The organism is Pseudoduganella buxea (assembly GCF_009720835.1).
Taxonomy (GTDB): Bacteria; Pseudomonadota; Gammaproteobacteria; order Burkholderiales; family Burkholderiaceae_D; genus Rugamonas; species Rugamonas buxea.
In genome coordinates, this window is record NZ_WNKZ01000049.1 from 1 (window position 1) to 44,252 (window position 44,252).

Annotated in this window: 41 protein-coding genes; 19 read left to right on the forward strand and 22 right to left on the reverse strand. The window is 65.8% G+C overall.

The features are described 5' to 3' along the window. The 3 genes from GM672_RS16525 to GM672_RS16535 form a co-directional block, all read right to left on the reverse strand. The coding region (locus GM672_RS16525) for an ExeA family protein (protein ID WP_155471638.1) at nt 1-887 on the reverse strand (887 nt) is incomplete at its 3' end. A 27-nt stretch (nt 888-914) separates the two neighbouring features. Then, nucleotides 915-1,418 (reverse strand): hypothetical protein, encoded by a 504-nt coding sequence (locus tag GM672_RS16530; RefSeq protein WP_155471639.1) that lies wholly within the window; start codon nt 1,416-1,418, stop codon nt 915-917. Beyond that, on the reverse strand, nt 1,400-1,588 hold the full coding sequence (locus tag GM672_RS16535) for a hypothetical protein (RefSeq protein ID WP_155471640.1): 189 nt from the start codon (nt 1,586-1,588) through the stop codon (nt 1,400-1,402). The genes GM672_RS16530 and GM672_RS16535 overlap by 19 nt, the downstream gene beginning before the upstream one ends. 147 nt (nt 1,589-1,735) lie before the next feature. On the opposite strand from GM672_RS16535, the gene GM672_RS16540 reads away from it, so the two are divergent. The 14 genes from GM672_RS16540 (at nt 1,736) to GM672_RS16605 (ending at nt 17,214) form a co-directional block, all read left to right on the forward strand. Continuing rightward, nucleotides 1,736-1,990: a hypothetical protein gene (locus GM672_RS16540; RefSeq protein ID WP_155471641.1), complete on the forward strand. Its 255-nt coding sequence runs from the start codon at nt 1,736-1,738 to the stop codon at nt 1,988-1,990. A gap of 153 nt (nt 1,991-2,143) precedes the next feature. Next, nucleotides 2,144-3,277, forward strand: a complete 1,134-nt coding sequence (locus GM672_RS16545) for a GIN domain-containing protein (RefSeq protein ID WP_155471642.1) — start codon at nt 2,144-2,146, stop codon at nt 3,275-3,277. A gap of 280 nt (nt 3,278-3,557) precedes the next feature. Next, a complete protein-coding gene (locus tag GM672_RS16550; RefSeq protein WP_155471643.1) occupies nt 3,558-4,427 on the forward strand; it encodes a glucosamine kinase nucleotide-binding domain-containing protein in 870 nt (289 codons plus the stop codon). A 60-nt stretch (nt 4,428-4,487) separates the two neighbouring features. After that, the gene (locus GM672_RS16555) at nt 4,488-5,165 is read left to right on the forward strand and encodes a GntR family transcriptional regulator (RefSeq protein WP_211517379.1); all 678 of its coding nucleotides are present in this window, start codon (nt 4,488-4,490) and stop codon (nt 5,163-5,165) included. Continuing rightward, nucleotides 5,162-6,289, forward strand: coding sequence for an N-acetylglucosamine-6-phosphate deacetylase (gene nagA, locus GM672_RS16560; protein ID WP_155471644.1), 1,128 nt, complete (start codon nt 5,162-5,164; stop codon nt 6,287-6,289). Before GM672_RS16555 ends, nagA begins: the two co-directional genes overlap by 4 nt. Further along, a complete protein-coding gene (locus GM672_RS16565) occupies nt 6,279-7,292 on the forward strand; it encodes an SIS domain-containing protein (RefSeq protein ID WP_155471645.1) in 1,014 nt (337 codons plus the stop codon). Before nagA ends, GM672_RS16565 begins: the two co-directional genes overlap by 11 nt. Nucleotides 7,293-7,303: 11 nt before the next feature. Then, nucleotides 7,304-8,857: an ABC transporter substrate-binding protein gene (locus GM672_RS16570; RefSeq protein ID WP_229417781.1), complete on the forward strand. Its 1,554-nt coding sequence runs from the start codon at nt 7,304-7,306 to the stop codon at nt 8,855-8,857. Continuing rightward, the gene (locus GM672_RS16575; protein ID WP_155471646.1) at nt 8,854-9,714 is read left to right on the forward strand and encodes a carbohydrate ABC transporter permease; all 861 of its coding nucleotides are present in this window, start codon (nt 8,854-8,856) and stop codon (nt 9,712-9,714) included. Before GM672_RS16570 ends, GM672_RS16575 begins: the two co-directional genes overlap by 4 nt. Further along, on the forward strand, nt 9,711-10,514 hold the full coding sequence (locus tag GM672_RS16580; protein WP_155471647.1) for a carbohydrate ABC transporter permease: 804 nt from the start codon (nt 9,711-9,713) through the stop codon (nt 10,512-10,514). The genes GM672_RS16575 and GM672_RS16580 overlap by 4 nt, the downstream gene beginning before the upstream one ends. 4 nt (nt 10,515-10,518) lie before the next feature. After that, nucleotides 10,519-12,009: a beta-N-acetylhexosaminidase gene (gene nagZ, locus GM672_RS16585; protein WP_155471648.1), complete on the forward strand. Its 1,491-nt coding sequence runs from the start codon at nt 10,519-10,521 to the stop codon at nt 12,007-12,009. Nucleotides 12,010-12,041: 32 nt separating this feature from the next. After that, the gene (locus tag GM672_RS16590; RefSeq protein WP_155471649.1) at nt 12,042-13,385 is read left to right on the forward strand and encodes an MFS transporter; all 1,344 of its coding nucleotides are present in this window, start codon (nt 12,042-12,044) and stop codon (nt 13,383-13,385) included. After that, the gene (locus GM672_RS16595; protein ID WP_155471650.1) at nt 13,385-14,536 is read left to right on the forward strand and encodes an ABC transporter ATP-binding protein; all 1,152 of its coding nucleotides are present in this window, start codon (nt 13,385-13,387) and stop codon (nt 14,534-14,536) included. Before GM672_RS16590 ends, GM672_RS16595 begins: the two co-directional genes overlap by 1 nt. Before the next feature lie 67 nt (nt 14,537-14,603). Beyond that, nucleotides 14,604-15,908, forward strand: coding sequence for a tetratricopeptide repeat protein (locus tag GM672_RS16600; protein WP_155471651.1), 1,305 nt, complete (start codon nt 14,604-14,606; stop codon nt 15,906-15,908). Nucleotides 15,909-15,996: 88 nt separating this feature from the next. Next, nucleotides 15,997-17,214 (forward strand): DUF5009 domain-containing protein, encoded by a 1,218-nt coding sequence (locus tag GM672_RS16605; protein ID WP_155471652.1) that lies wholly within the window; start codon nt 15,997-15,999, stop codon nt 17,212-17,214. A 282-nt stretch (nt 17,215-17,496) separates the two neighbouring features. Here GM672_RS16605 and GM672_RS16610 read toward each other — a convergent pair whose 3' ends face one another. The 3 genes from GM672_RS16610 to GM672_RS16620 form a co-directional block, all read right to left on the reverse strand. Continuing rightward, nucleotides 17,497-18,630 (reverse strand): acyltransferase family protein, encoded by a 1,134-nt coding sequence (locus GM672_RS16610; protein WP_229417782.1) that lies wholly within the window; start codon nt 18,628-18,630, stop codon nt 17,497-17,499. Continuing rightward, the gene (locus GM672_RS16615) at nt 18,627-19,640 is read right to left on the reverse strand and encodes a glycoside hydrolase family 18 protein (protein WP_155471653.1); all 1,014 of its coding nucleotides are present in this window, start codon (nt 19,638-19,640) and stop codon (nt 18,627-18,629) included. Before GM672_RS16615 ends, GM672_RS16610 begins: the two co-directional genes overlap by 4 nt. Nucleotides 19,641-19,708: 68 nt before the next feature. Next, nucleotides 19,709-22,366 (reverse strand): TonB-dependent receptor, encoded by a 2,658-nt coding sequence (locus GM672_RS16620; protein WP_155471654.1) that lies wholly within the window; start codon nt 22,364-22,366, stop codon nt 19,709-19,711. Nucleotides 22,367-22,759: 393 nt separating this feature from the next. Between GM672_RS16620 and GM672_RS16625 the strand changes: the two genes are divergently transcribed. Together GM672_RS16625 and GM672_RS16630 are read left to right on the forward strand one after the other, a co-directional pair. Continuing rightward, complete coding sequence (locus GM672_RS16625; protein WP_155471655.1) at nt 22,760-23,497, forward strand: GntR family transcriptional regulator; 738 nt, start codon at nt 22,760-22,762, stop codon at nt 23,495-23,497. A gap of 198 nt (nt 23,498-23,695) precedes the next feature. Continuing rightward, nucleotides 23,696-24,106, forward strand: coding sequence for a type 2 periplasmic-binding domain-containing protein (locus tag GM672_RS16630; RefSeq protein WP_155471656.1), 411 nt, complete (start codon nt 23,696-23,698; stop codon nt 24,104-24,106). 177 nt (nt 24,107-24,283) lie between these two features. On the opposite strand, the gene GM672_RS16635 is transcribed toward GM672_RS16630, so the two are convergent. From GM672_RS16635 to rpsP, 8 genes are all read right to left on the reverse strand, one after another. Continuing rightward, on the reverse strand, nt 24,284-27,037 hold the full coding sequence (locus GM672_RS16635; protein ID WP_155471657.1) for a M16 family metallopeptidase: 2,754 nt from the start codon (nt 27,035-27,037) through the stop codon (nt 24,284-24,286). 61 nt (nt 27,038-27,098) lie between these two features. Then, nucleotides 27,099-27,416 carry a DUF3579 domain-containing protein gene (locus GM672_RS16640; RefSeq protein WP_155471658.1) on the reverse strand — a complete coding sequence of 106 codons (318 nt, stop codon included), beginning with the start codon at nt 27,414-27,416 and terminating at the stop codon, nt 27,099-27,101. Nucleotides 27,417-27,593: 177 nt separating this feature from the next. After that, a complete protein-coding gene (locus GM672_RS16645; protein WP_155471659.1) occupies nt 27,594-28,553 on the reverse strand; it encodes a CobD/CbiB family protein in 960 nt (319 codons plus the stop codon). A 44-nt stretch (nt 28,554-28,597) separates the two neighbouring features. Next, entirely contained in the window at nt 28,598-29,257 is a 660-nt protein-coding gene (locus GM672_RS16650) for a CoA pyrophosphatase (protein WP_155471660.1), read from the reverse strand. Between the two features lie 124 nt (nt 29,258-29,381). Further along, nucleotides 29,382-29,768 (reverse strand): 50S ribosomal protein L19, encoded by a 387-nt coding sequence (gene rplS / locus GM672_RS16655; RefSeq protein ID WP_155471661.1) that lies wholly within the window; start codon nt 29,766-29,768, stop codon nt 29,382-29,384. 114 nt (nt 29,769-29,882) lie between these two features. Beyond that, the gene (gene trmD / locus GM672_RS16660) at nt 29,883-30,629 is read right to left on the reverse strand and encodes a tRNA (guanosine(37)-N1)-methyltransferase TrmD (protein WP_155471662.1); all 747 of its coding nucleotides are present in this window, start codon (nt 30,627-30,629) and stop codon (nt 29,883-29,885) included. Between the two features lie 11 nt (nt 30,630-30,640). Further along, nucleotides 30,641-31,168: a ribosome maturation factor RimM gene (rimM, locus tag GM672_RS16665; protein WP_188915987.1), complete on the reverse strand. Its 528-nt coding sequence runs from the start codon at nt 31,166-31,168 to the stop codon at nt 30,641-30,643. Between the two features lie 33 nt (nt 31,169-31,201). Beyond that, on the reverse strand, nt 31,202-31,447 hold the full coding sequence (rpsP, locus tag GM672_RS16670) for a 30S ribosomal protein S16 (RefSeq protein WP_155471664.1): 246 nt from the start codon (nt 31,445-31,447) through the stop codon (nt 31,202-31,204). Nucleotides 31,448-31,679: 232 nt separating this feature from the next. Between rpsP and GM672_RS16675 the strand changes: the two genes are divergently transcribed. Further along, nucleotides 31,680-32,099, forward strand: coding sequence for an NINE protein (locus GM672_RS16675; RefSeq protein WP_155471665.1), 420 nt, complete (start codon nt 31,680-31,682; stop codon nt 32,097-32,099). A 108-nt stretch (nt 32,100-32,207) separates the two neighbouring features. Further along, nucleotides 32,208-32,627: a glycine zipper 2TM domain-containing protein gene (locus GM672_RS16680; RefSeq protein ID WP_155471666.1), complete on the forward strand. Its 420-nt coding sequence runs from the start codon at nt 32,208-32,210 to the stop codon at nt 32,625-32,627. A 175-nt stretch (nt 32,628-32,802) separates the two neighbouring features. Here GM672_RS16680 and GM672_RS16685 read toward each other — a convergent pair whose 3' ends face one another. Beyond that, the gene (locus tag GM672_RS16685) at nt 32,803-34,005 is read right to left on the reverse strand and encodes an HD-GYP domain-containing protein (protein ID WP_155471667.1); all 1,203 of its coding nucleotides are present in this window, start codon (nt 34,003-34,005) and stop codon (nt 32,803-32,805) included. Nucleotides 34,006-34,290: 285 nt separating this feature from the next. Between GM672_RS16685 and GM672_RS16690 the strand changes: the two genes are divergently transcribed. Further along, on the forward strand, nt 34,291-34,707 hold the full coding sequence (locus tag GM672_RS16690) for a glycine zipper 2TM domain-containing protein (protein ID WP_155471668.1): 417 nt from the start codon (nt 34,291-34,293) through the stop codon (nt 34,705-34,707). 55 nt (nt 34,708-34,762) lie between these two features. On the opposite strand, the gene GM672_RS16695 is transcribed toward GM672_RS16690, so the two are convergent. From GM672_RS16695 to GM672_RS16725, 7 genes are all read right to left on the reverse strand, one after another. Further along, nucleotides 34,763-36,625 carry a hypothetical protein gene (locus GM672_RS16695; protein ID WP_155471669.1) on the reverse strand — a complete coding sequence of 621 codons (1,863 nt, stop codon included), beginning with the start codon at nt 36,623-36,625 and terminating at the stop codon, nt 34,763-34,765. 202 nt (nt 36,626-36,827) lie between these two features. Further along, nucleotides 36,828-38,630 (reverse strand): acyl-CoA dehydrogenase, encoded by a 1,803-nt coding sequence (locus GM672_RS16700; RefSeq protein WP_155471670.1) that lies wholly within the window; start codon nt 38,628-38,630, stop codon nt 36,828-36,830. Nucleotides 38,631-38,713: 83 nt separating this feature from the next. After that, a complete protein-coding gene (locus GM672_RS16705; protein ID WP_155471671.1) occupies nt 38,714-39,646 on the reverse strand; it encodes an electron transfer flavoprotein subunit alpha/FixB family protein in 933 nt (310 codons plus the stop codon). A gap of 99 nt (nt 39,647-39,745) precedes the next feature. Continuing rightward, nucleotides 39,746-40,495 (reverse strand): electron transfer flavoprotein subunit beta/FixA family protein, encoded by a 750-nt coding sequence (locus tag GM672_RS16710; RefSeq protein ID WP_155471672.1) that lies wholly within the window; start codon nt 40,493-40,495, stop codon nt 39,746-39,748. Between the two features lie 216 nt (nt 40,496-40,711). Continuing rightward, the gene (locus GM672_RS16715) at nt 40,712-40,939 is read right to left on the reverse strand and encodes a sulfurtransferase TusA family protein (protein ID WP_155471676.1); all 228 of its coding nucleotides are present in this window, start codon (nt 40,937-40,939) and stop codon (nt 40,712-40,714) included. Nucleotides 40,940-41,312: 373 nt separating this feature from the next. After that, nucleotides 41,313-43,922 (reverse strand): alanine--tRNA ligase, encoded by a 2,610-nt coding sequence (gene alaS / locus GM672_RS16720; protein WP_155471673.1) that lies wholly within the window; start codon nt 43,920-43,922, stop codon nt 41,313-41,315. Between the two features lie 67 nt (nt 43,923-43,989). Beyond that, nucleotides 43,990-44,252, reverse strand: a 263-nt coding sequence (locus GM672_RS16725; RefSeq protein ID WP_260115691.1) for a glycerophosphodiester phosphodiesterase family protein, incomplete at its 5' end; no start/stop codon positions are given.

Sequence of the window (44,252 nt, forward strand, 5' to 3'; positions counted from 1 at the left end):
AGCACGGCACCGGCCAACACGCCGCCGCCGGCCAGCAGCCACGGGCGGCGCGACACCGTGCCGCGCTGGCCGGCAAACACTTCGGCGGCCGCGCGGCGTACGATGCGGCGCGTGACGGCACGGCGATTTTCCACATAGGCGCCCAGCAGCGCGCGATCGCACAGCAGGTTGATACGGCGCGGCACGCCGCCCGTCAATTGGTGCACGAGACGCGTCACGTTGGCGCCGAACGGCGTGGGGCCCGTGGCCCCGGCAACGGCCAGGCGGTGGCCGATGTACTGGGCCGTCTCGGCGGCCGTCAGCGAGCCCAGGTGATAGCGGGCGATGACGCGCTGGGCCAGCTGCTCCAGCTCCGGCCGGGCCAGCATCGTGCGCAGTTCGGGTTGGCCGATCAGGATAATCTGCAGCAGCTTGCGCTCGCTCGTTTCCAGGTTCGTCAGCAGGCGCAGCTGTTCCAGCACGGCGGCCGACAGGTTCTGCGCCTCGTCGATGACGAGCACATTGTGCAGGCCCTGGGCATGGCTTTCCAGCAGGTGGCGGTTGATGGCGTCGACATAGCCCTTGACGGACAGGGCGCCATCCGTGGCGGCCGGCAGCGCCACGCGGAATTCGTCGCATACGGACAGCAGCAGTTCCTCCACCGACAGCTTGGGATTGAAGATATACGCGAGCCGGCAATCCGGCGGGATCTGCTCGATGAAGCAGCGGCACACGGTGGTCTTGCCGGCGCCGATCTCGCCCGTCAGCAGCACGAAGCCGCCGCCGCTGCCCACGCCATACAGCAGGTGGGCCAGCGCTTCGCGGTGGCGCTCGCTCATGAACAGGTAGCGCGGATCGGGCGCGATGGAAAACGGTGACTGCTTCAGCTGGAAGAATTGCGTGTACATGGAACCTTGTCGTGGCGGCCTGGCGTTTTACTGGCGCAGCGCGGGCGGCAGCGGCTTGAATTTGGCGCAGAAGATCTTGGACTGGCGGTTGGCGTACACGATGCGCCCGCCGGCGCGTGCCTCCCGCACGGGAAAGCGGGACCGGTCGATTTTCGCAAAGCGCACGCCGGACTGGGCGGCGATGGCCGTCTCCAGTTGCTCCGGGGTGGCGGCGGCGAGCGCGCCGACGAAGCTGTAACGGAAGGTCTCGTCGCTGACGATGACTTCACGCACGGGAAAGCCCCACAAGGTGGCCTCGGGCGTGCGGAACCAGTAGGCGCCGCCCTCGCGCTTGTAGGGCTTGCCGAAGAAGCGCACCATGTAATCGTAATAGTAACGGTTGGACGTTTCGTCGCGGCACAGCAGGCCGTTGCCGACGACGGTGCCGAAATGGCTGGGCACGGCGGCCGTGGCGCCGGTACCCAGTGCCATGCCGGCCAGCACGGCCGCGCGCAGGTGGCGCAGCCACGGCCTTACAGCTTTTGCAACCATGCCCGGTTCGCGCTGATCCGCGCTTTGGCGGCGGCAGGCAAGGCTTCGTAGCAGCCCGGATACTGCTTCAGGGCGCTTTCGCGGATTTCCTTTTCCGCCCCGTTTATCAGGAAGACATACACCACTGTCGCCCCCTGATCGGTTTTCCGTGTCCCTAAGTACTTGATCATGTCTCGCTTCTCCAGGCGCCCATTATGACATTTCTCCGCGCGGCGCGGCAGGGGCTTACGCTGCACTGCACAATTGACTCGGCAGTAAAAGGTCTTTTGATGGTATTATAGAAAGTTCCGAATCGACGCTTTTCTAAAAAAGACCTCATGACCAAAGTACTCGCCGCCCTGACCCTGCTGCTGAGCTGTACCGCTTCCCATGGCGCCCAGGTTGCCGTCGCCGCCGCCCAATCGTCCACCAGCCTCGTGAACACTGCCGTGCAGGCGTCGCCCCAGGCCGCCGCGCCTGCCCGCGCCCGCTCCACCGCCATCGATTCCGTGCCCGTGGCTCCGCTGCTGGCAACGGGCCTGCTGCTGAGCGTGCTGGGCTTCCGCCGCCAGCGCAACGAACTGTTCCGCTGATCCGCTCCCGCTGAACCCTGCCGCCGGCTGGCCGCCCAGCCGGCGGTTTTGCATCTGACGCCACGTTTTCGCGCGTTCGTCGCTTGACGCTGCGCGCCGCGCCGGACTTGTCATATCGTCCTGATCATCATTCATCGATCAGCGACCGACACCATGACCAAGCCCTCCCCCCGCTTCGCCCGTTTCACTTCCTCCACTCTGTTGGTGCTGGGCAGCCTGGCCGCAGCCGCCGTTGCCGCGGCCCCCGCGACCGTTGTCGAGACGCGACAGGTCGGCGCCTTCCGCGCCGTCGACCTGTCAGGCCCCTTCGACGTCGTCGTCGACGCGCAGGCACCCCATGGCGTGCGCCTCGAAGGCATGGCCGGCGAGCTGGCCGACATCGACACCACGGTCGAGAACGAGACCCTGGTGATCCGCCGGCGCGACCGCAAGGGCTGGCACTTCAGCTTCGGCAAGCGCAACGAGCCCGTGACTGTCCGGGTCGGCGCGCCGCGCTTGTCCAGCCTGAAAATGAGCGGCAGCGGCGATGTGCAACTGCAGCATGTCCAGGCCGACAGCCTGCAGCTGACGGCCGCCGGGCCGGGCGACCTGCGCGCCGACGGTACCGTGCGCGAACTCGTGTTGCGGGTCAGCGGCAGCGGCGATGTCGACTTGCGCCAGCTGCGCCCGGCGACAATGCGGGCCCACCTGTCCGGCCCCGGCGACGTGGAAGCGGCGGGCGTCACGGGCGAACTGCACGTCGAGCAGACGGGCTCGGGCGACCTGGCCGTGAAGGACCTGCGCAGCGACCTCGTCAACGCTACCTTGCGCGGCCCGGGCGCCGTGTCGCTGCAGGGCCGCAGCCGCGAAATCCGCGCCATCGTGGCCGGCTCGGGCGACCTGGACGCCTGCCCGCTGGCCGTCGACAGCGCCAACGCCACCTTGACGGGGCCGGGCAACGCCTGCCTGGCCGGCACCATCGGCCGGCTCAAGGCCGTAGTGCACGGCTCGGGCGACCTGGAGTGCCGCGACCTGCGGGCCGAGCAGCTGGGCCTCGTTATCAGCGGCCCCGGCAACGCCACCCTGTCCGGCAGCACGGCCACCCTGGACGCGCAGCTGACGGGCTCGGGCAACCTGGAAGGCCGCGCGCTGCAGGCCGGGCAGGCCAACGTCACGGTGCGGGGCCCGGGCACGGCCACCGTCAACGTGCGTGGCAAGCTGGAAACCGGGGCACGCCAGTTGGCCGGCAACGGCCAGCCGCGCCTCGTCGTGGTCGACCGGCGCGGCACGCACGACGGCAACGACTGACGCCGCCCTCCCCCTTCCCGTCGCCCCGGAACCGGCAGTTCCGGGGCGACGTCGTTTACGCCGCCGTCATCCTCTGGTATTAGGTCCACGGGCCAGCCGAGATACCAAATCCAATACCATTCCGTTCGCGGAAATATACCTACAAATCAATGGCTTACCAAAACTCGAAGGCGGAGGTTGCTGACACGTATGCAACGCTTTTCAATACCAGTTAAATACCTGTTGACAAGCTGGTTTGGCCGCCCGTATAGTGCCCCACAGCCCAACTACCCTGCAGAACATGATCGAATATCTCATTGGCGTCGACGGCGGCGGTACCAAGACCGTGGTACGGCTGGCCCGTCCCGACGGCAGCCTGCTGGCCGAAGGCAGCGGCGGTCCATCCGGCCTGCTGCACGGCATCCAGAATGCGTGGCACTCGGTCGAGGAAGCAATCGCATCGGCCTTCGCCGCGGCCGGCATCGCTCCGGTACCGCGCGCGGCGCTGGCCGTCGGCCTCGGCCTGGCCGGCGTGCATAACCGCCAGTGGGGCGACAACTTCGTCGCCGCCAATCCCGGCTATGCCGCCGTGGCGCTGGAGACGGATGCCTACACGACGGTGCTGGGCGCCCACGCCGGCCAGCCGGGCGCCATCATCGCGCTGGGCACGGGCAGCGTCGGCGAGATCCTGTGCGCCGATGGCAGCCGGCGCGAAGTGGGCGGCTGGGGCTTCCCGGCCGGCGACGAAGCGGGCGGCGCCTGGATCGGCCTGCGCGCCGTCAACCATATCCAGCAGGTGGTCGACGGCCGGGTGCCGGCCAATGCCTTTGCCGATGCCGTCATCGAGGCCTGCGGCGGCTCGCGCGACCGCATCCAGGTGTGGCTGGCCAATGCCAGCCAGACCCAGTATGCGCAACTGGCCCGGCTGGTACTGCAGTTCGCCCCTGGCGAGAAAACGGCGCGCGCCATCCTGCTCGAAGCGGGCCGCCAGGTGGCGCTGATCGCCCGTGCGCTCGATGCCACCGGCACCTTGCCGATCGCCCTGTGCGGCGGCCTGGGGGAACCGATGCACCCTTACCTGCCGGCCGACCTGCTGGCCGCCATCGTCGCACCCCGGGGCGACTCCGCCAGCGGGGCGCTGCGCCTGATCCAACAACACCTGAAGGAGTAAGCCGTGCTGGCCCAGTTGCGCGATTTCCATCCCGATGCGTCGAGCGATACCCCCCTGTACATGCAGCTGGCGAACAAGCTGTCCGACGGCATCGCCAGCGGCGACTGGCGTGCCAACGAGGCGCTGCCTTCCGAGCGCGTGCTGTCGGAGATGCTGCAGATTTCGCGCGTGACGGCGCGCAAGGCCATCGACATGCTGTGCGACCGCGGCATGCTGACGCGCCGGCGCGGCTCCGGCACCTACATCACGCCCAAGCTGGAGCAGCCCCTGTCGCGCCTGACCAGCTTTTCCGAGGAGCTGCGCCAGCGCGGCTTCACGGCCGGCTCGCGCTGGCTGCAGCGCGAGATCGGCATCGCCGCGCCGCTGGAACTGCTGTCGCTGGGCCTGTCGCCGAACATGCCGGTGGCGCGCCTGAAGCGGTTGCGCACGGCCGACGACGTCGTCATGGCCATCGAAACCTCCACCATCCCGGCCGTCTACGTGCCGAACCCGCACAGCGTGACGGACTCGCTGTACGGCTACCTGGAATCGAACGGCACCATCCCGATGCGCGCGCTGCAGCATATCCGCGCCATCAATGCCAATACCGAACAGGCCAGGCTGGCCAATATCGCCCCTGGCACCGCCATGCTGCACATCACCCGCGTGAGTTACCTGGACAGCGGCGCCGCCGTGGAACTGACCCACTCGTGGTGCCGCAGTGACTATTACGAATTTGTAGCGGAGTCGCGTCGATGAACGATGCCATCAAACACAACACCATCACCGGCAATATCCTCACCCCGGGTGGCTGGATCAACGGCGCCCTGAACTTCGGCGACAAGGTCGAAGGCATCGACGGCGCCGCGTGCGACCCGCATGCCAACGGCGACGACTACATCCTGCCCGGCTTCATCGACCTGCACGTGCACGGCGGCGGCGGCAAGGACGTGATGGAAGGGGGCGACGCGGTGCACCGCATCGCCGCCATCCACGCCCGCCACGGCACCACCAGCCTGCTGGCGACGACGATGACGGCCCCGCCCGAGGACATCGACGTGGCCTTGAGCGCCATCGGCGCGGCCGTGCGTGCGCGCGGCAGGAACGAGGCGCGCGTGCTGGGTGCCCACCTGGAAGGCCCCTACATCAACTCCGGCAAGCTGGGAGCGCAGCCGAACTACGCGCGTGCCGCCACCCTGGAGGAAGTCAAGCGCCTGGAGACCCTGGCGCCGCTGAAGGTCATCACGGTGGCGCCCGAAATCGCCGGCCACCTGGGCCTGGTGCGCGAACTGGCCGACGAAGGCGTGCGCGTGCAGATCGGCCACACGCTCGGCTCCTACGACGACGGCGTGGCCGCGCTGGAGCACGGCGCCTCCGGCTTCACGCACCTGTTCAACGCCATGAGCGGCCTGCACCACCGCGAGCCCGGCATGGTGGGCGCGGCGCTGGCGCATGCCCAGTTCGCCGAACTGATTCCCGACCTGCTGCACGTGCACCCAGGCGCCATCAAGACGGCGCTGCGGGCCATTCCCCGCCTGTACTGCGTCAGCGATTCGACCGCCGCCACCGGCATGCCCGATGGCGAATACATGCTGGGCCGGCACACGGTCCACAAATGCATGGGCGGCGTACGCCTGCCCGACGGCACCCTGGCCGGCAGCACGCTGACCCTGGACCAGGCGCTGCGCAACCTGGTCGGCCTGGGCCTGGACCTGGCCGACGCTTCCGCGCGCGTGTCCACCCATGCCGCCGATTACCTTGGCCTGCCCGACCGGGGCCGCATCGCACCGGGTACGTGGTCCGACTTCGTCGTGCTGGACCGCGACCTGAAACTCAAAGCCGTTTATATCGAAGGAGAACGTTGTGACCTCAATGATGCTTAAAGAAGCCCTGTCCGCGTCGGAATGCGTCGCGCTGCAACTGGCGCACGATGGCGACCGCTACGCGGAACTGGGCCGCAAGCTGAGGAGCACCTCCTTCGCCACGGCGCTCACCGTCGCGCGCGGCAGCTCGGACCATGCGTCGAACTACATCGCCTACCTGATCATGGCGCGTCTGGGCCGCGTGGTCGCCTCGCTGCCGATGTCGCTGGTCACCCTGAACAAGTCGCCGTTGAAGACGCGCGACACGCTGACCATCGCCGTCTCGCAATCGGGCCAGAGCCCGGACGTGGTGGAACCGATCCGCTACTTCCGCGACGGCGGCGCCACCACCGTGGCCCTCGTCAACGATATCGACTCGCCGCTGGCCCAGGCGGCCGAATGGGCGATGCCGCTGCGCGCGGGCAAGGAGCAAAGCGTGGCCGCGACGAAAAGCTTCATCACGTCGCTGGTGGCCGGCGCGCGCATGGTGGCGCAGTGGCAGAACGACCCGGAACTGCTGGACGGCCTGGCCGCCCTGCCCGAGGCGCTGCACGCGGCCGGCCAGGCCGACTGGTCGCCCGCACTGGATGTGCTGGCACCGGCCCGCAACATCATGGTCGTCGGGCGCGGCATCAGCTTCCCCGTGGCGCTGGAGTCGGCACTGAAATTCAAGGAGACCTCGGCCCTGCAAGCCGAAGCGTTCTCCGGCGCCGAAATCAAGCACGGCCCGATGGCGCTGATCGAGGAAGGCTATCCGCTGCTGATCTTCGCCACCCGCGGTCCGACCCAAGCGGGCCTGCTGGCACTGGCCGACGAGATGCGCGGGCGCGGCGCGCGCGTGCTGCTGGCCGCCCCGGCGGACGTGGCCGGGCGCGACCTGACCCTGCCCGTGGCAGCCACGCCGGACCTCGACCCGATCGTCGCGATCCAGGCCTTCTACGTGATGGCGGCGCAGCTGTCGGCCGCGCGCGGCATGGACCCGGACCGTCCGCGCCACCTGTCCAAAGTCACCAAGACCAACTGATGCCAAGGGCCATGCTGACAGCGCTCGTCATCGCGGGCGCGGCGACGATGACCGGTGCGCTTGCCGCGCCGGCGCCGGTCCAGAAAATCGAGTTCTGGACCTTCAGCATGAAGCCCAAGTTCACGCCCTACTTCGACGGCATCGTGCGCAACTACGAGGCGGCCAACCCCGGCGTCAACGTCGAATGGGTCGACTTCCCCTGGGATATCATCCAGACCAAGCTGGTCACGCGCATCGTCGCCGGCACGCCGCCGGCGCTGGTCAACCTGAACGTGCCATGGGCCGACGAATTCGCCCGCGACGGCCTGCTGCAGCCGGTCGACGCGCTGCTGGGCCAGGACCGTTCGCGCTACCTGAAAAGCACGCTGGAAGACCTGACCTTCGGCGGGCGCACCTACGGCTTCCCCCTGTACAGCAACGTCGCCGTCATCGCCTACAACCGCCAGATCTTCCAGGCCGCCGGCATCCCCCATCCGCCCCGCAGCCTGGACGAGCAGCTGGCCTTCGCCCGCCAGATCGCCCTGCGCACGGGCAAGGCTGGCCTGTGCCCGGCGCTGGCCAAGATCGATGGCCTGATGATGCAGCAGGGCCTGCCCGTGATCAAGAATGGCCGCGCCGTGTTCAATTCGCCCGCCCACGTGGCATTGATCCGCAAGCTGGCCGACACGTACAAGGTGGGCGGCCTGTTGAAGGACAGCCTGTTCGCCGAGGATAACTTCCCCGCCGCCATCGACGCCTACAAGGGCGGGCGGCTGGGCATGCTGCTGGCGCCGCCGACGGCCGTGGGCCGCATCGCCGCCGACGCGCGCGACATCTATGCCGTCACCGGCGTCGCCCCCGCCCCGCTGGGCCCGACGGGCATCGCCGACGGCGGCTGGCTGATCCACTTCGGCGTGCCGGTCGGCGTCGACAATACCCTGCTGCCCGCTATCGGCAAGTTCGCCCGCTATCTGACGGGCGACGCCAACCAGCTGGCTTTCGCCAAGGCCGCCAGCGTCTACCCCGCGTCCGCCCGCGCCGCCGCCGACCCGTTCTTCACCACCGTGCCGCCGAACGCGGGCGCGGCCGAAAAAGCCGTCGCCGCCGGCGCCGTCTCGATGCCCCATTCGCACACCCTGTACGTGGCCGGCGTCACCGACTACGACGAACTGCGGCGCAGCCTCGTCAAGGCCGTGGAGGCCGGCGTCACGGGCCGCCAGGACATCCAGCAAGCCCTCGACCAGGCCGTCGCCATCTGGAACCGCAAGCTGGCCAGGCAGTTCCCGGCACCGGCCTCGGCAGTCTCCTGCTGTGCCACCGCTGCGCTCGCGTCCACCTTGGGGGCGCAGCAGGGGTTTCAGGGAGCCCAGCTCCCTGCCTGCGCAGCGGGCAATGGCCTGCCAGCCATTGCCCCTGCAGACCCCGACAAGGACACGAGCCCATCCGCAAGAGCGTTCGCAGATGCAATAATCTTTGCACCCGCGAGTCGAACAAGTATGTACTCTGTAGTTGAGGCCGTGTCCATATCGGGGTCTGACCCCACGGTGGACACGAACTCGGCTATTGCGTTGGCGGGGGCGCCATGAGCCGCCATGCGCTGGTGGCGTGGCTGTTCCTGGCGCCGGCCTTGCTTCTGCTGGCCGTGTTTTCGTTCTGGCCGGTGGGCTTCGGGTCCTATCTCGCATTTACCGACTACAGCCTGATCCGGCCAACGCATTGGGTGGGGCTGGAGAACTTCCGCTATATCTTCGAGAACGAGATGTTCGTCACGGGGCTGCGTAACTCCATCGTGTTCCTGCTGATGGTGCCCTTCGTGCAGGTGGGCGCGCTGGCGCTGGCCGTGCTGGTGAATAACCAGCTGCCGGGTATCCGGCTGTTTCGCGCAGCCTTCTATGTGCCGGTGGTAACGACGGTGTCCGTGGTCGGCATCATGTGGGGCTTCATGTTCCACGAACAGGGCACGCTCAACTACGTGCTGATGCTGTTCCGGCTGGTCGACGCGCCCGTGGGCTGGCTGTCGCATGACGGCATCGCGCTGTTCGCCATCATGTTCGTCACGCTGTGGCGGGGCCTGGGCTGGTATATGGTGATGTACCTGGCCGCGCTGCAGGCCGTGCCGGCCGACATGCAGGAAGCGGCCATCCTCGATGGCGCCAACCGCTGGCAGCGCTTCTGGAAGATCACCGTGCCGATGCTGCGCCCGACGATTGCCGTCTGCACCATCCTGTCCGTGCTGGCCGCGCTGAAGGCGTACCAGGAAGTGGACGTGCTGACCCAGGGCGGTCCGATGAATTCCACCTTCACGGCCCTGTACTACGCCTACGACCAGGGCCTGAAGCACCTGAAGCTGCCGCGCGCGCTGGCGGCCAGCTTCGTCGTCTCGCTGCTGTGCATCGGCATCGCCCTGGCCTGCCTGCGCTACCTGAAGCCGAAGCACCGATGAAAAAGCTGGCCCACTATCTGCTGCTGTCGGCCATCGCGCTGCTGTGCGTCTTCCCGTTCTGGTGGACCCTGGTGACGGCCATCTCCACCGAGGGCAATGTGTTTGCCTTCCCGCCCACGTTCTGGCCGAAGGCGCCGTCGCTGGAGAACTTCGCCGAAGTGTTCCGCGTCATTCCCCTGATGACCTTCTTCAAGAACTCCGTGCTGATCGCCGCCTGCACCGTGCTGTGGAAGCTCGTGCTGTGCTCCATGGCCGCCTACCCGCTGGCGCGCATGCACTTCAAGGGCCGCAAAATGGTGTTCGGCCTGATCCTGGCCACCCTCGTGCTGCCGTCGGAAGTGAACTTCCTCGTCAACTTCATCACGGTGACCAAGCTGTCGCTGGTCGATACCTACACGGGCGTGATCCTGCCGAACATCGTCACGGCCGTGGCCATCCTGCTCCTGAAGCAGGCCTTCGAGGAAGTGCCGCAGGACCTGATCGACGCCGCCCGGGTCGACGGCGCCTCCGAATGGACCATCTTCACCCGCATCATGCTGCCCCTGATCGCCCCGTGGCTGGCCACGGTCGGCATCCTGACGGCCGTGGAAGCGTGGAACGAATACATCTGGCCGTCCATCGTGATGAGCAAGCCGGACGAATTTCCCCTGTCGGTGGGCGTGCTGTACCTGCGCGGCACCTTCGGCAGCAGCACGCGCGTCATCGCCGCCGGCACCATCCTGACCATCCTGCCCACCCTGGCCGCCTTCCTGTTCGCCCAGCGCTTCTTCATGCGCGGCATGGACGGCGCCGTGAAATGACACCATGAACCACGACGACACCCGCGACCTGCGCCGCCTGGCCGGCCAGCTGATCATGATCCGCTTCCCCGGCACCGAGCTCGATGCCGACATGGCCGACTTCCTGCGCGCCAACGGCATTCGCGCCGTCTGCCTGTTCCGCCAGAACATGCAGGACGCGGCCCAGCTGACGAAACTCACCGCCGACCTGCGCGCCGCCATGGGACCCGAAGCGCTGATCGCCATCGACCAGGAAGGCGGCGCCGTCGTGCGCGCCACCTGGGTGCCGGCGCCACCCGCGGCCATGGCCCTGGGCGCAGCTGACGACACGGACCTGGCCCGCCGCACCGGCGCCGCCGTGGCGCGGGCCGTGCGCTCGCTGGGCTTCAACTGGAACTTCGCGCCCGTGCTGGACCTGAACAACAACCCGGACAATCCCGTCATCGCCGAACGCTCCTTCGGCGCGGACCCGCGGCGTGCCACCGAGCTGGCGCTGGCCTGGATGGCAGGCAGCGCCGCCGAAGGCGTGGCCTGCTGCGTCAAGCACTTCCCCGGCCACGGCGACACCAATGTCGACTCGCACCGCGCGCTGCCGACGGTGGCGAAACCGGTGGCCGAGCTGGAAGCATTCGAGCTGCTGCCCTTCCAGCAGGCCGCGCCGCACGCGCCGGCCATGATGACGGCCCATATCGTCTACCCCGCCATCGACGCCGACCATCCGGCCACGATGTCCCCGGCCATCCTCCGGGGCCTGCTGCGCGACCAGTGGCACTACCAGGGCGTCATCATCACGGACGGCATGGACATGCATGCCATCGCCCACCACTACGGCGTGGGCAACGCGGCCGTCAAGGCGCTGGCCGCCGGGGCGGACATGGTGATGGCCCTGGGCACCCGCGCGACCCAGGAAGAAACGCTGGACGCCATCGCCCGCGCCCTGACCGACGGTACGGTGCCGCGCGCCCAGGTCGACGCCAGCCTGGCGCGCCTGGCCGCGCTGGCCAGCGACTACCCCTGCACGCCCGGCGAATACGATCAGGATGCGGCCGACCGTGAGCTGATGGCCGAAGCCTGGCGCCGCGCGCTGACGGCCCGGGGCAATCCCCAACGCCCCGCCGGCAAGGCGGTGCGGCTGGTGGTGCGGCAGGACACCATCAGCGACGGCGTCTCCGAGGCAGGCGTGCCGGCCGCCGTGCTGGCCGCCTCGCTGGGCCGCTTGTATGACGTGGAAGTGGTGACGTTCGCCGACGCCGAAAGCTTCGACTGGGCCGCGCTGCCAAACGACGGCCGCTTCACGATACTGGCTTCGACCTCGCGCCTTCGCTACGGCCCGCACGCCCGCGCCACGTGGCGCCCGGATCTGCACCTGGCACTGTGGAACCCCTACCAGGCGCTCGATATCGCCGCCCCCGCCCTGCTGACCTACGGCTTCGCCGCGCCCGCGCTGGACGCCGTCAACGGCTGGCTGGCCGGCGCCGACGCACCTGGCCGTTGCCCCGTGCCGGGCCTGGCTTGACGAATACCTTCCAACCCTGACGAAGAGCGCCGATGGACACGACGAAGAAAAGCCGCAGCCCGCTGATGTGGGTCCCCACCCTGTACCTGGCCCAGGGCCTGCCGTTCTTTTCGGTGGCGCTGATCGCCAGCATGATGTTCAAGAGCATGGGCGTGCCGAACACGGACATCGCCCACTGGACCGCCTACATCGGCATGGCGTGGATCTTCAAGCCCCTGTGGAGTCCCTTCCTGGAACTGGCCAGCAGCAAGAAGCTCGTCGTCGTCACCTTCCAGCTGCTGAGCGGCGTCTTCTTCGGCCTCGTGGCGCTGTCGCTGCACCTGCCGTTCTGGCTGGGCGCCAGCGTGGCGATGCTGGCCTGCGTGGCCATCAGCGCGGCCACCCACGATATCGCCTGCGACGGCGTCTACATCACCAGCCTGTCGGAGAAGCAGCAGGCGCAGTATGCCGGCTGGACCGGCACCTTCTTCAACGCCGGCCGCTTCATCGCCCTGGGCGGGCTCGTGATCCTGGCCGGTACGCTGGAAAAGTCGCACGGCGTGGTGCCGGCATGGACGACCATCTTCGTCATCCTGGCCGTGACGATGGCACTGCTCGCGGCGTATCACGCGTGGACCCTGCCGCTGGCGAAAAATCCCGTGACGGAGAAAACCACCGTGGCCGGCATCACGGACACCCTGTGGGAAGTGATCGTCGACTACGTGCGCAAACCCGGCATCTGGATGTCGATCCTGTTCATCATCATGTTCCGCGCCGGCGAGGCCCAGGTGCAGACCATCGGTCCCCTGTTCCTGCGCGACGCGCTCGACAAGGGCGGCCTGGGCCTGACGACGGCCCAGGTGGGGACCGTCTACGGCACCAGCGGCACCATCGCCTTCATCGTCGGCTCGATCGCCGGCGGCTACTTCACGTCATGGCTCAGCCTGCGCCGAGCCATGATCTTCCTGATCCTGGCCGTGAACCTGCCCAACCTCGTGTTCTACTTCCTGGCGACGTGGCTGCCGACCGACCTGACCGTCATCGGCGCGGCCCTGAGCCTGGAGATGTTCGGCTACGGCTTCGGCTTCGTGGGCATCATCCTGTACATGATGCAGGTGGTCGCGCCGGGCAAATACCAGACCGCCCACTATGCCTTCTCGACCGGCATCATGCAGCTGGGCTTCGTGCTGTTCAAGTTCTTCAGCGGTGACTTCCAGGCCTGGCTGGGCTACCAGCAATTCTTCATCTGGGTGCTGCTGTGCGCCATTCCCGTGACCGTGATGGCGCTGTTCCTGCCGATGACGCCACGCGCCAACGTGGCGGCTTCGGCTCCGGATGACGTGCCGGCCGACGTGCCGGCCGGCGTGTCGACCGATTCGCAGGCGGCGGCGCGCTGATGGCGGCCCTTTCGCTGCGCAATATCGTCAAGCGCTACGACGAGCACACCGTCATCCACGGCATCGACCTGGATATCCGCGATGGCGAATTCATCGTCTTCGTGGGGCCGTCCGGCTGCGGCAAGTCGACCCTGCTGCGCATGATCGCCGGCCTGGAATCGATCAGCGGCGGCGAGCTGCACCTCGATGGCCGCCTGGCCAACGACGTGCCGCCGGCCAAACGGGAGCTGGCGATGGTGTTCCAGTCGTATGCCCTGTATCCGCACATGACGGTGTACGAGAACATGGCCTTCGCGCTGCAACTGGCCGGCGGCAGGAAGGATGCCGTGCGCGCGGCCGTGCAGCGCAGCGCCGACATCCTGCAGATCGGCCACCTGCTGCAGCGGCGGCCGAAGGAACTGTCCGGCGGCCAGCGCCAGCGCGTGGCGATCGGCCGCGCCATCGTGCGAAAACCCCGCCTGTTCCTGTTCGACGAACCCCTGTCGAACCTGGACGCCAGCCTGCGCGTGCAGATGCGGGTGGAACTGAGCCGCCTGCATGCCCAGCTGAAGACGACGATGATCTACGTTACGCACGACCAGGTCGAGGCAATGACGCTGGGCGAGCGCATCGTCGTCTTCAACGGCGGCCACATCGAGCAGGTCGGCACGCCCCATGAACTGTACAACGCGCCGGCCAACCTGTTCGTGGCCGGCTTCCTCGGGGCGCCGAAGATGAACTGCATCGGTGGGATCGTCACCGACAGCCTGGCTGGCGGCGACGACGACGGCCTGACCGTGCGGCTGGAGGACGGCACGCTGCTGCGCGCGGACGCCCCGCCGGGGGCAGCGGCGCCGGGCGGACTTGTAACCATCGGTATTCGGCCCGAGCACCTGTGCCTGGCCGCCACCGGCGAAACGGATAACCTGCTGGCGGCCGACATCACCCACGTCGAATACCTGGGCGACCAGAGCGTGCTGCATGCCGCCGTGCCCGGGGCGACCGCGCCCGTGGCCCTGAAACACGTGGCGCAGGGCGATGTCCCGCAGCCGGGCAGCCGCGTCATGCTGCATCTGCCGGCCCGCCATTGCCTGGTGTTCGACGGCGCGGGCCGCGCGCTGCCCCGCACCGCCCCTTGGCGGAAACAGGCCGTTACAAAAGCGTCCATTTGAAACCCGGCTGTGGGTGGATTTATGGGACAATAAGTGTTTGTCTACTTGATTGAAGGATCATTTCATCATGCCTCAGTTCCGTATCGCTCGCCTCAGCCTTCTCCTGGCTGCCATCGGCCTGTCGGCCGTGCCCGCGTTGACCCCCGCCTTCGCCCAGGACAAGCCGGCAGCCCCGGCTGCCGAGGCGCCGAAGGATTCCGTGCGCCCGGAGATCTTCAAGCTGGTGGAGCCGGCTCAGATCAAGACCCTGCTCGAAGCGAAGAATTACACCGAAGTGCAGAGCCGCCTGGACCAGGCCGAAGCCCTGCCGAACAAGACCCCGTATGAGACCTTCGTGCTGAACCGCATGCGCATTTCGCTGGGCTCGGCCACGAACAACACCCAGATGACGACGACGGCGCTGGAAGCGGTCATCAACGCCAACAAGCTGCAGCCGTCCGAACAGCGCGACTTCATTGCTGCCCTGGGCAATATGTACTACAACGCCAAGGAATACCAGAAGGCGATCACGTGGTTCAACCGCTACCAGACCGAAACGGGCGACAACAAGATGCGCCCGTATATCATCCGCGCCTACTATTTCAGCAATGACTTCGCCACCGCCAAGACGGAGCTGATGAAGGACCTGGAAGCGGCGCAGAAGGCCGGCACCGCACCGAAGCTGGAAGAGCTGCAGCTGCTGGCCAACACGGGCGCCAAGACGAAGGACCAGGCTACCTACCTGCTGGCCGTGGAGAACCTGGTTCGCTACTACCCTTCGGACGACTACTGGATCGACCTGCTGAGCCGCACCCAGGGCAAGGCCACCTACTCGACCCGCTTCGCGCTGGACGTGTACCGCCTGCAGAAGGCCGCCGTGTCGAAGATGTCGGCCGAGGACTATGCCGAGATGGCCGACCTGGCCCTGCTGGCCGGCCAGCCGATCGAGGCGAAGCAGGCACTGGACGCCGGCTTCTCGGCGGGCGTGCTGGGCAAGGGCCCGAACGCGGATAAGCACAAGAAGCTGCGCGCCCAGGCCGACCGCCAGGCCGCCGACGACATGAAGAACATCGGCAGCGGCGAAGCGTCGGCCCGCAAGTCGAAGAACGGCACGGGCCTGATCAACCTGGGTTGGGCATTCGTGACGATGGGCCAGTACGACAAGGGCATCGCCCTGATCCAGGAAGGTATCGCCAAGGGCGGCCTGCAGAACGCGGAAGACGCCAAGCTGCGCCTCGGTTACTCCTACGCGCTGGCCGGCAAGAAGGACGAAGCCATCAAGACGCTGCAATCGGTGCAAGGCGCCGACGGCCGCGGCGACCTGGCACGCTACTGGACCATCTGGGTGAACCGCCCTGCGGCCGGCGCCGCACCGGCACCAGCCGCGTCGTAATCCTTCGCGCAGCGAGCAAGCGGGAACGGCCCCAGGCCCGACCCGCTTTTTTTACGCCCGCTTTTCTCCTTACACCTGTCTAAGACCCATGACCACCCAGTCCATCGCCGCCGCTTCCCCCCGCCTGGCCAGCCTCGACGCCTTTCGTGGCTGCGTGATCGCGGCGATGATCTGGGTGAACTATATTGCCGGCATGCCCGGCATCCCCTACTGGCTGGAGCACACGGGGCCGCGCGCGGACGGCATCACCCTGCCCGACATCGTCTTTCCCGGTTTCCTGTTCATCGTCGGCATCGCCATTCCGCTGGCGCTTCACCGGTCTGTCGGCCGCGTCACGCCGGCGCTGCTCGGGCGCCTGGCGTGGCGCGCCGCCAGCCTGATGGTGGCCGGTGTCGTGCTGGCCAATGCGTATCGCTACGATGCCGCCAATGCCCTGCTGCCGCGCGCCCTGTACTTCCTGCTGTTCTATGGCGCCATGATGCTGCTGTGGCGCCAGCGGGAGCAGCAAGGGCCAAACCGGCGGCGCGACTGGAGCTACCCCGCCGGCCTGGCCCTGATGCTGTTCCTGCTGGCGGCGTTCCGGGGCAGTACCGACGCCGAATTCGACAGCGTGTACCTGCAGCCCGGGTGGTGGGGCATCCTCGGCATGATCGGCTGGAGCTACCTGCTGTGCAGCCTGATCTACCTGGCGACGAAAGGCGACGGCACGGCGCTGATGGCGGCGCTGGGCGCGCTGGTGGCGCTGTACCTGGGTGGCATGGCCGGCGCCATGGACTGGCTGCACGCGCCCCTGCGCGCCGTCGTCAACGTGCCGCAGCTGCTGGGGTCCACCGGCGCCAACGTGCTCGCCGGGACCATTGTCGGCTGGCTGTTCCTGCGCGATGCCGCGGCGGACCACGGCTCCCGCATCCGTTTCATGGCCTGGTTCGCGCTCGGCCTGTTCGTGTGCGGCCTGCTGCTGCGGCCCTACCACGGCATCAACAAGATTCAAGCGACGGCATCGTACACCCTCGTGTGCGCCGCCATCGTGCTGGCCCTGTTCCTGTGCTGCTATGTGATGGTGGACGTGTGGGGCTGGCGGCGCTGGACCGTCGCCGTGCTCCCGGCCGGCACGAACGCGCTGTTCGCGTATATCGCGCCGGACCTGTGGGAGCAGTGCGCCGCCGTGCTGCACCTGCCGCGCCTGTGGTGGCCCTTCCTGGAAAGCGGCGGCGCCCCGGGCCTGCTGAATGCGGCCGTCATGACGGCGGCCATGCTGGGGTTGACGGCGCTGGCCAGCCGGATCGGCTTGCGCTTGAAGTTCTAGCGGGTGACGGCCTGCGCATGGGGTCTGTCCCCGGCAGGTGACGGCCTGGGTGCTCGCCTGCGTCTGGGGTCTGTCCCCGGTAAGTGGCGGCTTGGATGCTGGCCTGCGGCTCTGGGATCCGTCCCCGGTAAGTGATGGCTTGGGTGCTTGCTGCGGTGGTATGAGGGGACTGACCCCATTTCTCGCCTGCGCTGTCGAAGTTCGTGCAAAAAAATGGGGTCAGTCCCCTTGTGACGCTAGTGGCAAGCGCGGTGGCTGACACTTAACGGGGACAGACCCCAGTCAGACCTTGATATAGATGCGCCGCCGGTCCAGCCACCAGCCCACCAGCCAGCACGCCAGCATGAACAGCACGGCGAACAGCAGCGACGCCACGTTCGGCGTCGCCAGCGGTGCGAACGCGTTGGCATACAGCCAGTCGTACACGGTGAGCTGGCCCACCCACGTCTTGACCATGACGATGACGGCCACTTCGGACAACAGGTAGATGAACAGCGTGTTCTTGCCGAACACCTCGAAGAAGTAGGTCCACCGGCGCGGCTTTCCTTCTCCGCGCAGTTCGACCAGGTACACCAGCAGCGGCAGGATCAGCAGGTCCAGCCCCACCGTCAGCAGCACATAGGACCCCGTCCACAGCTTCTTGTTGACGGGCAGCACGCCGCTCCAGCACAAGGCGACGGCGACGCACACGACGCCGGCCATCATCAGCCTGGCCAGCACTTCCCACGTGGCGCCTTTCGCCAGCAGCATGCGCCCGGCAAAGTAACCGGAGATGACGTTGACGGTGGCGGGCATCGTGCCCAGCAGGCCTTCCGGATCGAAGGGAATGCCTTCGCCGCGGTACACGTGCCGCTCTCCCAGCAGCAGCAGGTCGACCTTGCCGGCCGCGTTCCCCGCCAGGGTCAGGTCGCCCCACAGCGCCAGCACCAGCCAGTGGCCCAGCAGCGCCAGCACCGCGAAGACGATGCCGCCCCGCTCCCGGCCGAAATGCAGCACCAGGGCCGCGATGCCGAAGCACAGGCCGATGCGCTGCAGCACGCCGGGGATGCGCGTGTCCGCCAGCGGCAGCAGGTGGAAGCCCCCCTGCCCATCCGGGCCGAAGAACGGGAACCAGTACAGCAGGAAGCCGAGCAGGAAGATCAGCGCGCTGCGCCGGGCGACCTTCGCCACCACGGCGCCGTCACCCAGCGCCGCGTACTTCGGCAGCGCGAAGGCCAGCGCGTTGCCGACGACGAAAAGGAAGGTGGGGAAGACCCAGTCGGTGGGCGTGAAGCCATGCCAATTTGCGTGCAGCAGCGGGGCGAACACGTGGCTCCAGCTGCCAGGCGTGTTCACGACGATCATCAGCGCCACCGTCAGGCCGCGCAGCACGTCCAGGGAGAGAAAGCGCGACTGCTTGAGGGAAGGGGCCGTCAACGCCGCACCGCCTTCGTGATCTCGGCGTCGATGGCACGCCAGTAGGCGCCGGCCGGCACGCCCGGCATCGTGCTGCAGGTGGCATCGGCGCCCTGCACGGCTTTCGCGCACGGCACGTCGCGGTCCACCGACCAGTAATGCAGCCCGGCCAGGCCCATCTCGCGCACGCCGGCCGCCACGGTGGCCGCGTCCTGCACCGTGAAGACATTCTCGACGACGTCGTTCACGCCGATCATCGGCGTCAGTTCAATCTGCCGGAACGGCACCTTGTATTTCTCGTGCACGTTGCGGGCCGCCTGCAGGGCCGAGGCGCCCATGTCGCACCGTTCGCCGCGCAGCACGCACACCTTGCGCGAGGCCGGTCCGTAGTCCATCACCATCAGGTTCAATACGTAGTCGCGCACGCCGCTGGCGCGCACGGCCGCCAGCACCCGTTCGGCCATGTCGTTCAGGCTGGCCTTGCTGCCGTCCGAGGCCGCGTGCGTGGCGACGGTGAAGCTGAAACGCAGTTGCGGATGCTTGCGCTGGGCCGTGGCGATGCGGTCCGTCAGCGCGCGGATCTGGGCCGGGGTCTGTTCCGCCTCGATATCGAAATCGAAGCCGATCAGCTGGGGCGAGGCGTAGCGGGCGATGAAGGCCTCCATGCCGGCATCGGTTGCGCACGTGAACACGCCGCCCTGCCCGCCCGTGGAGACGATGTAGGGCACGTCGGCGCGGGCGAAGGAGCGCACGTTGGCGTCCGCCACGGCCTTGCCGGGCCGGCCGCCCCACGTTTCGGCGCCGCACTCGCCGATGGCGAAGGCCCACGTCAGCGCGCGGGGCCGGTCGGGATGCTCCAGGTAGGCCTCCGGTTTGGCCGGAGAAGCGCCGGCCGGGGCGACGGTAATGACGTCGCTGTCATGCGAGCGATGCTGCGGCAGGTGCTTGTAGGGGCTGACGACGAAGGCTGGCGTGGCCTGGCTGGCGGTGGCCACCAGCAACGCGGCCAGTAGATAAGGGATATGACGCATGGCGGTCTCCAAATGGAAAAAGGCAGGGCCGGGAAAATCCCGCCCTGCCCGTGCTGCTTCAGCTGCGCTTAGATCTTGCCGCGCACGCCGAAGAAGATCTGCTTGCCGTTCTTGTAGAAGGCGCGTGGCTGGTCTTTCGTCGAGGCGTAGGACTTCAACAGCGGATCGTTCAGGTCCTTGCCTTCCAGCGACAGGGTCAGGTTCTCCGTCAGGTTGTAGTTGACCGAGGCGGACACGGTCGACACGTCGTCCTGGTAGATGGCGCTGTTGCGGTCCAGGCCATTCAGGAAGGCCGAACGGAAGCTGTAGTTCACGCGGGCGCTGAAGCGGTCGTTCTCGAAGAACACGCTGGCGTTATACGAGTTCTTCGACGTGCCGATCATGCTGCAGTCGCCCAGGTCGGCGCAGGCCGACTTCGGTGCCTTGGCACGTTCCTCGCCGTCCGCATACGTGTAGTTGGCATTGAAGCCGAAGCCATTGCCCAGGTCCTGCACATACTGCAGCTCGATACCGCGCACCCGTGCCTTGGTGTTCAGCGCCGCGCTCATGTTGTAGGTCGTGACGGTCTTGGTCGAGTTGTTGAAGAACTGCGCCGTCGACGCGCCGTACGTGACATACGACCCCATGTTCATGTTGTAGATGTTCGCGCCCAGCAGCGACTTGGGCATGAAGTACCACTCGGCGCCCACGTCGAGGTTGTTCGACATGATGGGCTTCAGGTTCGGATTGCCGCCCGAGCCGGAGAACGTCAGGTCGTTCAGCGACAAGGCACCCAGGGCGCCGAAGTCCGGCCGTGCGAGGGTGCGGCTGGCGGCGGCGCGCAGCACGACGTTCTGGCCGACGTTCGTCTTCAGGTTGATACTGGGCAGGAAGTCGTTGTAGGTGTTGGACGAGCGCACCGGGTTCCACACGTCGTTCGGCGAGCCGTTGGCCACGTCGATTTCCGTGCGCACGAAGCGCACGCCGAAGTTACCCTGCACGCGGCCCAGGTCCAGGTCGCCCATCACGTAGGCGGCGGTGGCCTTCTCGCGGATCTGGAATTCGCTCTGATAGGCGTGCTGGTTGAACGAGACATAGGTGTCGCCCCACTCCTTCATCGACTCCGGCGTGAAGGTCCATGGGCGCTGCAGCACATTGTCCAGTGGGCTGGTCGGATAGTTGGTCAGCCCTTTCGGACGGTTCGCCAGCAGGCCGCCGGCCGGCGCGATGGTGCCCTGCAGCCAGGTCAGGTCGCGGTCATGCTTGGCCGCGCGCACGCCGAAGTAGACGGTCGGCACGGCACCCCATGGGGCCTGCCACGTGCCGTCCACCTGGCCGTAGGTTTCCTTGTCCTCGGCCTTGACGTCCGAAGCCCAGCCGCCGAAGAAGTCGGCGCCCGTGCGCGGGTTGAAGGTGCCGGCGTTGTCGACGGTGACGGTGGCCGGTGCGGAAAGGCCGTGCATCGTCAGGCTGTTGCCGGCGTAGGCCAGCCAGGCTTCGTAACCGTAGTCGCGGGCATAACCGGTGCCGCGCGTGCTGCCGACCTGGCCCTTGAAACTGAGGCTGCTGTTGGCGCGCCATTGCCAGTCCAGGTTCAGGAACTTCGAATCCGAATAGGAGCCGGGACGGGCGATGATGTCCTGTACCGACGGTCCCATGTTGGCGCAGTTCAGGCCCGTCGGGCAGGCCGACGGGAAGGTGATCGACGTGATCTGGTTGCCGGCGATGGTGTAGTTCGACGGCACCACGCCGCCCACGCCGGACCAGTTGTTCGACAGGGGCTGGTATGGCGCCAGCATGAAGTTGGCGTTGATGTTGTCCGCATCCAGGCGCGTGTAGAAGCCGTTGATGTCGAAGCTGAAGTCCTTGTTGACCTTGAACTGCACGTCGATCATGCCGCCCTTGCGCTCGCGCTCCTGCTGGAACAGGGTGGAACCGGTCAGCAGCGACAGGTATTTGCCTTCCACTTCGGGATTGGCGCGAATCCAGTCTGGCGCGGTGCCCGGCGTGACCTTGTCCCACCACAGGAATTCCTGGCCCATGCGGCGCAGGGTGCGCTTCTCGTCGAACAGCTGGACCAGCACGCCCATATTGTTCGCTTCGTTTTTCCAGTTGGCCAGCGCGGAGAACTGCGCGTCCGTCTTCTTCGCGCCTTCGCTGTACACGCCTTCGATGGAGCCCATCAGGGTGAACGGCTTCTTGAAGTTCAGGGGTTTGCGCGTTTCGATATCGACGTTGCCGGCGGCGCCGCCTTCGATCAGGTTGGCCTGGGAGCTCTTGTGGACGGTAACGCGGCCGATCAGCTCGGACGGGAACATCGAGTAGCTGACGGAGCGGCCGCCGCCCGTGATGTTGGAGATGTACCAGTCGCCGGAGGAGACGGTATGGCCGTTCAGGGTGGTCAGCGTGAGGTTCGAGGGGGTGCCCTTCAGGCTGACGCGGTCGTTTTCACCGAAGCCGCCTTCGGCGCCGCCGGCGGTGGCGACGGAGACGCCCGGTACCCGCTGCAGCGAGTCGGCCACGCTCTTGTCGGGCATCTTGCCCACGTCTTCGGCCGTGATCACTTCGACCAGCGAATCCGAGTTGCGTTTCTGGTTCAGCGACTGCTCCAGCGCCGCGCGCACGCCCGTCACGGTGACGACGGTCATATCCTTGGACTGGTCGCCAGCTTGCTGGGCATGGGCGATGCCGCCGCTGGTGATCAGGATGGCGACCGCGGTCGCGATCGGTGTCAAATTGCGCTTCATGTACTCCCCCTTGATGTGGGCCTTGAAGGAAGGCCCGTCCCGTTTCTGGTTACTTTGGTCTCTCGCTTGGTGTTCCCTTGCCGCCCTTGCCAGCGCCGGCGTTGGCTGCCGGCATCTCTACTGCAATGCTAGGAAACCAATTCAGCGCCAATATACCTCCACCCAATACCAGAACACTACCAATTTCCGTATTTTTTTCGCATGTTGTATTGAAAATACATACCACTTTGTCGCGTAATGGCAGCAGATAGCGCTACCGCAAGGGCGTGCACTGGGAAAGAGGTATGGCGCATTGATGCAGACCGGTGACGTATGGTCTTTTTTTGGTATTATCGACGCCGCATTTCCACACAGATGAGCGCCCTCGTCCGGGGGCCGGCACAGGGAGAGAGAATGAGTTCGCTGGCAGAAATCATGCGAAGCATGGAGCAGACCAGTTTGCCCCTGTACCAGCAGTTGCAGCGGGCCCTGCGCGAGGCCATCGACAAGCGCGTCTTCGGCCCGGAGGAAGCGCTGCCGGCCGAACGCCAGCTGGCGGCGGACCTGTCGATCTCCCGCATCACGGTGCGCAAGGCCATCGACGGCCTGGTCGACGAAGGCCTGCTGGTGCGCCGGCCCGGCTCGGGCAATTTCATCAACACCCGCATCGAGAAGAATTTCGCCAAGCTCACCTCGTTTTCGGAGGACATGCGGGCGCGCGGGCGCACGCCGAAAAGCGTGTGGCTGAAGCGCTCGGAAGGCACCGTGACGCCGGAAGAAGCGCTGCGCCTGCGGCTCTCGCCGGGTGCCCCGGTCTACCGCTTCAACCGCATCCGCTACGCCGACGACATGCCGATGTGCCTGGAGTACGCCACCATCGTCGCCGGGGCCCTCCCCTCGCTCGACGCCGTCAACGTGTCGATGTACGAGGCGCTGGAAAAGTCAGGCAACCGCCCCGTGCGCGCCCTGCAGCGCCTATCGGCCCTGCTGCTGAACGCGGAACAGGCCCAGCTCCTGCAGGCGCAGCAGGGCGACGCCGGCCTGGCCGTCGAACGCCTCGGCTTCCTGCGCGACGGCCGCGCCGTGGAGTTCTGCCGGTCGATCTTCCGGGGGGATATGTACGATTTCGTGGCGGAGTTGAGTACGCCGTAACTGGCGACCTGTCGGTATCGGGTTCGACCTGGGACAACACCAGCAACGGCGATTCGTCGTGTCCCGATGCGGCTGGTCGTCGTGTGTCGGCCGACTGTCGTGGCGGCGGGCTTGAAATGGAAAGGCTCTGGCACACGTCGATCTGCTGCAGCAGGCCATTGGCCAGGTAGCGGGGAATCGTGCCGCCACGTTCCTGAGATGGCCTATGACAGCTTGACGATGCAGGCGACCGGGCGGCTCGTGCCGTGGGCGGCCGACAAGCGCTTCGATGCGGCGAAGGGTCTTCGGCTGCTCGCCGATTCCGCCGTGAAGAAGGTCGGTACTGTCGGCGCAGGCAGTGCCTCCCTGCTGCCGACGCTCGTCGTGTTCGAGAAAGCCGGGTTGCTGGAGAAAGCCGAGGCGCTGGGGAGCGGCAGCAAGTCCATGCAGGATGCGATCGAGGCGGTCCAGCGGGGCAAGGCCCAGGTGGCGATCCTGTCGGATGACACCGCGCTTGCAGGGTCGATGAAAGGCGTCGGCAACTACTACCTGATTCCCGAGAACGTCTACCAGAACGAATTACCGGGCCACGCCGCCGTCGTGACGTCCCATGGCGCGGGCAAGCCTTAGGCAAGCCGCTTCATTCAATTCCTCAAGGCGCCGCAGGCCCAGGCGATCCTCGTACCCGGGGGCATCATGAAGCCTGCGCCGGGCAGCGTGGATGTGAGATAGGGGTAAGGCAGGCACCGCGCTCCGGCATCGGACGTGCGCCAGCTCCGCCCCGATGCCGCCGCGCCGACGCCAGCCTTACTTGCCCTTGCCCGTATCCCCAGCCACCACCACCGCCAGCTTGCTCGGATCGACATGCCGCCGGAACGCGGCGTTGACCTGCTCCACCGTCAGCCGCTGCAGCTTCTGCTCGTGCTGCTTGCTCCATTCGAAGGTGCGGTCCAGGTAGAGGAAATTGGTCCAGGCGCCCGCCACCACGTCGTCCTTCGAGCGGTTCTGCAGGCGTTGCTGCAGCAGGCCCGATTTGGCGCCGGCCACTTCGGCGGCCGTGAAGCCTTCCTTGACGGCGCGGGCCAGTTCCTCGCGCACGGCCGCTTCCAGCTTCGGCAGGTTCTGGGGCGCGGCAATGGCGCTGATCGAGAAGTGCGCGGCGCGGTCGATGTCGCCCACGTAGAGCGACGAACCGCCACCGTAGGACAGGCCGTCCTTCTGGCGGATGCGGTCCATCAGGCGCGACTTCAGGCCGCCGTCGCCGAAGATGAAGTTGGCCAGTTCCAGCGCCGGGTGGTCGGCGTCGTCGCTGCGCAGGTCCAGGTTCACGCGCGCCGTATAGAAGCCGTTCTCCTTGTCCGGGGTGACGATGACCTTGCGCACGGCCGGCTTGTCGGCGTTTTCGTCCGGGATGCGGGCGTAGTTGGCCTTCGTCTCCCAGTCGCCCAAGGTCTCGGCCACGGCCTTCGTGGCGGCATCCTTGTCGAAGTCGCCGACGATGGCCAGCTCGCCATGCGAGGCGCCATAGAATTCGCGGTGGTAGGCCTTGATATCGTCCAGCTTCAGGGCCTTGATACCTTCGAGCTGCTCGTCGACCGTCATCACGTGGCGCGGGTCGCCCTTCGGCCACTTGTCGAAGTATTCGTCCAGCGCCTGGCTGGCCAGCGCGGGCGGCTCGTTGCGGTTGGCCTCGATGCCGACGATCCACTGCTGGCGCATCTGTTCGAATTCGGACTCGGGGAAGCTGGGTTCCTTCAGCACGTGGGCCATCAGGCGCAGCGCGCCGTCCAGGTGTTCGCGCGTCGTGTCGAACCGGTACAGGCCACCGGACATCTTCAGCTTCGACATCGCATCGGCCAGTTGCGCGCGGGTGTACCTGCTGGTGCCGCGCGTGAGCATCTCGCCCGTGGCGGCCGAAACGAGCGCCTTGCCGAACTGGTTCTTCTCGTCGCCCCAGTGCAGGCGCAGGTTGACGGAGACGGCCTCGCCCCGGTTCTTCTTCGGCAGCAGGGCCGCCTTCAGGGCGCCGATTTTCTTCAGCTCCGTGCGCGCCATGATGTTGTCCTGGCTCGGCTCGAAGTTTTCGGAAGTCAGCGTGCTTTCGCGCGGCTTGTAGTCCTTGAGTATCTCCGCCGGTGCGGGCGCGTCGCCGATGACGGCGCGCTGCGGCGCATCGTCCGGCAGGAACAGGCCGACGGTGCGGTTGTCGCGCTTGAAGTAGCGCCCCGCGGCCTCCGCCACCTGCTTCGACGTGATGGCGGGCAGGTTGTCGCGGCCCTGGAACAGCAGGCGCCAGTCGCCCAGCGCGATCTGTTCGGACAGCGCCACGCCAACCTGCTGCGGATCGTTAAGTGCCTTCTCGATGCCGTTGGCGAAGGTGCGCTGGGTGCGTTCCATTTCTTCCGGCGTGGGCGGCTGCTTGGCGAAGCCCTCGACCGCCTCGATCAGCGCGTCGCGCACCGGTTCGACCGGCTGGCCCGCCTTGACGACGGCGCCGAACAGCTGCAGGCCGGGCGCGTAGCCGGTCTGGCCGTAGCTGAACACCTGGGCCGCCTTGCCCGTCTCGACCAGCAGCTTGTGCAGGCGTCCGTTCGGCTGGTCGCCTTCGATCTGGCTCATGAAGGACAGCGGGTCGGCGTCCGCATGCAGGCCGGAAGGCACCTTGTAGCCCAGCATGACGATCTGCACGTCGCCCTTGCGGCGCACGGTGAACTGGCGGTCGCCGTCCTGCACCGGCTCGACCGTCCAGAAAGGCGGCAGCTTGCGCTTCGGTTTCGGGATGGCGCCGAAGGTCTTGCCGATCCAGGCCAGCGTCTGGGCCGGATCGAACTTGCCGGCCACCAGCAGCACGGCGTTGTCCGGCTGGTACCACGTGCGGTAGAAGGCCTGCAGGTTCTCGATGCGTACGTTCTCGATGTCGCTGCGGTTGCCGATGGTGGAACGGCCGTAACTGTGCCAGTCGTAGGCCACGCTTTCCATGCGCTTCATCAGCACGGAAAACGGGCTGTTCTCGCCGCTTTCGTATTCGTTGCGCACCACCGTCATCTCGGAGGCCAGGTCCTTGGCGGCGATGAAGGACTTCGTCATGCGCTCTGCCTCCATCGACAGGGCCCACTGAAGGTTGTCGCCGCCGGCCGGGAACACCTCGTAGTAATTGGTGCGGTCCATCGACGTGGTGCCGTTGAAGTCCATGCCCCGTTCGGCGAACTGCTGGGGGATATTGCGGTTCTTCGGCGCGCCCTTGAACATCAGGTGTTCCAGCAGGTGGGCCATGCCCGTCTCGCCGTAGTTCTCGTGGCGCGATCCCACCAGGTAGGTGACGTTGACGGTGACGGTGGGTTTCGACGAATCGGGGAACAGCAGCACCTTCAGGCCGTTGGCCAGGCGGTACTCGGTGATGCCTTCGATGGACGGTCCCTTGACGACGCCGGCCGGCAGCGCAGGGGCGGCGATGGACGCGGAGACGGTGAAGGAAACGGTAAGTGAGAAGCAGGACAGCAGCAGCACCGCCTTGACGCGATGTGGGAGCGCGGGCGGAAACGAATTCGTACGTGGATTCATCGGTGGGGCAGTCGCGTTGGCAAAACCCTATCCTACGCCATTGCGGGGCCCCGGGGAACTGTCAGCGCTTGTCGGCGGGGAGTTCGACGTGGCAGGCTTCGACCATCTGCAGCTTGTTGTCCGTGGCGAACTGGCGCACGAAGTGATAGGCCATCGGCTCGATCTCCTTCAGGCTTTCGTTGACGACGACGGCCTTGACGCCATTGGTCATCGTGGGACGCACCAGGGGCGAGTACTGCAGGTGGGCGTTGCGCCCGCCCGTGCCGGGTGGCCGGAAGCAGGACATCACCCCGCACAGGCGTTCGGCCCAGTCGCTGGGGCGGAACTGCTTGCCGTCGGTGGTAAGACCAAGAATGAAGAACTCGCTGGCCATAGGCATGAACTAGGGTACGTGGAGGAAGCCCAGGTATTATATCTTATAGAAGACCTGAGCGCCGGGTCGGCGGATGCTGGCGTGAAACAAAACTACCCCGCCCGCTGCCGGGAGCGACTGCCCACCGCATTGTAAGCGGCTTCGCCGGGCAGCGCCGCGCGACGCGCCCGGTGTGCCGACAGGTCAGCCCAGGTACACCGCCCCGGACAGCAGCAACAGCAGCAGCATCCACAGCAGCAGCGCGCGCCAGACCAGGCCCACGGTGCTTTGCAGCGCGCGGATGGACGGTTCGTCGCCGGGCAGCGATTCGACTTCGACGTCGCTGATGTCGACCGTGCCGGCATCGGCCGGGACCACCTTGACGGCGTTCTCCAGCGGCGTGCCGAGGCGCACGCCCATGGCGCCGCCACCGGCGGCCAGGATGATGCCGATGGCTTCGTCGCGCCAGCGGTGGGCGAAATTGCGCCAGGCGTAGATGGCGTCCTCGAAGTTGCCGACGATGGCGAAGGCCACGGCCGTCAGGCGGGCGGGAATCCAGTCGATCCAGTAGAAGGCGCGCGCGGCGAACAGGCCGAAGGCTTCGTTCTTCATGTGTTCCGGTTCGTTCCACGCACGCGCCAGGTATTCGGCCACGCGGTACATGACGGCGGCGGCCGGGCCGAGCGGCATCAGGAACCAGAAGAACACGCCGAACACGTTGCGGTGCGTCGTGATCAATGCCTTCTCGACGGCGATGCGGGAGATCTCCGACACTTCCATGCCTACCGTATCGAGCTTGGTCCATTCGGCCAGCAGCGCGCGCGCGGCCGGCTCGTCGCCCGCGTTCAGGGCCAGCTGGATCGACGTGAAGTAATGGCTGTAATGGCGAAAGCCCAGGGTCAGGTAGACGATCAGCACATTCCATGCAAAGGCACCCAGGATCAGGTCATAGCGCAGCAGCACCCAGTAGATCAGCGCCGTCGGGATGATCAGGGCCGCCATCATCAGGAACCAGCCGATGCGGCCGTGGCTGGGGTGACCGGCGTTGAACCACGTTTCCATGCGCACCGCGAGACTCTTGATCTCGGCGTAGATGGGATTATCCGCGCGCAGTGGCTTCATCTGCTCGAGCAGCAATGCGCAGAGAATGGAAAGAAATGTCATCTAGGTCCTTTGGATAGCGATACCGCAATGTGCGCTACGATAGCCTAAGCGCGCAAGAAATGAAACAGGTTGCGCAGCATGCCGGCAGTGGCGCCCCAGATGAAGTAGTCCTCGTACGGCATGGTGTAAAAGCTGCGGCGGCCGGCCGCCGTCTGCACCGAGCGGCGCTGGTGGTTGGCGCCGTCCATCAGGAAGGCCAGCGGCACTTCGAAGATGTCGGCCACCTCGAAGGGGTCGGCCTTCAGTTCGAAGGGCGGCGCCACCAGGGCCACGACGGGCGTGACGCTGTACCCGGTGCCCGTGTAATACAGGGGCAACGTGCCCAGCACGTCGATATGGCGGCGGTGCAGGCCGATTTCCTCCTCCGTTTCGCGCAGCGCCGTGTCGATGGCGTGGGCATCGAAATGCTCGGCGCGCCCGCCCGGGAACGCAACCTGGCCCGCATGGTCGTTCAGGTGCGCCGTGCGCAGCGTCAGCAGCAGCGACAGGCCATGCAGCCTTTGCACCAGCGGCACCAGCACGGAGGCCGGCGTGGGGTCGAGCCGCGCCGACGGGGCTTCATCCAGGGTTTCGGGTGTCCACGCCGGCTGCAGGGCGAAACGCTCGCGCAGGAAGGGCGGCGTCAGGCGCGACGGCGGCACGGCCGCTTCGCCGGCAAGTTCATCGACAGGCAGGGTCTTGGGATCGAACTGGGGTTTGGCCAACGGGTTCTCCAGGCGGGTTGCAACGAGCGGATCGATGCGAGTTGGGGACGCCTGCCCTGATTGCAATGCAGGGCCGCAATAAAAAAGGGCGCCTTGCGGCGCCCTTCTTCCGAAGAAATCGCGATTACGCGCTTTCTTTCGCTGCAGCAACGCGACGCTGCGGCAGTTTTTCCTTGATACGTGCGGACTTGCCCGAACGCTCGCGCAGGTAGTACAGCTTGGCGCGACGGACGTCACCGCGACGCTTCACTTCGATCGAAGCGATCAGCGGGGAGTACAGCTGGAAGGTACGCTCGACGCCTTCGCCGGACGAGATCTTGCGAACGATGAAGTTCGAGTTCAGGCCACGGTTACGACGGGAGATGACGACGCCTTCGTAAGCCTGGGCGCGCTTGCGCGTGCCTTCGACCACGTTCACGCTGACAACCACGGTATCGCCAGGAGCGAAATCAGGGATGTTCTTGCCCAGGCGAGCGATTTCTTCTTGCTCGAGTTGCTGAATCAGATTCATTTTATGACTCCAATAACCATCTTGCCGGCGCTTCGCGTGGCCTGCGCCACTTGCCCGGTAGAGGATGGGGTTAAACACGCGGACAACCATTGTCCGCACGGTACTACAGCGGGTTTACAAACCCGCCAAAAACTTTTCGTCCTGCTTCGTCAACCGGCCCGCCTCGCGTGCCGCCTGCAGCAGGTCGGGACGCTTGCGGCTGGTGGCTTCGAGCATGCGCTCGCGGCGCCACTTGTTGATCTCGGCATGGTTGCCGCCCATCAGCACCGGCGGCACGGCCACGCCTTCGTACACTTCCGGCCGCGTGTAATGCGGCGAGTCCAGCAGGCCGTTGACGAAACTGTCCTCGACGGCCGACGCATCCGTGTTGAGCACGCCGGGCAACTGCCGCACGACGGCATCCATCAGCGCCATGGCCGGCAATTCGCCGCCGGACAACACGAAGTCGCCCAGGCTGATTTCCTCGTCGACGCAGCGGTCCAGCAGACGCTGGTCCACCGCCTCGTAGCGGCCGCACAGGATGACCAGGCCCGGTTCGGCTTTCAGCGCCATCACTTTCTCGTGCGTCAGCTGCCGGCCTTGCGGCGACATGAACACGACGCGCGGCGCCGGCAGGCCGGCCACGACCTGGCGCTGCTTCGCGGCGGCGATGGTCGCTTCCAGGGGCTTGGCCAGCATCACCATGCCGGGACCGCCGCCATAGGGGCGGTCGTCCACGGTGCGGTGATTGTCCGTCGTGAAATCGCGGGGATTCCACAGGGACAAGCCCCACCTGCCCTGCTCGTGAGCACGACGGGTGACGCCGGACTGGGTCAGCGCGGCGAACATTTCGGGGAACAGGGTAACGACGTCGAATTGCATTGCGGCGGGCTTTAGTAGTCCAGGCCCCAGTCCACGACGATCTTCTTCGCGTCCTTGTCCACCTTGATGACAAACTGGTCCACGAACGGAATCAGCCGCTCCTGCGCCGCTTCCGCGTCGACTGACTGCGACGTAATGCGCAAGATCGATTGCGGACCGTTGCTCATCATGTCGTGCACCGTGCCCAGGCGTTCGCCTTGCAGGTTTTCGACTTCCAGGCCAATCAGGTCGGCCCAGTAGAATTCGTTTTCTTCATCCAGCTGCGGGAACTGGCTGCGCGAAACGAGCACCGCGGTGCCCTTCAGCGCTTCGGCCTCGTCCCGGTCGGCAACGCCGCTGAGCTGGGCGACAACATCGCCGCCATGCAACTTGGCCCGCTTGACGGAAACGTCGCGCAGGCCCGGCTTATCCAGCCACCAGGTTGTCACGTGCAGCAAGGCATCGGCGTCATCGGAAAACGGGCGGACCCGCACTCCCCCTACCAGACCATAGGCGCCGTAGACAAAGCCTACTTGAACCAGGTCGTCGGGGATTTCCACCCCGGATGCTGTCTTGCCGGACAAACTGAAAACTTAGGCTGCTTTTTGACCAGCGACCAGACGGGCAACAGCTGGGGACAGCTGTGCGCCGACGCCTTGCCAGTAGGCCAGACGATCCGCGGCGACGCGCAGTGGCACTTCCTGGCCGGATGCCATTGGGTTGTAGAAACCAATGCGCTCGACGAAGCGGCCGTCACGACGATTGCGGGAATCGGTTGCAACGATGTTGTAGAAAGGGCGCTTCTTGGCGCCACCACGAGCTAAACGAATAACGACCATAATATTTCCAAAAAGTGTGCTGAGTCGGAAAAAGCCGCAGATTATAGCGTGCTTCTCCTCCGACTGCAAAGCATTAATAACAATGGGTGAGTGTTGGGGCAATCCGTGATTATCCCCTACTCTGGCGTTGCCGGCAATCTCTTATTGTCCCTGTCCGGCCATGCCGGCGCAGCCACACGGGACGGCAATTATGCAAGATACTGTGGGTCCCCGATGACTTTGCCCAGGCGCCATGTTGCAAACCACTCACAAGAACAAGACCTTCGCCACCCTGCTGGCCGCGCTGCTGGGCGCGGTCGGTGCCCACCGCTTCTACCTGGGCGGCCTGTATGACCGCTGGGGCTGGCTGCACGCCGTTGCCCTGCCCGCCAGCGGTGTCGTCATGGCGGCCGCGCCGGACGCCAACCCGTTTTTCTGGTACCTGCCCCTCACCGTGTCGCTGCTGGCCGCCTTCCTCGAAGCGCTGGTGTTGGGCCTGACGCCGGACGACAAGTGGGATGTCCGCTACAACGGGGCCTCCGGGCGTCACAGCGACTCGTCCTGGCCGCTGGCCATCGTGCTGGTCGCCACCGTGATGGTGGGTGCCGGCGTGCTGATCGCCGCGATGGCGCGCATGTCGGACCTGCTGTACACGGGTGGCGCCTACGGCTGAACGGACGCGGCTAATTTCCCTGTCACAAGCAATTACAATTTTGGCCAGCTGCTCTGCCGTGCGGCCCCTATACTGGGTCATCGAAATTTACTGCCAAGGAGCACTACCATGACGATCCGCGCAACCCTGCTTGCCCTTGCCCTGACCACGACGATGGCCGGTGCCAATGCCGATCCCCACCACAAGAAGCGGGTCTGCCATGACTGCGGCAAGGTTACCAGCGTCCGCGTGACGGAACAGGACGGCCGCGGCGGCGCCGCCGGCGTCGTGCTGGGCGGCGTCGCCGGTGGCCTGCTGGGCAACCAGGTTGGCAGCGGCACGGGCCGTTCGCTGGCCACCGTCGCCGGCGCCGTTGGCGGCGCCTATGCGGGCAAGCATATCGAAGGCAAGATCAACAAGGTCCGCACGTGGACCGTCAAGGTGCGCTATGACAATGGCCATACGGGCTCGTTCCAGTTCCGTAATGACCCGGGCATGCACAAGGGTGACCGCGTGCGCCGCGCCGACGGCAGCCTGCGCCGCGCCTGACGGGCAAAAAAATCCCTGCCGGAAGGGACAGCCCGGCAGGGCGCAAAGGCAAGTGCCCGTTCCGGGCCACTTCAATTCGTCCTACCGTTCCACACTACTCCTGCGCGGCGCTGCTGTAAGGTGCCATGACAATTGCACTGAACTATCAGACAGATCGTGACAATTGCCGCCGTCGTCAGGCGGTGACCCAATAGCGGCTGATATCGCCGAATCCCCACGCACTGGCTTCCTCCCGCGCCACGATGGCCTCGGCCAGCCCCGGCAGCGACAGGTCGACTTCCTCCGGCGCGATATAGCCCATCGACTTGGCCGAGAAAAACACCTTGACGATGGGTTTCAGCAGCGACTTGCTGTTGTCGACGACGACGCCCAGCCGGCTCGACTTCAGGCGCAGCAAGGTGCCGACCGGGTAGATCCCCATGCACTTGACGAAGGCGGCGAACAGGGTCGGGTCGAAGTGCCCTTCCCTGGTCCATTCGGCCATGCGCCGCAGCGACTCGGCCGGGCACCAGCCCGCCTTGTAGGGCCGGTTCGACGTGATCGCATCGTAGACGTCGCACACGGCGCCCATGCGCGCATGCACGCTGATCTGCTCGCCCCGCAAGCCGTGCGGATAGCCGCGGCCGTCATAGCGTTCATGATGGTGCAGGCAGACGTCGCGGGCAATATCGGGCACTTCGTGCCAGCCCGCCAGCGCCTCGAAACCTGCCACGGGGTGGCGCTTGACCTGCTCGAACTCCTCGTCCGTCAGCTTGCCCGGCTTGTTCAGGATGGCGGCCGGCACGGCCACCTTGCCCAGGTCGTGCAGCAGGCCGGCCAGGCCGCAGTCGCGCACTTCGCCGTCAGGCAGGCCCAGCTGGCGGGCCAGCGCGATCATCATCGCGCACACGGCCACCGAATGCAGGTAGGTATAGTCGTCGGCCTGTTTCAGCCGGACCAGGTTGATCAGCGCGCCCTGGTTGCGCATGACGGAGGCAGCCACATCCTCGACGAGGGTCACGGCGGCCGTTACGTCGCCCAGCCGGCCCATGCGCGCTTCATTGAACATCGTCATCACCGCGCCCTTGGCGCGCACGATCACCTTGGCGGCGCGGTGCATTTCCTCGCGCGTCGACGTGCGCTCGACCTTGGCGAAGGCAAACGGCGCCGGTGCCTCGGGCGCGGCGGCGACGGGCTTTTCCACGGCTGGCACCACGTCCAGGCCACGGTCGGTATCGATCCACAATTCGGTCACGCCGCCCGAACGCATCTTCGCCAGCACGTCGGCGGAGTCGATCGGGAAGGAGTTCTGCCAGAACGGCGTGTCGATCCACGATCCGGCGATCTTGTGGACATACATGCCCTTGCGGGCCTGCACTAAGGTGATTTTCTTCAGCATGGTTGCACGGTCATCGAAAGGCATCGGCTGCACGGGTCGCGGTGCATGCGATGCGAGGTCAAATGAGTGCCCTGCGAGGATTGGGGAGGAGCTTGGATTTGACGAAAGTGTTGCGAGTTATGGCAATAATGCTCGATTAGTTTCCTGAAGTCAATATGTTGCCCATGCTTTCGTTGCGTGTTCGTCACGCCGCCATTTGCGTGCCGCGCAGGAGCTTTGCCGTAATGCAATATCAACAGGCAATGTTCACACGATACTGGATCTTCCACTCACCCAGGAGGTTCTATGAAGCTGAGTAACGTGATGATGGCCTTGCTGCTGGCCACGGGCGCGGCGCAGATGGAGGCGCAGGCGGCCAAGAAAAAAGTGTGCAACGACTGCGGCATGGTGACGGACGTGCGCGTGACGGAGCGGGACGGCGAAGGCAGCGCGGCCGGCGCGATTGCCGGTGGCCTGGCCGGCGGCCTGCTGGGCAGCCAGGTCGGCAGCGGCAGTGGCCGCACGGTGGCCACCGTGGCGGGCGCGGCGGGCGGTGCCTACGCGGGCCGGCACGTCGAGGGCAAGCTGAACAAGGTGCGTGAATGGCACGTGACGGTAAAGTTCGACAACGGCAAGTCCGGCACGGTATCGTTCCCCAATGATCCCGCGCTGCTGATCGGCGACAAGGTCAAGCGACGCGACGGCACCCTGGTGCGGGGCTGACGCAGGAAAAAGGCGCCTTGCGGCGCCTTTCAACCTTCATGCCCCGTCCGGCTGTTTATTGCGGCCAGCGGCCCGGAAATTTCTTGCGCATGCTTTCCGCAACCTTGCCCAGGTCGCCGTAAGGCACGGCATATGGCGTCTTGCTGTCGATCGCCTTCCACGTCGTGTACATGACGCCGTCGATCGGCGCCAGCGTCGTCGCCATCACGTCGGTCCAGTTCGTCACGCTCGCGAGGTTATCGTAGTACAAGGCCACCACCTGCTTGTGGCCTTCTTCCGCGAACTGCGCCAGCGATGCGCGGCGGTCGTCGTCGTCCTTCGTCGTCGTGCCGCTGCCGCCGACCCAGTTGACGATGACGATATCCGGATTGAGCGGCGTCTGCCACTTGCTCAGGTCGCCCTTGACATACCAGTAGGACGGCACGGCATTCATCTTCAGGTCGAACATATCGTTCCACGTCAGGATCTCGACGGGTTTGGCGTAGGCATCCTTGACCTTGGCCGTCACGCCGTTGACCATCGTGCGCAGGTACTCGCCCGCCGTCGGCACGGCCAGCTTGCAGCTGGGGTCCCAGTTGAACAGGCGGATTTCGTCGTAGTACATGAAGTAGCGCGCCTTGGCCTGGCTGGCGAACTTGTCGCCGAAGTAGCCGTACAGCTTGTCGTACAGGGCCTTCTGCGTGTTGAAGTACCTGCCGTCCGTCGTGCACATGGTTGCCGGCGTGCCCCAGCGGCCCGTCATGTTGACGCCGGACTGGTACCACGACACGGTGAGCTTCTGGCCATTGGCGATGGCACTGCCGGACGGGATCGTCAGCGTCGTCTTGTCGGCGCCGCCGATGATGTAGTCCTTGCCTTCCACGAACGCGGCGCCACCGGCTGCCGGCTTGACGACGACGGGCGTCGAGCCGCGGCGCACCGGGTGGGCCAGGCCCAGCTCCTGCACCTGCAGGTCATCCACCCATACGGCGGTTCCGGCCACGCCGATCGACTGCGTGCCCATGTACATGCGCACGGCCGACTTGTCGCCCGAGTTGAAGTCCAGGTCATAACGCTTCCAGTCCTGGCCGGCGGTCAGCACGGTGCCGTCGGAATTGCCCACCGCGTTCCACTCGCCGTCCGCCTTCGTGCCCCAGCCCAGGCGCGAGCTGGCGTTGGCATAGATCGGCTGGGAGGAACCCGTCGGGTACATGTGGAAGTACAGTTTTTCGGTGGCATGGCCCGGGCTGGTCTTGAGCCAGAACGACACGCGGTAGGCCTTGTTCGGGCTGACCTTGAATTCGCGCATCAGGCGCGAGTTCAGGTAGCCTTCGCGCGTGCCGGGCACCAACTTGGCGGAGCTGACCAGGTCGGCGCGGTCGTCCACCCTGCCCACCGTCCTGTCGATCGATACATAGGGATTGTTCGCATCGGGACCGATGTCCATCTCCCAGCCGCCCTTGACGTCGAAGGTGCCTTCCGTCACGACCGGCGTGGGCACGATCGACGCGACGCCGTCGGTGACGAGGTAGGTGGCGCTGGCCGGCAGCGCTTCGGTCAGTGTCGGGTCGACAGCGGCAGGGGCGTCGGGGCCGCCACCGACGGGGATCAGCTCGATGCCATTGGCGACGGCCAGCTGCACCAGCTCCTTCAGGTTCTTGTCCAGATTCACCATATCGGTACTGCCGGGATTCGCCAGCAGCTGCGTGTAACTGCCGGAGCCGCCGCTGTTGAGCGCGATGCCGTTGAAGCCGTGGGTCTTGGCGTCGGCGATCAAGGTCTTCAGGGCGGCCAGCTGGTCGGCTTTCGCCACGTTGCCGCCAAAATAGATCCACCGCTTGGCGAAGCAGTTCGGGCAGTTGGCGTCGGCCGCCGAAGCGGACAAGGTGGTCAAGGCCAGGACAGCTGCGCTGATGGCTTTCAAGCCGAATGAGGACATGCGGTTCTCCGGTAGTGGACTGGAAGTCACCGATTCTACCGTCCGCCATTGCCGTAAAAACTCACGAAAACCCACTTGGACCTGTCAGTCCTGACAGGTGGTTCCACCACCGCGGATCGAAAAAAAAGCGCCTCGCGGCGCTTTGCGTGTTGCAACAATTGCCGAGAAAATGGGGTCTGTCCCCATTTTCCCGGCAACTTCGTCAGAACTGGTCTTCCGTCAGCGCCAGCACGCCGGCGTGGCCGTCGACGATGGAACCGGCCAGGCCGGCCGACTGCGCCAGGATATGGTCGGCGAAGAAGCGTGCGGTACCGATCTTGGCCGTGTAGAACGAGGCGTCGTAGCTGCCTTCGGCCAGCTTCTTCTGCGCGATCAGCGCGGCGCGCGCCATCTGCCAGCCGCCCAGCACGATGCCGGCCAGCTTCAGGTACGGCACGCTGCCGGCGAAGACGGCCTTGACGTCACCCTTGACGTTGGCCAGCACGAAGTTGACCACCGCTTCCAGGTCGGCGGCGCCCTGCTCCAGGTGCTTGCGGATGGCGGCGAAAGCGGCCGCGTGCTCGCCCGTGGCCTGCTCGCCCAGCTGGGTCGCCGTGGCGCGCACTTGCGCGATCAGGTGATTGGCTACCTTGCCGCCGTCGCGTACCGTCTTGCGGCCCACCAGGTCGTTGGCCTGGATGGCCGTCGTGCCTTCGTAGATCGGCAGGATCTTGGCGTCGCGGTAGTGCTGCGCCGCGCCCGTCTCCTCGATGAAGCCCATGCCGCCGTGTACCTGCACGCCGTCGCGCGCGACGTTCTCGCTCATCTCGGTCGACCAGCCCTTGATGACGGGGACCAGGTATTCGTAGATCGCCATGTGGGCCGCGCGGGTTTCTCCGTCCGCATGGTAGTGGGCGATGTCGCTGTAGCCGGCGCCGACATAGGCCAGCGCGCGCGCCGCCTCGGTCTGCGAGCGCATCGACATCAGCATGCGGCGCACGTCCGGATGGTGGATGATCGAGACCGGGCCGGCGGAACCGGCCAGGTCGCGCGACTGCACGCGGTCCTTGGCGAAAGCCACGGCCTGCTGGTAGGCGTTCTCCGCCAGGCCGATGCCCTGGATGCCGACGCCGAAGCGAGCCGCGTTCATCATGATGAACATGTATTCCAGGCCGCGGTTCTCTTCGCCCACCAGCGTGCCGATGGCGCCGCCGTTGTCGCCGAACTGCAGCACGGCCGTCGGGCTGGCCTTGATGCCCAGCTTGTGTTCGATCGACACGCAGTGCGCGTCATTGCGCTCGCCCAGCGAGCCATCGGCATTGACCATGAACTTCGGCACGATGAACAGCGAGATGCCCTTCACGCCTGCCGGTGCATCCGGCGTGCGCGCCAGCACCAGGTGCACGATGTTTTCCGTCATGTCGTGCTCGCCCCACGTGATGAAGATCTTGGTGCCGAATATCTTGTAGGTGCCGTCGCCCTGCGGCACGGCGCGGGTGCGCACGGCGGCCAGGTCGGAACCGGCCTGCGGTTCCGTCAGGTTCATCGTGCCGGTCCACTTGCCCGTCACCAGCGGCTCCAGGTAGGTGGCTTTCTGTTCGTCGCTGCCGGCCGTCAGCAGCGCTTCGATGGCACCGTCCGACAGCAGGGCCACCAGGCCATACGACAGGTTGGCGCCTTGCAGCATCTCGACGCATGGCGTGCCCACCAGCTTGGGCAGGCCCTGGCCGCCGAAGTCCTGCGGGTGCTGCAGGCCCTGCCAGCCCGCGTCGGCGAACTGGCGGAAGGCTTCCTTGAAGCCCTTGCTGGTGGTGACCTGGCCGTCGTGCCAGAAGCTGGGCTCCTTGTCGCCGGCGTGGTTCAGCGGGGCGACGACGCCGCTGACGAATTTCGCGTTCTCTTCCAGCACGGCTTCGGCGGTCTCCGGCGTGGCATCCTCGCAGCCGGGCAGCGCGTTCACGGCTGCCAGGTTGGCCAGTTCGTTCATCACGAACAGCATGTCCTTGATCGGGGCTTTGTAAGTCATCTTCTCTCTCCAAGAAAAAAGCCACGGTGGCCGGCGTCTTGTGCCTGGCCAGCGTGGCTCGGTAATTCAGTCCCGTGGGGGAATCAGCCCAGTTCCTTGACCAGTTGCGGCACGATCTCGAACAGGTCGCCGACGATGCCGTAGTCGGCCACGGAGAAGATCGGCGCTTCCGGGTCCTTGTTGATGGCGACGATGGTCTTCGAATCCTTCATGCCGGCCAGGTGCTGGATCGCGCCGGAGATACCGACGGCGATGTACAGCGACGGCGCGACGATCTTGCCGGTCTGGCCGACCTGCCAGTCGTTCGGCACGAAGCCGGCATCGACGGCGGCGCGCGAGGCGCCCATTGCCGCGTTCAGCTTGTCGGCCAGCGGTTCCAGGATCTTGAAGTTGTCGGCCGAACCGATGCCGCGACCGCCCGAGACGATGATCTTCGCCGCAGTCAGTTCCGGACGGTCCGACTTGGCCAGCTCGCGGCCGACGAAGGCGGACTTGCCCGAATCGGCGACGGCCGTCAGCGTTTCCGTGGCGGCCGAACCGCCGGTGGATGCAGCCGAGTCGAAACCGGTGGTGCGCACGGTGATGACCTTGATCTTGTCGGACGACTGCACGGTGGCGATGGCGTTACCGGCATAGATCGGGCGCTCGAAGGTGTCGGGCGAATCGACCTTGGTGATCTCGGAGATCTGGGCCACGTCCAGCTTGGCGGCCACGCGCGGCAGGATGTTCTTGCCGTAGGCGGTGGCGGGGGCCAGGATGTGCGAGTAGTTGCCGGCGACGGCCAGCACCTGCTCGGCCACGTTTTCGGCCAGGCCGTCGGCGAAGTGCGGCGCGTCGGCGACCAGCACTTTCGTGACGCCGGCGATCTGCGCGGCCTGCTCGGCGGCGGCGCCGGCGTTGGAACCTGCGACCAGCACGTGGACTTCGCCGCCGCACTGGGCGGCTGCGGTCACGGTGTGGTGGGTGCTGCCCTTCAGGCTAGCGTTGTCGTGTTCTGCGATGACGAGTGCGACCATGATTTTTCCTTGTTGACTGCGGCGCCCGGGTACTGGTCCCGGTCGGGGTCGTCCCCGCAGGGGGACCGACGCCGATTGTTGGCGTGCGCCGCGAATTATTTAGATGACTTTGGCTTCGGTGCGCAGCTTGGCAACCAGCGTGGCGACGTCCGGAACCTTGATGCCGGCCGAGCGCTTGGCCGGCTCGACGACCTTCAGGGTCTTCAGGCGCGGGGTCACGTCGACGCCCAGGTCTTCCGGCTTGATCGTTTCCAGCGGCTTCTTCTTGGCCTTCATGATGTTCGGCAGGGTCACGTAGCGCGGCTCGTTCAGGCGCAGGTCGGTGGTGACGATGGCCGGCAGGGTCAGGGCCACGGTTTCCAGGCCGCCGTCCACTTCACGCGTCACGGTTGCCTTGCCGTCTTCCAGCACGACCTTCGAGGCGAACGTCGCCTGCGGCCAACCCAGCATGGCGGCCAGCATCTGCCCGGTCTGGTTGGAGTCGTCGTCGATGGCCTGCTTGCCCAGGATGATCAGCTGCGGCTGTTCCTTGTCGGCCAGCGCTTTCAGCAGCTTGGCCACGGCCAGCGGTTCCAGCTCGGCGGTGGTTTCGACCAGGATGCCGCGGTCGGCGCCGATGGCCATGCCGGTACGCAGGGTTTCCTGGCATTGCGTCACGCCGCAGGACACGGCCACCACTTCCGTCACTTTGCCCGCTTCCTTCAGGCGCGTCGCTTCTTCCATCGCGATCTCGTCGAACGGGTTCATCGACATTTTGACGTTGGCGATATCGACGCCAGTGCCGTCGGACTTGACGCGTACCTTGACGTTGTAGTCGACCACGCGTTTGACAGGTACCAGGACTTTCATGGGATGCCTTTGGGAAAAAGTGATAGTGAAATGTGGGCTAGATTATATGAGTTTTTCTAAGCCGGCACTGAATTAAAGCACGATCGTGCGATTTTTTGTTAGTGTTAGCGCTCTAAAATAACAAAGGACAGCTCCGGGTGCGGAACTGTCCTGCTGTTTCAGGGGTGCTGTGCCTGCGTTTCTGCGCCGAAGCGCAGCCTTGGGCAAATTAAATACTTATTTGCGGCGCATCAGGAACGTGAACTCGGCACCATGCTGGACGTGCGACAGCAGCGGGTTGCCCGTTTGCTTGGCGAAGGCCTGGAAATCCCGGACGGAACCCGGATCGGTCGCCATGATGCGCAGGACCTGGCCGCTCTCGAGTTCGGCGAGAGCCTTTTTTGCCTTCAGGATCGGCAGCGGGCAGTTCAAACCGCGCGCATCGAGTTCCTTATGAAATTCCATGATTTCGGTTTCGAGTAGAGTTTCGCTCATCAAATTTCTCGCCAATTTTTGTGCAGAGTCGCCACAGTCTACCCCAAATTACCCGCCGTGACGCACTGCACCAAAATTGTTCATTAGTCGTTGCAAAGTTGCAACGTCAGATTCATGTAAGACAACGGGGTCGCAACGAGGTCCCGATCTGACGCGCAAGGACGGGAGTATAAGCCAAAAACCCCATCTGACGCACTGCGACATGATGGTGCAGCGGGCGCACCGCTTTGGGTGACGGGCCCGGCCGAGGCCATGAATCCTGCTCATCCATAGACGGCCGTCGGCCACCGCGCCCGCATGAAAAAAAGGCGGCCGAAGCCGCCTTTTCCGGAAGCGCGAGAACTCAGATCTTCGACTCGACCCAACCCGCCACGCCGGCCAGGGCCTGCGGCAGCGCGGCCGGGTTGGTGCCGCCGGCCTGGGCCATGTCCGGACGGCCACCGCCCTTGCCGCCGACCTGCTGGGCGACGAAGTTGACCAGTTCGCCGGCCTTGACCTTGCCGATCGAATCGGCGGTGACGCCGGCGATCAGGCTGACCTTGCCGTCGGCGACGCTGGCCAGCACGATGGCGGCCGTCTTCAGCTTGTCCTTGAGCTTGTCCATCGTCTCGCGCAGCGCGTTGACGTCGGCGCCTTCCATCGTGGCGGCCAGCACCTTCAGGCCCTTGACGTCGACGGCCTGGGTGGCCAGCTCGTCGCCCTGGCCCGATGCCAGCTTCGATTTCAGCGCATTGAGTTCCTTTTCCAGCGTCTTGACCTGGTCCTGCACCTGGCCGATACGGCTGGTGAGCTCTTCCGGCGTGGCCTTCAGCGCGGTCGCCGCTTCGTTCAGGCGGCGCGTCATCGACTGGACCAGCGCCAGCGCGCCCTCGCCCGTCACGGCTTCGATACGGCGGATACCGGCCGCCACGCCGCCTTCGGAGACGATCTTGAACAGGCCGATGTCACCGGTGCGGTTGACGTGCACGCCGCCGCACAGTTCCTTGGACGTGCCGATATCGAGCACGCGCACCTGGTCGCCGTACTTCTCGCCGAACAGGGCCATCGCGCCATGCTTGACGGCGTCGTCGAAGGACATGTGCTGGGCCTTCGTCGGATGGTTCTCCAGGATTTCCTTGTTCACCAGCGCCTCGACCTGCGCGATCTGCTCGGGCGTTACGGGAGCGTTGTGGCTGAAGTCGAAACGGGTCTTGTCGGGATCGACCAGCGAGCCCTTTTGCGCCACGTGGCCGCCCAGCACCTCGCGCAGCGCCTTGTGCATCAGGTGCGTGGCCGAGTGGTTGCGGATGGTGCGGTTGCGCTTGGCCGTATCGACCAGGGCCGACACCTTGTCGCCCACCTTCAGCGAACCCGCTTCCAGGGTGCCGTGCTGGCCAAAGACGTCCGGCTGGATCTTCAGCGTATCGTCCACGGCGAACTTCGCGTCGGCGGTCTGGATGACGCCCTGGTCGCCCACCTGGCCGCCCGATTCGGCGTAGAATGGCGTGGAGTCCAGCACCACGATGCCCTGCTCGCCCGCCTTGAGTTCCTGCACCGGCGCGCCATTGCTGTAAAGGGCGATGACGGTGGAGTCGAAATTAAGCTGTTCGTAGCCGACGAAGGCCGTCTTGGCGCCGCTGTATTCCACGTTGGCTGCCATCTTGAACTTGCCGGCCGCGCGGGCCGTCTTCTTCTGGTTTTCCATCGCCTCGGCGAAGCCTGCTTCATCGAGCGTGATGCCACGCTCGCGGCAGATGTCGGCCGTCAGGTCGAGCGGGAAGCCGTAGGTGTCGTACAGCGTGAAGGCGGTGGCGCCATCGAGCTTGGTGGCATCCTTGGCCAGCTGCGCTTCCAGGATCTTCATGCCGTTTTCCAGCGTTTCGCCGAAACGCTCTTCCTCGGTCTTCAGCACCTGCTGGACATAGGACAGCTTGTCCGTCAGTTCCGGATAGGCCGTGCCCATCTCGGCGTTCAGGTCGGCCGCCAGCTTGTAGAAGAACGGCTTGGTCTGGCCCAGCTTGTGACCGTGGCGCAGCGCGCGGCGGATGATGCGGCGCAGTACATAGCCGTGACCTTCCGAGCTCGGAATGATGCCGTCGACGATCAGGAAGGCGGCGGCGCGGATATGGTCGGCGATGACGCGCAGCGACTTGCTTTCCAGGTCTTCCACGCCCGTTTCGCGCGCGGCGGCCTTGATCAGGGCCTGGAACAGGTCGATCTCGTAGTTGCTGTGCACGTGCTGCAGCACGGCGGCCAAACGCTCCATGCCCATGCCCGTGTCGACGCAGGGCTTCGGCAGCTTCGTCATATTGCCCGCTTCATCGCGGTTGAACTGCATGAACACGAGGTTCCAGATCTCGATGAAGCGGTCGCCGTCTTCGTCGGGCGAGCCCGGTGGGCCGCCCCAGATGTCGGCGCCGTGGTCGTAGAAGATCTCCGTGCACGGGCCGCACGGGCCCGTATCGGCCATCTGCCAGAAGTTGTCCGACGCGTAGCGGGCGCCCTTGTTGTCGCCGATGCGGATGATGCGCTCGCGCGGCACGCCCACTTCGTTGGCCCAGATGTCGTAGGCTTCGTCGTCTTCCTGGTAGACGGTGACGGTCAGCTTCTCGGCCGGCAGCATGTAGACCTTCGTCAGCAGCTCCCAGGCGTAGGCGATGGCGTCGCGCTTGAAGTAGTCGCCGAAGCTGAAGTTACCCAGCATCTCGAAGAAGGTGTGGTGACGGGCCGTGTAGCCGACGTTTTCCAGGTCGTTGTGCTTGCCGCCGGCGCGCACGCAGCGCTGCACGGACGTGGCGCGCGAATACGGGCGCGAATCCAGGCCCAGGAACACGTCCTTGAACTGCACCATGCCCGAGTTGGTCAGCAGCATGGTCGGATCGTTACCCGGCACCAGCGGGCTGGAACGGACGATCGTGTGACCCTTGGACTCGAAGAATTTGAGGAACTTCTCGCGGATTTCAGTTGATTTCATGTCGTGTTGGCTAGTGCGGGCCACGGCCCTGGCTGATATGCAAAACGCCGATTATATAACGCAAGCGCTACTTGAAGTCGGGGGGCAGGAGATCGATGCGGTCAGTGCAAATGGCGTCGACGCCCCAGTCCAGCAGGGTACGGGCACGGGCCGGATCGTTGACGGTATAGCAAAACAGGCCAAAACCGGCCGCCTTGACGGCCGCGGCCTGCGCGGCCGTCAGGTGCCGGTGGTCGACGTGGACGGACAGCACGCCCAACTCGCGCGCCTGCGCTTCCCAATCCGGCGGCAAGGCGCCGAAGGCGATGGCGCGCGGCAGCTCGGGCGCGG

Excerpts from the sequence above, each read along its gene's own strand:
- GM672_RS16700 (WP_155471670.1), bottom strand. The coding sequence starts at position 38,630 with ATGACTTACAAAGCCCCGATCAAGGACATGCTGTTCGTGATGAACGAA.
- GM672_RS16590 (WP_155471649.1), top strand. The coding sequence starts at position 12,042 with ATGGACACGACGAAGAAAAGCCGCAGCCCGCTGATGTGGGTCCCCACC.
- GM672_RS16640 (WP_155471658.1), bottom strand. The coding sequence starts at position 27,416 with ATGCCTATGGCCAGCGAGTTCTTCATTCTTGGTCTTACCACCGACGGC.
- GM672_RS16680 (WP_155471666.1), top strand. The coding sequence starts at position 32,208 with ATGACGATCCGCGCAACCCTGCTTGCCCTTGCCCTGACCACGACGATG.
- GM672_RS16675 (WP_155471665.1), top strand. The coding sequence starts at position 31,680 with ATGTTGCAAACCACTCACAAGAACAAGACCTTCGCCACCCTGCTGGCC.
- GM672_RS16715 (WP_155471676.1), bottom strand. The coding sequence starts at position 40,939 with ATGGAATTTCATAAGGAACTCGATGCGCGCGGTTTGAACTGCCCGCTG.
- GM672_RS16570 (WP_229417781.1), top strand. The coding sequence starts at position 7,304 with ATGCTGACAGCGCTCGTCATCGCGGGCGCGGCGACGATGACCGGTGCG.
- GM672_RS16580 (WP_155471647.1), top strand. The coding sequence starts at position 9,711 with ATGAAAAAGCTGGCCCACTATCTGCTGCTGTCGGCCATCGCGCTGCTG.
- GM672_RS16540 (WP_155471641.1), top strand. The coding sequence starts at position 1,736 with ATGACCAAAGTACTCGCCGCCCTGACCCTGCTGCTGAGCTGTACCGCT.
- alaS (WP_155471673.1), bottom strand. The coding sequence starts at position 43,922 with ATGAAATCAACTGAAATCCGCGAGAAGTTCCTCAAATTCTTCGAGTCC.
- GM672_RS16685 (WP_155471667.1), bottom strand. The coding sequence starts at position 34,005 with ATGCTGAAGAAAATCACCTTAGTGCAGGCCCGCAAGGGCATGTATGTC.
- GM672_RS16695 (WP_155471669.1), bottom strand. The coding sequence starts at position 36,625 with ATGTCCTCATTCGGCTTGAAAGCCATCAGCGCAGCTGTCCTGGCCTTG.
- rpsP (WP_155471664.1), bottom strand. The coding sequence starts at position 31,447 with ATGGTCGTTATTCGTTTAGCTCGTGGTGGCGCCAAGAAGCGCCCTTTC.
- GM672_RS16550 (WP_155471643.1), top strand. The coding sequence starts at position 3,558 with ATGATCGAATATCTCATTGGCGTCGACGGCGGCGGTACCAAGACCGTG.
- GM672_RS16535 (WP_155471640.1), bottom strand. The coding sequence starts at position 1,588 with ATGATCAAGTACTTAGGGACACGGAAAACCGATCAGGGGGCGACAGTG.
- GM672_RS16605 (WP_155471652.1), top strand. The coding sequence starts at position 15,997 with ATGACCACCCAGTCCATCGCCGCCGCTTCCCCCCGCCTGGCCAGCCTC.
- GM672_RS16620 (WP_155471654.1), bottom strand. The coding sequence starts at position 22,366 with ATGAAGCGCAATTTGACACCGATCGCGACCGCGGTCGCCATCCTGATC.
- GM672_RS16705 (WP_155471671.1), bottom strand. The coding sequence starts at position 39,646 with ATGGTCGCACTCGTCATCGCAGAACACGACAACGCTAGCCTGAAGGGC.
- GM672_RS16710 (WP_155471672.1), bottom strand. The coding sequence starts at position 40,495 with ATGAAAGTCCTGGTACCTGTCAAACGCGTGGTCGACTACAACGTCAAG.
- GM672_RS16600 (WP_155471651.1), top strand. The coding sequence starts at position 14,604 with ATGCCTCAGTTCCGTATCGCTCGCCTCAGCCTTCTCCTGGCTGCCATC.
- nagZ (WP_155471648.1), top strand. The coding sequence starts at position 10,519 with ATGAACCACGACGACACCCGCGACCTGCGCCGCCTGGCCGGCCAGCTG.
- rplS (WP_155471661.1), bottom strand. The coding sequence starts at position 29,768 with ATGAATCTGATTCAGCAACTCGAGCAAGAAGAAATCGCTCGCCTGGGC.
- GM672_RS16595 (WP_155471650.1), top strand. The coding sequence starts at position 13,385 with ATGGCGGCCCTTTCGCTGCGCAATATCGTCAAGCGCTACGACGAGCAC.
- GM672_RS16565 (WP_155471645.1), top strand. The coding sequence starts at position 6,279 with ATGATGCTTAAAGAAGCCCTGTCCGCGTCGGAATGCGTCGCGCTGCAA.
- GM672_RS16635 (WP_155471657.1), bottom strand. The coding sequence starts at position 27,037 with ATGAATCCACGTACGAATTCGTTTCCGCCCGCGCTCCCACATCGCGTC.
- GM672_RS16575 (WP_155471646.1), top strand. The coding sequence starts at position 8,854 with ATGAGCCGCCATGCGCTGGTGGCGTGGCTGTTCCTGGCGCCGGCCTTG.
- GM672_RS16615 (WP_155471653.1), bottom strand. The coding sequence starts at position 19,640 with ATGCGTCATATCCCTTATCTACTGGCCGCGTTGCTGGTGGCCACCGCC.
- GM672_RS16625 (WP_155471655.1), top strand. The coding sequence starts at position 22,760 with ATGAGTTCGCTGGCAGAAATCATGCGAAGCATGGAGCAGACCAGTTTG.
- nagA (WP_155471644.1), top strand. The coding sequence starts at position 5,162 with ATGAACGATGCCATCAAACACAACACCATCACCGGCAATATCCTCACC.
- GM672_RS16530 (WP_155471639.1), bottom strand. The coding sequence starts at position 1,418 with ATGGTTGCAAAAGCTGTAAGGCCGTGGCTGCGCCACCTGCGCGCGGCC.
- GM672_RS16630 (WP_155471656.1), top strand. The coding sequence starts at position 23,696 with ATGGCCTATGACAGCTTGACGATGCAGGCGACCGGGCGGCTCGTGCCG.
- GM672_RS16690 (WP_155471668.1), top strand. The coding sequence starts at position 34,291 with ATGAAGCTGAGTAACGTGATGATGGCCTTGCTGCTGGCCACGGGCGCG.
- GM672_RS16645 (WP_155471659.1), bottom strand. The coding sequence starts at position 28,553 with ATGACATTTCTTTCCATTCTCTGCGCATTGCTGCTCGAGCAGATGAAG.
- trmD (WP_155471662.1), bottom strand. The coding sequence starts at position 30,629 with ATGCAATTCGACGTCGTTACCCTGTTCCCCGAAATGTTCGCCGCGCTG.
- GM672_RS16555 (WP_211517379.1), top strand. The coding sequence starts at position 4,488 with ATGCAGCTGGCGAACAAGCTGTCCGACGGCATCGCCAGCGGCGACTGG.
- GM672_RS16545 (WP_155471642.1), top strand. The coding sequence starts at position 2,144 with ATGACCAAGCCCTCCCCCCGCTTCGCCCGTTTCACTTCCTCCACTCTG.